A 57,671-nucleotide genomic window follows, 5' to 3' on the forward strand; every position below is an offset into this window, starting at 1 on the left:
TCTATCCTATTCATTTTCTCCCCCATAAAGCTATGATTCTTGTTTAATTCAAAATTCATCATAGCTCATCATGGGGAAGCTTGGGAGAAAAGTGTTCATTTTTATTTAACGAAATCTGTTAACTTTATTTTACCGTTTACACTATTCTCATTAAAATATTTCTGGATGACTACTTGACCCCTCGCTACTTCGATGTAGGGGCCTTGCTGAGTCTTGGGGGAAGCTATCTTCTCTTAGTTTTTATAGGTTCCTTACTTCAGTATCAACAATTAGTGCGCTTTAATCAGATTGCATTGGTTGCTATCCAACAGATTCGCGTGGATATCTTTGGCAAGGTTCAGTATCTGATGATGAGCGTCTTCGATCGAACTCCGGCCGGTGCCTTAGTTTCACGAATAACCAATGATACAGAGGCCATTAAAGAGCTCTATATCGGAGTTTTATCTACCTACGTTCAAAATATAGTGTTTTTATTAGGAATTTTCATTGCTATGTTCAGTCTGGATGTTCGACTTGCCACGTTTTGTTTGCTGCTTCTACCGATTATTGTTGTGCTCATGCAAATTTACCGTAAGGTGAGCTCAAAGATCTATCGATATTCGCGAGCAGAGCTCAGTCGTCTTAATGCCATGCTCAATGAATCCATACAAGGAATGAGCATTATTCAAGTCCTGCGACAGGAAAAGCATTTTCAGAAGAAGTTCTCCGGTATTAATGATAATTATTATCGAGCAGCAATAGCCAATATAAAATTGGAAGGCACGCTCATGCGCCCGGCGGTTGATTTGCTTTACACCCTAGCCTTGGTCCTAGTCCTAGGATTTTTTGGATTGGAATCAATCATCGGGCCAGTAGAGGTAGGTGTTCTTTATGCGTTCATTAATTACCTGGATCGTTTTATTGAGCCCGTCAATATGATCTTAATGCGGCTCTCGCAACTTCAGCAAGCCGTTATTGCTGCCGAAAGAGTATTTGAGGTCCTTGATGATGAACGTACTACCAAGACTCATGGGCAAGAGATCGCCCATGATGCACAAAGTTGTCCTGCTCGTACTATTGAGCAGGGTGAGATTGAGTTTCGCAATGTGAGCTTTTCCTATGATGGAGTTACTGAAGTATTGAAAAATATCTCCTTCACCGTTCATCCGGGGGAGACTGTCGCCCTAGTTGGCCATACAGGGAGTGGAAAAAGCACGATTTCCAATCTCTTAATGAAGTTTTATCCGATTAATCAGGGAGAGATTACGATTGATGGCACTCCACTTGGGGACTTTTCACAGGATGAAGTACGGTCCCAGATCGGTCTCGTCGCCCAGGACCCATTTTTGTTCGTGGGAAATATCGCTCAAAACATCCATCTCAATCGACCGCAGCTCACCGAGCAAGAAGTAAAAGCTGCAGCGGAGTTTGTAGAAGCCGATAAATTCATTGCCAAACTTGGCAAGGGGTATCAAGAGAAAGTAAGCGAAAGAGGTTCCACACTTTCCAGTGGTCAACGTCAACTTATTTGCTTTGCCCGCACGATGGCCGGTCAACCTAAAATTCTCATCCTCGATGAAGCCACAGCAAGTGTAGATACTGAAACAGAGGAGGCCATTCAAAAGGCCTTAGAAAAAATGCGCCAGGGGAGGAGTACCATAGCCATTGCCCATCGACTTTCCACTATCCAAGATGCTGATCTTATTCTAGTCCTTCACCAAGGGCAAATAGTTGAGCGAGGCACTCATTACGAACTTCTCGCTCAAAAAGGACTGTATTATAAAATGTTTATACTTCAACAAGGCGTTTCCCAGAAGATTAATCCTCAAGACGATGAGAAGAGTGTTTAGTGATGATCGCGGCCCCCAAGAGGGTGAGCATGACAATAATCTCAAATACTTGCTTGCTTTTTCCTAAATTCATGATCAAGCGATACATGTCGGGCAGCTCTTCCTTGATGGCTTGAATCTTTTCCGGAAAGGTTGAATAGAGTCTGGTGAAATCCTGATAACTTTGACAGAGAAATTCGTTTTTTCTCTGAATAAGCTGATCAGTTTTTGGGGTGCGGGTAAAGGGTTGTGTCGAACGGGGTGAACTAAAGTTGAAATATACTGTGTTGTTGTGAACCCGATAATCCTTTCCTGTATATCCTGCTTTTTTCATACCCTCGAGAAAAGCATCCCGCATGGCAAAAGCCTCAAAAGTGATGTGAATTTCCATCGTTAGTTCTGAGGGCTCCGAAAACTCTCCTAACCTAAAACCGGTTAACCACCAATGACGGTCTTCACGAGTAAAAAGAATGCGATTTCCTTTTTTGATGGTAAAGCCCATCTGAAGACACTCGCTATCACTGGCGGCTTGATAATAGGTTCCTTTAAAAACTCTTGGCAGCTCTAATTCTACCCCATTAGTGTAGATGCCAATTTCTGCACCGGTAACCAAGTCGTATTGACCTTTCCACAAGCCAATCATCCACTTTTTATTGTTATAAGAAAAATAGATGGGCTCACAATCAATGATCATACCCATAGGGGCAGCCGCTTCGTCGTAGAGTCGACAATAGCCGATGCTTCTTTGCCATGGATCCATCGTGGATACAAAAATATCCTGACTTGCATCATAGGCATAGCCTGCGATTGCTAAAGCCTTATCCAGTTCAGCATCTCCCGTCCCCAGAGATAAAACGGTTAAATCAGCCATGCAAATCCCCCTCCAGTACATAGTATTGAGTTGCTGCATAGAATGGTGCATAAATTACTTAATTAGTGGTACTGGAGGGAAAGGAATTGAAAAAAGATTGCCATTTCTATGCACTTTTGGCATTGAGCAGAGCATGTGGGTTTAAGAAAAAAAGCTCAAACATAATTGCCTACGCTTCACAGTTTGTTGATGACGCGAAGATAAATCTTATACTTTTCCAAAATGTCGCGCAGAATGAGGCTCTGGATGCAGTGGAAAATACGCCGGCTTTTTTCAATATTGCTACCTGTCATTCCTATTTTCGCATCGATACTTTTAATTATGAAGCTATGGTCAATAATACATCTGCCTTTCATTTTGTACCCGGCTGTCAGGGAAAGCATTTTACCAAGAAATTACGTTGCAAAGAAGAGTCACCTGTCATTCTCGCTCTACTCAATGAGGCTTGCCAAGAAGATAATTTGGTTAAGCTTGGCATGGTAATGCATCCTTATGCCGATACATTTGCCCATCAAGGGTTTAGTGGTATGTTGAGCAAGGTAAATGCAATCAACAACTGTCAAATTGAATCTGAACTGTCCTTGCCATGGATTGAGAGCTTTCCCGATTATCTTAAAGATTTTGGAAAGGAGAAATTCGAAAGGTACTTCGATAAGGTCATGCCTGCCTATGGTCATGCCCAAGCTTTGGATTTCCCAGATCTTCCTTATTTAGTATGGTCTTATGAGTATGATCACAGTGATGATTTTAAAGGTTCTTATCAGAGAGTAGAAGTGGATAATCGGGATAGGTACCGAAGGGCATTCCTCAAGATTAAAGAGCAGCTCGAACGATATCTAGCCTTGTATCCACACCATCAGGACCCTACTGTAAGGTTTACACAATTTGAGCTTCTTTGGGAGGCCTTGCTTTATAAAGGCCATGATCAAGTAAGGATTAAGAATTGGCAAAAATTGATGATCAAACTAGGTTTATTTGATAAAGAGGATGAAGCCTTATGGACTTACGAAGAGGATGCCTGGTTGAAGCAAGCCTTTGTCAATTATAACTATAAGAAATTTGACAATAGAAGAGTTGAGGGAGCGATCTGTGCAAAACATTTCGAAAGCACACCTTGGTATCACTTTGTTCTCGCTACAAAGTGGTATAAGAAAAAGTTCCATCATTACTGCAAAGAATTTCAGCTTTTCTTCCCAACCTAAGATGGACGTTGTGAGCTCACATAATCCACCATAGCTTGATTAAGGGGAGAGAATTCAGTGCTGATCTCAGGCGCCTCTAGCCATTGACTCGCAGGGGAAGCGGATGAAAAGAAATCAACAAAGTCTTGAAAATGTTCTCCGGAATAGGCGTCACGAAATCCATGTAAATTAAAATGGGCAACAAAGTTGCAATTTAGATTTAGATGATAATAAAGATCTTTATTAATTAAATCCGGATTTTGCTTATTAATAACTTTCTTGAAATTATTAAGCACCTTTTGTTGCTGTTCGTCCGTCATTCTAAACATATATTTCCTCCTTAATGTTAGAGAGCACCTTTTTCGGTTGCCAGCATTCTCTATACTTTCTATCCTCTATCCTTAATTTAACCCAATTCCTGTGAAATATGATCAATAAAGACCTGCCGCTAAACCTTTGCGGCAGGTCTTTATTGAAATGGACAAGAATTAGCAGAAAGATTCTCGATATCTAGAGAAATATAGGCTCAAGGGTTAAGATATCTGTGATCGGGATTCTTAGGGATCACGATCCATGCTATTATGTAGGCAAAAAATCCCATGCCTGCCCCAAAAATAGCAACTACTGTAGCTAAGCGAATGAGGGTCGGATCCACGTCAAAGTATTCGCCTATCCCTCCACAAACCCCAGCCAGCATCTTTTCTCTACCGGATCGATAGAGTCGCTTATTCATATCGATACTCCCCCCTTACTGATAAAACATTTCCTATAACTATGGTACGTTGTCGTGAACTGAAAAGTTTCAGTTTTTATAAGGGAATTTTCCTGAAAGAAATTGGTAAGGAAACTATACATATTTTTATTCACTCGGTAAACAATAAACCTAGATTTAAGGAGGTGTCTTGATGCAAATTCAACTAAGTCAAAAAGAAAGTATGTTACTCCAAGACTTAAAGAGTCATGAGGAACTTTGTATTGAAAAATACACTAAGTATGCTAACGAAGCACAGTGCTCTAATCTTAAGCAAATTTTTCAAAAGCATGGTTCGCATGAGCAACAACATTATAATACGATAAACCAGATCATAGCCGGTCAGGTACCAGCCATGAATCAAGGTCAATCCCAACAGCAAGGGCAAGGTATGCAAGCACAAGCAAGTGGGATGCAGGGAATGTCCGGTATGCAAGGTCAGGGGAGCAAAAACTACAATAAAAATGACTTTACAATAGTTAATGATATGCTTTCCACGGAAAAATATATCTCAGGAACCTACGACACGTGTATCTTCGAGTTCCAAGATAAAAATGTTCGTCAAGCTCTTAATCATATTCAGAAAGAGGAGCAGGAACATGGAGAAGAGCTCTTCAATTATATGAAGTCTCATGGAATGTATAATGTACAATAAGTAAAGAGCACACTTAAAGCCAACAACCTCAATTTGAAGTTGTTGGCTTTTTAATTTCATTTTTATATTCTAAATTGGAAATGACTTTGTTATAATGGTAACCATGCAAACGGCTTTAGAATAGGAGTTGAAACCATTGGAACAATTTCTGGAAATCTTTGTTGCCTTTTTTCGGGCTAGTAATTTAGCCTTTGGTGGTGGTCCTGCCATCATCCCACTCGTCCAAGCCGAGGTCCTTAATCACGGCTGGATGACCATAGAGCAGTTTTCCGAAGGTCTAGCCATTGTCACTTCTTTACCGGGACCCATTGCTACCCTTTTATCTGGTTTTGTGGGCTATAATGTCGGTGGGTGGTTGGGAGTATTAGCCGCTTTGCTCGGTACCTTGGCTTTAACCTCAATTTTAGTTATTGTCTTGACCGATTTCTTAATGAAGAATAGCGAATCGCCTGTCCTCAAAGGCGCGTTAACAGGGGTGCGTCCCTTGGTGACTGTTCTTGTTGCCAAGACAGCCTTTGATATGGGTTCATCTGCTTTTTCCAGCCTCTGGAGTTGGGTTATTGCCGGATTGGCGATGATTTGTCTGTATAAGTTTAAGCTCCATCCCGGTATCGTTATTATTCTATCGATGGTGTTTGGCATCATCGTTTTGCGTTAATACCATGAACTTGGAGGTGATGTGTAATGTATAAAAAGCTATGGGAGGTATTTATTGGCTGCGCCCGAGCCACAAACTTAGGTTTTGGTGGTGGACCTGCTATGATACCCTTGATCCAACGGGAAGCCGTGACACGTTATAAATGGTTGACAGATGAAGAGTTTGCCGATGCCTTGGCTATCGGTAACTCATTACCGGGACCCATTGCCACGAAGTTAGCTAGTTATATGGGTTATCGGGTTGCCGGTTGGCCCGGCGCACTCGCAGGATTATTGGGGACACTCTTATCTACCTTTGTAATTGTAATATTAGGTGATTTACTTATTCGTTATTCACATACAGCTGCTCTGAATGCAGCGTTGACGGCTGTTCGTCCTGTGGTCGTTATTTTAATAGCCCAATCTGCCTATGATTTAGGCAAAAAAGCTTTCCCGAAAAAGTATCGAAGCACTTGGGGAATTGCGGTTGTAGCTTTGGGGATAATATTTATGACCAGCGTTCACCCTGGAATCTTGGTGGTATGCGCAATGACCTTTGGTTATTTTGCCTATGGTAGAAAGAAGAGTTAGTTAAAAAAAGCAACTTCGCATTGAAGTTGCTTTTTTTGTCATACTAATGAATGAAATGGATAAGTCAGCAAAAGGTGGGGTATAGTTGATTCATTTTTTTATCGGGTTTGCACTGATTGCCTTTTTCTTGGCTCTCGTGATTATCTACTTAGAGAAGGAGAACCCTGAAAACACTACATCATGGCTGTCCTTTCTTGGGATGCTTACTATTTTGGGATTCGTCTTGTACACTATTTTCGGTTGTACGCCCATTAAAAATCGGCTTTTTCGTAGGAAACATATCCCTGGGGATCGATTGCCCCGACTTACCCTTCACCAGGAAGAATCCCTTAACCAAGACCCTATCTTTTTCCAAGAATCTTTATTAGGCAAACATCTTTCACGGGCCGTGCTTAAAGGCAGCTGTGCACCTCTATCAGGCAACAATTCCGCCCAAATTTTAATTAATGGACAAGGAAAATTTGAGGCTTTGATTAAGGACTTAGAATGTGCTCAAGATCATATTCATATGGAGTACTATATCTATCATAATGATGAAATAGGTGGAACTATCCAGAAAATCTTGATAAGCAAAGCTCGTGCCGGAATAAGGGTTCGTTTGATTCTAGACGGTTTAGGGAGTAAAAGCCTTCCTAAGCCCTTTGTCAAGGAACTAAGAACAGCCGGAATTGAATTTGCGTGGTTTTTACCACTACGCTTTCCCCAGCTATTTGCTACCTTGAATTACCGAAACCATCGCAAACTTGTTGTCATTGATGGGAAGATAGGATATTTAGGGGGAATCAATATCGGTGATGAATATTTATCGCTCAGCCCTAAGTATGGTTTTTGGCGCGATACCCATCTGCGTTTAGAAGGGAATAGTGTGCAAACCATTCAGGAAACTTTTTTGAACGATTGGTACTTTACCACAGATAAAATAGTCGAGGAAAAGCGATATTTTCCTGAATATGAGCCCTGCGGCGACCTTCTTACCCAAATTGTCGGTGGGGGACCCGATTCAAAACATGAGTCGGTGAAAGCTCTTTTCTATACGATTCTTAGTGCAGCCCAAACTGAAATCTTTATAACAACACCTTATTTCATTCCAGATGAGAGTATGGTCATGGCTTTAAAATCTGCAGCTTTAAAGGGGATTTCAGTGAAAATCCTTTTACAAGGAAAGCCGGACCATAAATTACCTTACTTGGCATCGGCTTCGTATTATCGTGATTTAGTTGAGGTTGGGGTGGAAATTTATCGCTATCAGAAAGGAATCTTACATAGTAAGGTCATTACTATTGATCAAGAGATTTCGATCATAGGTTCAGCTAACTTTGATATACGCAGTTTTCAACTTGACTTTGAATTAAGTGCAGTAATCTATAATGCCAAATTCACGAGAAAATTAGTTAGTGAACAGCAAGAGGATCTTAAGGATAGTATTCAAGTGACTAAAGAAGATATAGAACAAAGAACAAGGCGATATTCATTTCAAATAGCATTGGCTCGTCTTCTTTCCCCACTCTTATAGCCAGTATTCTGCCTTATGGCAGGATTTTTTTATTTGATGAGGAATAGAATCAGAGATATCGTCAGATATTTAGTCTCTATATCGTCAAATTAGTCAGAATGAGAGAGGAGGCTCCTCATAGTGCAAACGGATTCCTTTGATGCGATTTATGAAGAACTTTTTCCGGTTCTATACCGTTTTGTGCGTATGCGGGTTCCGCAGAGTGATGTTGAGGATGTAACTGCGGAGGTTTTAACTAAAGTCTGGAGAGCGTTAGCGAATTTTGAAGGCAAAAGCTCTTTAAAATCCTGGGCTCTGAAAATTGCTTATCACCATATTGCTGATTTCTACCGAACCCGCAAGGGAAAAGGGATGCAGATTGTATCTTTGAGTGATGAAATTAAAGCCACGACGGCAACAGAGGATCATAGTGATCATTTATTAACTGTTCTCAGTGTAGGTGATACCCTTGCAAAGTTATCTGAACCTCAAGTAGCGGTAATCCAACTCCGTCTTATCGAAGGGTTCAGCGCAATCGAGGTTGCCCAGATACTTGGCATAACTCAGCAAGCCGTTGACAGTCTCCTGTATCGAGCAAAGAAGAGCTTCCGAAAGTATTACGAGATGGAGAACGCAGGGGGTGTTCGATGATGAATAAGGATCCATATACCCTTTGGGAACAGGAGGGTGACTTAGAACGCATGAAGCTTTTCTTTCGTGAAGTTAGCCCTGACTCGGAACAAAAGGATCGAATCAAAAAATTGGCTCTTGAGAAGATCCGCGAAGAAGATCTTAAAGCAGCAAATGGCGAATCCTCAGGTACGGTTTTTATTCCTGAAGTGCCTTTAAAGGAGAGCTTACAAGAGAAAGCCCAGCGTAAACTGAAATCATTCTGGTGGCGTTGGCAGTGGAAGCTGGCAGTACCTGCTGTTATAGTGCTCATGATAGCTTTTGTTGGCATCGGCATGGAGGGTATGAAAGATTCACCTTGGGGAGTGGAGAAAAATACTGCCTTGAGTGAAGCAAGGGAGCAATCCAGTGCCCAGAATTCAATGGCGAATGATAGTGTTGGTATAGCAGAGGCTCCTCCGGAGCTTGGAAATAGAACCATGGTAGGATCGGGTGACTTCTCTGCAGGTCTTGCCAAAGAGGGTGTTTCGACAATGCCCAGTACCGCTAATACAGGGGCAATAAGTGGGGAAATGGCTCCCATTATGCCTATTCCGGAGCCTCAGATTCCGCCTGCAGACGATAGCTTACCGAAGAAGATCACCTATAATATGAATGCTACCCTGCAAGTCGAGGATGTTTCCCAATCCCTTGCCACGGTAACCCAAGAGATTTTAGGCTTAGGCGGGTATGTTGTAGAATCCTCACAGAGCAATCAACAGAAGGAAAGCACAGCATATGCAACCTTTAATATTCCTTCCCCACAGCTGGAAGGTTTCCAAGGTCGACTCGCTGAGCTAGGCAAGGTATTAAACCAATCCACAAATGCTTACGATGTCACTAACCAGTACTATGATACCCAGTCAAGACTTAAGAACCTGATAGCTCAAGAAACGCGCTATTTAGAAATTTTAAACGAAGCAAAGACGGTGGAGGATATTTTGCATATCGAGAGCTATTTAAGCAATACTCGGATGCAGATTGAACAACTCCAAGGGCAAATTAAGCTTTGGGATCATCAGGTTGCCTATTCTACGGTGAGCATCTACTTCCAGACCACTCCCAACCCCGTCAGTGTGGATGAGCCTTGGCGGCCTGTTTCTTGGGAAAATACTTGGCAAGCAGCAAAGGATGCCGTCCTTAAGACGATTAGTTCCACTTGGAACGGTATCAATTATCTTTTCGTGGGGATAGCCTATGCTCTGCCCTATCTGCTTCTAGTTGGTGGCATCTATGGGGCTTATCGTTTGATTAGAGTAAGTCGACAGCCCAAAAAATAACAAGAAAACCGCTCTATATTCAAGGAAAAAGATTTTTTAAGTTAAGAATAAGGCTTTAGAGCTAACAAACAGGAGTAGAGCTTGTGACTTTAATTCACAAGCTCTATTTATTGTCATATCGATTCATTACTTTGAGTGTTGAAGCGCAATGAACATCCAAAGACAAGTTTTCAATCAGAGTCTAGTTCATGTTAATATAGTATTATCGAAACAGATAGAGATGCTATGGTCTTAGGATCTTAAAATCTGAATTGGACTCGGTAACAAGCACATAATAGTATTCAGGTTAAATATTAAAATGAGGATTTGGGGAAAACTGAAATCGTTCAAATTATTCTAGGGAGGGTATGAATTTGCAAAAATGGAAACTTGCGAAAAGAATTGGTAAGTTTCTCGGGATTGCTTTGGGTGCAGTTATTGCTGCCTATAGTGTTCAAGGCTTCATTGTCCAAGCGGGACTAGGCGGTGGCGGAATCGGAGGTATAGCGTTACTCTTGTTTTATACCCTCGGATTTCCAATCGGGATTGTGAACTTCATTCTCAATATTCCGCTATTTGCACTGGGATGGAAGGAAGTTAATCGAAATTTTGTAGCGAAAACATTTTTTGGAATAATTGTATACTCCTTAGCCCTTGATTTCTTTAAAGGAATACAGCCATTACAGCTAAATGATGTCTTTTTAGGAGCTCTCTATGGTGGAGTTCTTGGGGGAGTAGGTTCAGGTTTTGTGTTTCGTTTAGGTGGTAGCCTAGGAGGAACGGATATTATTGCGAAGATCATTCAGCGCCGCTTTGGTTGGGCCATGGGCACAACAATGCTGATGATTAATGCTTTGATTATTTTAGCTTCTTGGGCTATTCTCGGCCCCAAGATCGCCCTGTATACCTTGGTATCGATGTTTACCTACAGTAGAACAGTGGATGTAATCGCCAGTGGTCTCCCGGCAAAATCAGTAACCATTATTTCCAATCAATCAGATCAATTGATTCAGCGCATTCTTAGAGAATTAGGAAGAGGGGTTACCTTTCTTCATGGGCAAGGAGGATATTCCTCAGCAGAAAAGAATGTCATTATCTGCGTGGTCAATATCGCAGAACTTGGTCATTTAAAACGAATTGTGAGAGAAGAGGATCCCCATTCCTTTATCATTGTTCAGACAGCGTCAGAGGTAGTTGGGGAAGGCTTTGCGGTTGAATAGTGAGAAGATATTTTTCTAGTGATCGTGATCAAGAATTTGCCATTGATCGTTTGCCTTAACCATGGTCATATTCTGTGAAATATTTCGTCCATCTACTGTTGTGTAAGTTGCATCTATGACGGCTGTATTACGGTCCTTAAAGACGCAACTTGAAACATTCACTTTCTCTACATTAACACCATGGAAGGTTAAATCTTGATAAATAAGCTTCGCTGCTTGATCTGGGTTCAAATCACTTTTGGCAGTCGTTGGGGTTGTTGTCCCACATCCCACCAACAACATAGTCAAGAAAAGCATGAGAAAAACCAATCCCGTGATTTTTTTCGACGTTTTTTGCACATTTTCCACTCCTTGATTCATAATTATCTACTCCCATTGCATTAATATGATATTACTCAAGTAAATATTCACTCTTCTGGAGTCCAGGTGAGTGAGGAGAGAATGTAGCCCATGACTTTAAGTTGATCTTCATTAAAATGTGTAGCGCTAGTAAGGAAAGCAATTCTTATGATCTTTTGATTAGGTGTCTTTAACCAATATTCTTTTCCGGATATCTTTACAAATTCGCCAAAGGAGGCCCCCCAAATGGTTAAAACTCCTGGAAGGGTATTGATTTCAATATTATTAAGGGAGTATGTATAAAAATCAAAAGCACTCATTTCTTTGCTTTTTTGCAGGTAACCTTCCAAATCACGGAGTTGCCAAATCTGAATATACCCTCTGAGGGCATAGTATTCATCGTTGAGCGTAGCACTAAATTGTAACTGGTCACGATCTTCCATCCCGTTCTCAACTATCTGTGATGTGGAAGGTAATTGGATATGTAACTCCTGATTGAATTGATGAGGATTCATTTTAGGGAGCGTGGTGTCTGTAAATTGACTATGTTGAGGATAGAAGATAAGATAGGCAACAACCAATAGGATTCCCCAAAGAATTATTTTTTTCACATTATCCTCCACAAAGGTTTTAGTACATCATATTTTGACTCTTGGCTATTTATACAACTCTTTTGCTGTAAATCTCTGGCTAGTGATCGACTTGCGAAAGATAAAATTAACCTGCGGTAGATAAAATGAATAAACGGTGAGAGGAGTGCTATGGGTGAGTTTACGCTTTATTTTAGGTCGAGCGGGTACGGGAAAAAGCACACTATGTCTAGATGAAATTCGCAAAGAAATCCATGAAAATCCTCTCGGTTCACCCCTCATACTTTTGGTACCTGAGCAGGCTACCCACCAGATGGAAATGAGTCTTGCCCATGATCCTAAGGTTAAAGGAATCCTTCGCGCGCAAGTATTAAGCTTTCGACGATTGGGTTGGCGGGTTTTTGCAGAGGCAGGCGGTGGAGGGAAAGCTCTGATAGGGGAAGTAGGGAAAAGAATGCTCCTACGGCGCCTTCTCCTCAAGCATCGCTCCGAATTACGAATTTTCGCCCGTTCGGCTACCCGACCCGGGATGGCCGATTTATTGGCGCAGGCCATTGCTGAATTTAAAATCTACCGTGTCCTGCCAGATGATCTCAAGAGTATTCAGGACTCCGATGAGTTACTAATGCAAAAAACCCAAGAATTAGCGTTGCTCTATGAAGAGTTTAACCGGAGCTTAGGTTCGGAGCTAAGGGATCCTGATGATGAACTAAATAGTGTAGCAGAAAGGATTCCCTCGGCCCCCTTTCTACAAGGGGCTAAGATTTGGATTGATAGCTTTAAAGGATTTACTCCTCAAGAGCTTAATGTTATCCAATCCTTGCTAAGCAGTGCTTCCGAAATCACCATCTCTCTACCTCTTGATCCAGAATATATCAAGGAGGGAAATCCACATTTTAAGACTGGCGAAGAACTGTTTTATGGTCCTTGGCAAACCTATCTTTCCTTCGTAAACCTAGCGCGTGAAACCAAGACACAGTTCACGACGATCTCCCTAAGGGAAACTTATCGTTTTCAGCACTCGGGCCTAAAGCACCTCGAACAATACTATAGCCTTTATCCGACTCAATCCTTTAGACTTGGTAAAACGGATATTGCGGATACTTTGGGAATAAATATTCTCTCCGCTGCCAATAAAAGAGCGGAGGTTGAAGGCATTGCCCGCGAATTACGCCGGTTAGTTAGGGAAGAACATAAAAGATGGCGTGATTGTATCGTCATTTCCCGAGATTTGACAGGTTATCAGGATCTTATCGAGCAAGTGTTTAATGCTCATGATATTCCATTTTTCTTGGACCACAAACGTCCTGTGATCCATCATCCTCTCCTGGAATTGCTAGTGGCAGCTATCGAAACTGTTCAGACTGATTGGGCCTATGAACCCCTCTTTCGTTGTTTAAAGACGGATTTTTTTCCTTTGCCTAGAAATCAAATTGATCTTCTGGAAAACTATTGTCTGGCTTATGGAATCAAGGGAAGTGCCTGGAATAGCAATCGTCCTTGGAATTACTCTCATGGGTCTGAAAATAAGCAAGAAATTGAGTCGATCAATCACGCTCGTCAAATCATTTTCGATATACTTCAGCCTTTTAAGGAAAGACTACGCCCCGATCGTGAGGGAACGCAAAGTCCAGTCAATGTTGCTCAAGTGACGGTGGCTATCTATGAGCTCTTGATACGCTTGCAGGTTCCTGAGCATCTGCAAGGATGGGCAGAGGAAGCTCGTGAAAAGGGAGCGCTGGCTGAAGCACAGTTGCAAAATCAGATTTGGGATGCTGTTATGCAAGTGTTGGATGAGATGGTAGCAGGGTTAGGGGAGGAAATTCTAGAACTTCCCGACTTTTCCTTGATCCTCACTTCCGGCTTAGAGAATTTAAAACTAGGTTTAATTCCTCCCGGTCATGATCAGGTCTTAGTGGGTTCACTCGATCGATCCCGTAACCCGGAAACTGAGGTTCTCTTTTTAATGGGAGCCATTGACGGGATATTACCGGGAAAACCTTCGACTGAAGGAGTATTTGACGAATTGGACCGGTTGCGTTTAGAACGTCTTGGAATCATGCTCGCACCCAAGGGAAAAGCGCAACTCTACGAGGAACAATATTTTATTTACATGGCTCTAACTCGTGCCAGACAAAGATTATATATTAGTTATCCACTAACTGACGAAGAAGGTAAAGGACTCACTGTTTCACCTGTCGTCAATCGAGTTAAAGCTATCTTCCCGGAGTTAAAGGAAACCTACTTGAATCTGGAGACAGAGACTTTAGAATCCATCGATCATCCTTATGCTCTTTTGCCGGCTTTTGCGCTCCATCTACAGTACCTTCGTGAAGGGATACCACTATCTCCCCTATGGGAATCGGTCAGAGCGTGGTTTCAAGCCAATACTGACAGCTTTCCCCAAGCCATCATGCTGGAGAAGGGAATTGAAGCACTAAACTATGAAGAAAAACTACCTCAGTCCTTGGCTCGACAGCTTTACGGGAAACGATTAATCACCAGTGTTTCTCGGTTAGAGCAATTTGCTCGCTGTCCCTTTGCCCACTATGCTCAATATGGACTAAAGCTCAAGGAACGCTCGAATTTTCGACTTTCTCCACCGGATATGGGTCAATTTTTTCACGCGGTCTTGCATGATTTTGCCCTTGTTTTACAAGAGAGACAACTGCAGTGGGGAGCGTTGACCAAAGAAGAATCGTGGCAGCTTGTCAACGAAGTAGCTGATCCCATCGCTCAACAATTACAGAATAAGATTCTACTGAGCAATGCTCGTTATCGATACTTAGCTCATAAGTTGAAACGCACTGTCCATCATGCGGTCCGAGTCCTTGGCGAACATGCTCGTCAGGGGATATTTGTCCCCATCGAACTGGAGGTGAAGTTTGGCCCTCAGGAAGATATCCCCCCCTTAGAAGTGCCCTTAAATGATGGTAATTCCTTGATTCTAAGAGGTCAGATTGATCGTATTGATTGCGCCATATTGGATAATCAAGTCTACTTGCGTATCTTCGACTATAAATCCCGTGAAGCTCAGGTCAACCTCAATCAAATCTATTATGGTCTAGATCTACAACTTCTAGCTTATCTTGATGCGGCCTTGCAAGGAGCCCAAATCCTCTTGGCAGACTCTCCTCAGGTCAATGACAATTCAGAGGCCCTTTCTGATATTAAGCTCCTTCAACAAGGAGTCATAGAAAAAGTCCACCCCGCCGGCTTCTTGTATTTTCCGGTACTGGAGCCTCAGCTCCGCTCCAAAACTTTACTCAGTTCTGAGCAGTTAGAAAATGATCGCATCAAAGCTGTGAAGGTGAAGGGCTATTTACTTGCCGACCGTGATGTCTTGATGGCTATGGACCGCAATCTCGAAGACTCTAATTTACTAGGGATCAAATTTAATAAGTCCGGAGACTTCAAGAAGGGGTCTCCCATCTTGACGGAAGAACAATTTACTCTGCTAAGGAAACACCTGCATGATTTTTTGCGCCGAAGTGGGGAAGAGCTTTTAAATGGGAATATTGCCATCGCACCCTATCGGCAGGGGAAGAGCAACGCTTGCCAATATTGCTCTTACAAGCCTATCTGTCATTTCGATCCATATTTATCTGAGAATACGTATCGAAACTTACCTGTAATACAGGACCAAGACTTCTGGAATCGTCTAGACATTGCTGAAGAAGGGCAGTTGCCTACCAGCACTCTAGATGGTCAACCTGATCAACTGAATATTACTGAACAACCACCGCCAACGGATGCCATAAAGCGCCATAAGAGCCAGGAGCTACTCTGGTTAGGTGAAGAGGAAATCGGCGCCGGAAAGGAGGAAGACCATGAGCAGTCCTAAATGGACTCCGGAACAACAGGCAGCTATTGATTTAAGAGGCCAGATTCTCGTTGCAGCCGCCGCAGGCTCGGGTAAAACTGCAGTTCTAGTGCAGAGACTCATAGAGCGTATTACACATGCTGATGAAAAGGTTGATGTCGATCGTTTTCTGGTTGTAACTTTTACAAAAGCCGCTGCAGCAGAAATGCGCGAGAGAATTGGCAAAGCTTTGGAGGAGGCTCTTTTTGCAGAAGCAGACCCTGCTGAAGTAGAGCACCTACTTCACCAACGGGCCCTGCTTTATCGAGCCAGTATTACAACACTTCACTCCTTTTGCATGGAGCTTCTTCGCCAGTATTTTTATCAAATAGAGCTGGATCCTGCTTTTCGGATTGCTGATGAGGCAGAAGCGGACCTTCTACGCCAAGAAACACTAGAAGATCTATTTGAGGACTATTATTCCGATGATGATCCTGCCTTTCAAGCCTTGGTAGATGCCTTCGGCACAGACCGAGACGACCAACCTCTAATGGAGTCCATTCTGAGACTTCATGGATTTGCCATGAGTCAGGTTCACCCCGGGTCGTGGTTAGATCGTCTCCCTTTAGCCTATCAGTGGAACAGTTTGGATGAGCTTTTGAAAAGCCCTTGGGGCGTGGTAGTGCGACAGGGAATTCTGGATAAGGTCGAAGAGAGTCTGAATGGATTGGAACGGGCTAGCAGCATTGCCCAACAACCCGGTGGACCACTTCAGTATATTCCAGTCCTCCAAGATGATTTATCCCGTTTACAACTTCTTCAGAAAGCCCTAGATAATGGGGTCTGGAGTGAAGTGGAGAGCGCTCTTTGTGAAGCTACAGCTTTTCCCAGCCTACCACGGGGTAGTAAAAAGAATTCAAGCGAATCTTCGTTCAGTGAAGACGAAATAAAGCAATTTCGTGAGGAAAGTAAAAATGCACGGGATGGGGCCAAGAAAAAGTTAGAAGAAATTAAGACTTTTGTTTTCTCCGTTCCTTTAACGGAGCAGTTGGTTTATTTGAAAAAGATGGAAAGCTTGATTCAGACCCTAGTGCAAGTTACTCAGAAATTTATTCTTGAGTATCAGAGCGCTAAACGGAAACGTAATATTGTGGATTTTTCCGATCTTGAGCATTATGCCCTAAGCTTGTTAGAAATCGAAAATCAATACTCCCCAATCGCCCTGAAGCTTCAAGAATTCTATGCAGAGGTTTTGGTGGATGAATATCAGGATATCAATCCTGTTCAAGAAAGAATTCTGCAATGCGTTTCTCGCCAAGAGGGGCCTCATGCCAATCTATTCATGGTTGGGGATGTTAAGCAAAGCATTTATCGTTTTCGCATGGCCGACCCGAGACTTTTCTTAAGAAAATACTCAGATTACCCTCATTTTAAGGTGGGAGAAGAAGCTCCCGCCCCGAATCTAGTCATTGATCTCAATCAGAATTTCCGAAGTAGATCTGGAGTCATTCAAGGAATCAACTATCTCTTCTACCAGATCATGACGGAGGGGGCAGGGGAGATAGCCTATGATAATCAGGCAGCTCTACGAGCAGGTGCCAAATTCATTTCTAACCCTGAACTCAAAACGGCTGAGGGTCCTATTGAAGTCCATTTATTTGACCCTAAGTGTATCGATTTATCAAGCTCTCAGAGTCATGAAAGTGCCCAGCCTGGGGAGATGGCTTCTTCATCAAATAGTGAACTGCATCAGGATAAGGACCTCGATTCAGAGGAAGATGATGCAACCCTAGAAGACGTGGAAAGCGCTCGTATTGAAGCACGACTAGTAGCAACGCGGATTCAGAAGATGATTCAAGGCTGTGAATTTAAAATTCACGATAAAGTGTTGGGAGACTTTCGACCTGTTCAGTATTCGGATGTTGTAATTCTTATGCGTTCCTTATCCTCAGTAGCTCCAGTCTACTTAGAGGAATTTCAAAATGCTGGTATTCCTGTTTATGCTGAAACAAATAGCGGTTATTTTGGTGCGAATGAGGTCGATACCATATTATCTTTATTGAAGGTTATCGATAATCCACGTTTGGATATTCCTTTGGCAGCGGTACTGAGATCCCCTCTTGTGGGTATGAATGGTACCGAGCTTGGGAAATTACGCTCCTTGCTCCCACATGGGGATTTTTACGAGACCATTGTCTTAGCGTATTGGGCTAGTCAAAAAGACCGACAGGAAGTAGCTGAAAATGAAGAAGTCAGAGATATTCTAGCTACGCATCAAGAGTACTTGACTCAGTTAGAAGCAAAGGCCAAAGCAATTCTAATAGAATCACCGGAAATACAAGAAAAGGTGAACTCTTTTTACCCGAAGTTACAGGCTTGGCGGCAACGTTCACGTCGAACGTCCTTGGCTGATTTAATATGGCATCTCTATGAGGAAACGGGCTTTCTTGCTTATGTGGGGACCTTACCATCAGGTTCCCAACGCCAAGCAAATTTGCGTGTTCTCTACGATAGAGCTTGTCGCTATGAAGCGACTCATTATCGAGGTTTATTCCGGTTTCTGCGTTTTCTGGAAAAGTTCCAAGGTCAGGGCAAGGATTTCGGGAGTGCCAGCACTGTGGGGGAAAAGGATAATGTGGTTCGACTTATCACAGTGCACTCTAGCAAGGGCTTAGAATTTCCGGTGATATTCATGGTTGGATTAGGGAAAAAATTTAATACGCGAAGCCTGAATAATCAACTTCTACTCCATTCTCAATTGGGAGTAGGGGTTCCGTTAATTGATGTGGAGAATCAAGTTCGTTATCCCTCCATTATTCAATATGCAGTGAAGGAACGCTTATGGCAAGAGTCCCTTGCCGAAGAATTGCGTATTCTCTACGTAGCCCTCACCCGGGCCAAGGAACGCTTGTTTCTCTACGGTCAAGTTAACAAATTGTCCGAAACCCTCGAGAAATGGCAAACCTTGGCCAGCACATGCACTGAGATCTCCTTTACTGATGGTCAACTGCGAAGTGCCAAAACTTTTCTGGATTGGATTGGACCGGCTTTGGCGCGTTATCCCGAGGATTTGTTCGGCTTGGGTCACCGCACCTTGGATTATGCCCTACCGGATAGCGCTGCGCAGTGGAAGATCATTATTCATGAAAACATCTCAGATCCTAGTGCTGAGGAAATAGGTGTTATCAATTCGGAGACTGGATTATGTGAGCCGCTGATAATGGTTGAAAGCAATAAATTACTTGAACCTAATGTCGTAACGGAACTAAAGGAACTACAGCTGTCATCTAACCAAGGAGAGGAAGGGGTCAGGGCCAGTGCCGGTGCCGAGAATATGACCTTAGCAGATATAAAAGAAGAAGTATTTAAGAGGCTGAGCTGGTATTACCCTTCATCTGAATCAGTTCGTCAAGTGGCCAAAACCAGTGTCAGCGAATTAAAAAGGCAAATGCCTTGGTATTTAGATGGAGAATATGAGCCCCAGCCGGCTCAGTCGGCCCCGAGCTTTTCGCGACCAAAATTCGTTCAATCCCAAAGAGATTTAACTCCGGCCGAAAAAGGAACTGCTATGCATACCGCCATCCAGCATCTTCCCTTAACAACATGGAGAGCTACTTGGGAAAGCCTTCCCAGTGAGGAAAAGAATAATACCCTTGAGCTCTTTAGGAACTCCTTAATCCAAACGGATATTCTTACGGAAGAGCAGGGAAAGGCCGTATCTATTGACGTTCTCCTTAAGCTCTTAGATTCCGCCACGGGAAAACGATTATTGGAGGCAGAAGAGGTAAGGAGAGAAGTTCCTTTCACGTTATCATTATCACTCAAAGTACAAAAAGAACCCGTTCTTGTGCAAGGGATCATTGACGCGATTGTCATTGACCATCGAGAACAGGGTGCAGATATAATTGATTTTAAGACGGATTACCTCATTGGGGATACCAATCCAGAGGAAACATTAACACAACGCTATGCATTGCAGCTTGGCTTATACGCCATGGCTGTTGAAAGGCTTTTGGATATACCGGTACAAGATTGCTTAATCTATGCCACTACCTTAAATCAAGAGTTTAAAATTTCTCGAGAGGTTATACAAAGCGCTTTAGAATCTGTCAGCATAGATTCTATCAGCCATGAGTCCAAGAAACAGGATTAATATGTTGATGGACGTAGCAAGCCGTTATCTCGCACATTCAGAAGAAGGGAGTCCTCTGGGTCTGTTAGTCATCGAATAAACATAAAAAACCCCGTTGAAATAAGTATTGCTACTTTTCAACGGGGAAAGGTGTGTTAACACCAGAAAGCTAAACTGTCCTCTTAACGAGTTCCAGCCAGCATCATCCGGTCATTATTCATATGAACACCGCTGGCTTTTTCGAACATTTCCAATAAACGACCGATGGTCATGTTATTGCGCTCAATGCCCCGGATGTCCAGAACGATTCGACCCTCATGCATCATAATTGTGCGATTCCCTACACTGAGGGCTTGCTCAAGATTATGAGTAATCATTAAGGTCGTAAGCTTTGAGCTTTCAGCTACCTTACAAGTCAGCTCTAAGACTTTTTCTGCTGTTTTGGGGTCAAGAGCGGCGGTGTGTTCATCCAATAATAAAAGCTTAGGCTCTTGGAGCGTAGCCATAAGCAGGGTAAGGGCTTGTCGTTGTCCACCGGAGAGGAGCTTGACCTTGGTTGTCAAACGACCCTCTAAGCCTAAACCTAATTTCGCCAGCTCATTACGAAAGTAATCGCGTTTATTTACATTTAAAGCCCAACGCAAACGGCGAGATTCGCCACGGCGTAAAGCCATAACCAAGTTTTCTTCGATAGTCATCGAGGCAGCAGTACCTGATAAAGGATCCTGAAAGACTCGACTGATAAGAGCAGCCCGTTTATGAGATGGCCATTTTGTAATATTTTGACCATCAATCAATATTTCTCCGCAATCAGGAAGGAATACTCCGGCGACGGCATTCATCATTGAGGATTTTCCTGCGCCGTTCGAACCAATCACTGTAACAAAGTCACCAGGTGCTAGCTCCAGCGAGAAATGATCAAGGGCCTTTTTTTCATTAATCGTTCCTTTGTTAAAGATTTTAGTTAGATTTTGAACTGTTAGCATATTGATCCCCCTTCCCAAGAATGCCACCATTAAACGCTGTGAATTTTGACTTTAAACCTGGTGTGACAAGTGCGATCAGAACAATCACTGCTGTTAATAATTTTAAATCGGTAGCTTCCAAGCCAAGTTGTAAGACGATAGCGATAATAATACGGTAGATAACTCCACCGCAAATCACTGCCACAATGGCTCGAGCTATGGAGGATGTTCCCACTAAGACCTCACCAATAATGACAGAAGCAAGTCCAGCCACAATCATTCCGATTCCCATGCTGGCATCGGCAAATTGTTGGTTTTGCGCAACAAAGCTTCCGGAGAAGGCGACTAGACCATTGGACAAGGCCAAGCCGAGTATTTTCATAATGTCGGTATTAACCCCTAAGCTACGAATCATGAGTTCATTATCACCCGTTGCCCGCAAAGCTAAGCCGATTTCAGTGTTCAAAAAGAGATAAACTAAAAGTCCAAGGATGACGATCGTTAGGGAGCAGAGCACTAGGACCCCATATTTCTCCATCCCGGGCAGTTTTTCAAAGTCCGAAAAAATAGTACGTGCCTTGAGTAGAGAAACATTGGCTTTGCCCATGACGCGCAGATTTATTGAGTATAAAGCGGTCATGGTTAAAATTCCTGAGAGTAGGGCTGTTATTTTAAATTTTGTATGAAATATACCGGTGAAGATTCCGGCTATAAAGCCGACCAAGAAGGCAATGCTTGTTGCTAACCATGGATTATATCCTTGAAAGATAAGAGTGGCTGCGGTGGCAGCTCCAAGGGTGAAGCTGCCCTCCACAGTAAGATCCGCATAATCAAGTATGCGAAAGGTAAGGTATACACCTAGAACCATGATCGCGTACATAAGTCCTATTTCTAAAGTTCCTACGACTAATTTCAGGGAGAACATTGTTAACACACCTCAATATTATATCTCTATTTTTGTATGACGCTTTTAAACGTTCTATTTATAAGGTTCTATTTATTAAGAAGTGTAGCTTCACTTTGAATTTCTGCGGGGACTTTTATGCCAAGAAGATCGATGGTTTTTTGATTTAAGACAATGTCAAAATCCTTTTGACTTTCAATGGGCATCTCGGCAATTTTAGCACCTTCGAAAATGCGGAGAGCCATCTCGCCGGTTTGGGCACCTAAATTTTTATAGTTAATACCGATGGTTCCAAGTCCTCCGGCTTCGACTACACTACTTTCACCAGAAATAATCGGAATTTTGTTCTCATTAGCTACTTGGATAACGGATTGGGCAGCTGATACGACCATATTATCGGTAGGAACATAGATGGCATCTACTTTGCCAACTAAGGATTGAGCTGCCTGAAGAACATCGGCACTGGTAGCGACAGTAGCTTCTTGAATTTTAAGTCCGAGAGCAGGTGCTTCTGCTTTGACCACGCGCACTTGAACCTCGGAGTTAACTTCGGCCGCGTTATAGAGGACTCCAATGGTTTCAGCATCGGGGACTAACTTTTTCAGGAGTTCCAGTTGTTCCTTAATAGGGTTCATATCGGTGGTACCTGAAATATTGCCCCCTGGCTTCTCCATACTACCCACTAGATTAGCTTCAACAGGATCTGTTACTGCTGTGATTAAAATGGGGGTATCTTGTGTAGCACTCGCCATAACTTGGGCTGAAGGAGTTGCAATGGCTAGAATTAAATCGAGCTTACTAGATGCGAATTTTTGGGAAATGGATTGAAGATTGGATTGATCCCCTTGTGCATTTTGATAGTCTACAGTCAAATTTTTACCTTCCTCATAGCCTTTTGCTTTTAAAGCTTCTAAGAAACCTTGCCGAGCAGCGTCGAGGGCAGGATGTTCAACAATCTGGATAATGCCAATATTCACTTTCTTAGCTTGAGAAGATCCTTCTGTACCTTGTGATGTACTTGGGGCAGAATTGCCACCACATGCTGTTAATCCTAACGCTAGGACGATACTTAAACCAACACCTAAAACTCTTTTTATACTGCCTTTTTTCATTTAAAATCCTCCTCCTATTTGGGCAATAAAAAATACACCTCCGCAGGGGTGCACTTATCGCCTCACACCTACTATCCTACTGTGCTACAAATATTCTGTTTTACTTATATTATAGTTTTATCAATTGAATGTCAATGGTCTTTTATAGCATTGTTGCCTAATAATTGCTTGTGTTATATATCCTACAAGTTTCTGTCATCCTAATGTTGATATATGCGATAGGGTTAAATATCGCTACCCCATTCTTTGTAAAATTTTCTCAGGTACATACTCACAACAAGATTAATTCCATATATTACTATCAAAAGAGTGCTAAGAGAGACAGAGTTGTAATTACGCAAAGCTTTTTATAATAGATGAGGAGGAAGTTTTATGAATACTCCAATGAACATGATGGGGGGGAGCCCAGAAATGATGGCTCAATACCCTGAACAAGGCCAATACTTCCCGCAAGGGGGGTTCGTCACTTTGGATCCTGATTACTATCCAGGTCAGGTCACCCTAGACCCGGGCAACCCCTATCACTCCTATTATGGAATGGATACTATGCATAGCATGCATCATCAAAATCATTGTTGCCCTCGACCATGCCCGCCTCCATGCCCACCACCGACTCCTGAACCTATCACCTATGTAGTAAAAAAAGGAGATACAGTATACTTGATTGCTCAAAAATTCGGGACCACCATGCAAGCCATTATCCTAGCGAACAACCTTAGCAATCCCGATCTGATCTTCCCCGGTCAAGTTTTCTATATCCCTGTTGTCTAATGTAGCTTAGAAAATGTTAAAAGAATCTCTGTGTCTCTAAAAAAGAGCTACAGAGATTCTTCGTTTATTGAACCGGAGGTTCGCCTTTGAGCATTTGTATAGTTGTTAAAGCTTTTCGCACTTCGGATTCTTCGCCTTCGATGACTAAGGTAATTGCTCCTTCTGACCCAGCAACCCCTCCAGAGCCGATGCATTTTGCTTTAATTTGATATAGGGTTTCCAGGGCCGTGATTTCTGTCACCACTGTAGCACCTAACATAGGAACAAGTCCGACTTTATTGCCCATTGCTTCGTCGACTGGTGAAGTAGCCATAAACTCAACAGCATCACGTACATCGGGAATCATTTTTTCTAAGCCAATCGGGACAATCAACTGTACCCCACGAGCATAGAGAGGGCCAAAGGCTGCACCGATTGTACCGCCCATAGAATTGGCCGCGAAAACGGCGGCTAAACCTGTGGAATCGACTGCATTGCCTCCTTTGATAAAAATATCCCCAGCTTTTAATTCAGGTAAATACTCCTTCCAATGAAAAGCTGAGTCCAGAGGTTTGCCTTTCGAAAAAACATATGGATGAATTCTCTGATCTTCTTTGCTTTCTCCAGTTTTTCCTTCAACAATCATGCCAACAGTATAACGGCTTTTCTCTACAAGTTTATCTCCTAATAGTTCATCGAGAAGAAAAGCATTCGTCGTACCGCCTGCCAAAATAACGGTATGATTTTGCATAGCGTTTAACATGGCAGGCAAAGCTTTGACCCCCTTAGCAATCAGTCGCTTGGATTCACTAGGGGTTAAAGTAAATAGTGCTCTCACTTTATTTCCTCCTTTGGTTAACAATACTAATGCAAGCATAGATCATAATACCATAATTTGCATAGCAAATATGTATTGACAGATTATGCTAACCCCTATATTATAAAAGTGTAAGGAAGATTCAGTCAAGTTTCCCGCAGAGCTCCTCCAAGTCAGCATGAGAGTTTATAGGTTACCCGTTTCGAGTATCATATCCCGATAGATTAAGAACTTGAATCACCTAACCTTAGTTCCTAACTAACTTTTTGGACGTTCGCTTTAAGGGAATCCGAAGAACCTTTCCAGTGTAACAGAGTCATGTGTTCAGTTGGATCCTTTGGTTGACCAATACGATTTATCATTTAGTGTACCGTTAATTTTCTTGCCCAGGAATTCTTCTTCGTTGGAGGAGCTTTGCGGGATTAATATTTACCTATTAGCCTTTGATCTATGGATCAAAGGCTTTTTGTTTTATAAATCTTAGCATAGATCCTTTTTGCCATTAACACAACAATATTCCATTAATTTGGGTTAAATAGCATATAATGGTAACATATTTTCATCCAAAGACATAATTTAGATTAGGAAATTAACCCAGAACCAAAAGATACAGGAGGGAATTGATATGGCATTAGGTGCAGGTTTAGATGGTTGTGGACCGAACTTTCTTCCAGGGATCGCAATTGTAGTGGTAATTATTCTTCTGCTCATCGCCATGGGTATTGTATTCTAAACAACAAAACGAACTAACTCACATGAAAGGGGGATTACTCTTATGTATGGATACGGTGGATGTGGATTTGGTGGTTATGTAGGCGTTGGGATCATCGCAATTGCAGTTCTAATTCTGATTGCTCTTGGCGTAATCTTCTAATAAAATAAATGTTAATTGGAGCGTTCCGAAGCGGAGCGCTCTTTGTTTTTAATTACGGTTATGATAATCTAAACTAGGAGAGAATGGAAGTCATGATGAATTGAGGGATAATCGTGAAGCCGAAAATTTTAATTACCCGTCGAATACCAGAAGATATTCTTGCAATGATTCAAGAAACCTGTGAGGTAAAATTGTGGCCTGAAGATGATGTTCCTATTTCGAGGGATGTCTTAGAGCGAGAAATTAGTGATATAGAGGGATTGTACTGTTTATTAACCGAGTCTATTGATGATGCTTTGTTAGCACAAGCTAAGAAACTCAGAATTATTAGCAATATGGCAGTAGGTTACAATAATATTAATGTAGAAGCAGCAACCAAGCGCAAGATTTTGGTCACGAATACTCCTGGAGTACTTACAGAAACAACGGCTGACTTAACCTTTGCCTTACTTATGATGACGGCTCGCCGTATGGAGGAAGCTTCTCAATTTCTGCGTCAAGGTCAGTGGAAGACATGGTCGCCGATGCTGCTAGCTGGTCAAGATATTTATGGTGCCACCCTAGGGATTATCGGGATGGGGAGAATCGGAGAAGCCGTGGCTAGGAGAGCTACGGGGTTTGATATGAAGATTATCTACCATAACCGAACGCGCAAGATAGAATTTGAAGAAAGGCTGGGGGCTCAATACCGGACATTCAATGAGCTGCTGAAGGAATCAGATTTTGTTTGCGTATTAACGCCCTCTACTCCTGAGACTCAGAACTTAATCGGAAAAAAAGAACTGGAGCGCATGAAACCCAGCTCCATCCTGATCAATACCTCCCGAGGGGGTATTGTGAACGAAGATGATCTCTATGAAGCTCTAAGAGATCAAAAAATATATGCAGCCGGGCTTGATGTTTTCAGCGAGGAGCCCTTATCTCCTCAACATCCTTTGCTGACTCTACCGAATTGTGTTGCACTTCCTCATATTGGTAGTGCGACAGTTAAAACTCGTCGTGAAATGGCTCGTTTAGCCGCTGTTAATTTGGTAACGTTCCTACAAGGAAAAAAACCACCTCATTGTGTAAACCCATCTGTTCTTGAGAAAGAATAAAGGAGTTTCATTTTCATGTTAATGTTTTCTGATTTGGCGAGAACCTCTATTGAGGAGCTAACACTTGCTTGGAACCGTTGCTGGCAAGGTTATTTATATGAAACCAAATACACCGAAGCGCAAATGAAAGCATGGCTCGAGAAATGCCAAATCGATTTATCACAATCCGTTGCCTTGAAAAATTCAGATCGTATTATTGGATTTTCTCTACTAGCGTCGGAGAATAGACTGGGATGGCTTGCAGGTACCTGTGTCAATCCGGAATTTCGGGGCCAGCGTTTATTTGAGCCTCTTATCAAAAATCAATTAAATAATGCTGATAGCCTAAATTTAAGGGGGATTCAGCTTGAAGTCTTAAGCCAAAATCATGCTGGCAAGGTTTATGAAAAGCTTGGTTTTCGTAAGACTCGAGAGCTTTATGTCTACCGATACACTAAGGATACCCCCATTGCTTTAGTACCCCGTAATCAGGGGGGAGGTCTTTTTCGAGAAGCGATTCTCTCCGATTATTTTCAAGCCAGAAATGAGGCCGGATTTCTCCCTTCCTGGCAGAGACGAGAAGAGTATCTGAAACGCTATCCATCCTTGCAAGCGTGGCTCAATTCGGAGGGAACAGCCGGTTTGCTCATGACTAAAGAAAGTCTTGCGGTACTAGATGCTTGGACCATGGCTTGGGAACAGGCAGATAAGCTAGTTGCGACCATTTTATCTAAGACCCAGGGGGATTTCAGTTTAACAAATCAGCCGAAAGATTATCTAACCGCATACTTAAGCCAGCATGGCATTAAGCCTAATGATATACAATATGAAATGAGTTATTCGTGAAAAAGATGTTCATTGCTGGCATTTGTATGGAACAAAAAAGAACGACAAGGCATATGATGAAAAATAATTCTTAATTATGTGGTGGAGCAAATAATGGTGGCATAAATAGATAGACCACCACATAGAATGAAAAGGTCAGGGTTAAATCGCTGAGCCGACAAACCAAATTATTCCTATTGCCAAAAAATGATAAAAATGTTATGATTGAGAAATGCAAAGAAGGGGGGAGTTCAATGAGTGATAATGAAAAGCTTTTGATTGAATCAATACTTGCTTCAGTTGGCTTAGAATCTATTAAGATTTCTAGCACAAAAATCAACTGTAAGCTGAAGTAATCCACATCAAAGCCAAATATGATTTCATAGAAAGGATCTGGTAATTTGTCGGTCACCCAACAAACGATGCCTAACCTAGATATTTTCTGTGCACTAATGTAAAAGCGAGTTCCTGAGAGTAGGGAACTCGCTTTTACTATTAATAACAATCATTGTATAATAAGGGCAAAATACAGTTAAATTGTGGGGTGATCATGTATGAAGCCACATATCTTAGGAATAGCTGGAAGTCCGCGTCGCAATGGTAATACGGATCGACTCTTAAAAGAGGCTTTGGATTCTTTACAGAGTGGGGGATATTCGATTGAGAGAATCAATGTCCGTGATCTGCAGTTTTCACCCTGCTTAGGTTGTAATGCATGTTCGAAGACCGGTCAATGTGTGCAAAAAGATGATATTCAGTACCTCCAAGAACGATTTCTCGCTGCAGATCGAATTATTGTCGCAGCTCCTGTTTTTTTTATGGGAATCAACGCCCAGATGAAAGCGGTGATCGATCGTATGCAGACTTTTTGGGCGCTAAAATATGTGCTTAAAAAGCCTGTCATTGCTACATCTGAACGATTACCTCGCCACGGGCTTTTCCTCTCGGCATCCGGAACAGATTTCCCAGATGTTTTTAGCTGTGCTGAGAAATCAGTGCGAAACCTCTATCATGTTATGGATGTCCATTACTTCGGATCCTGTGCCTATCAGAAAATCGACACAGCTGGTGAGATCGCTCATCATCCAACAGCTTTCCGTGAAGTTCGAGAGAAAGCGTTAGAGCTTGCACTGCTGTGATGATAAGGGCTAGGGTGAGTTTTCTTGCATAATTTATTATGAATCTTTTCAAAAATAAATATAATGTGTATGATATACTTACAATAGGTTTATTATCATTCTATCTATCCCGCTAAAATTCACATAGAAAGGATATTTGCGCATGACAAAGCCTAATAACCTTCAGGAGATGAAGATTGCTATCGTTACCGATAGTGCGTGTGATTTAGAACCAGAAATTATTCGTGAGTATGATATTGAAGTATTACCCTTACATATTATTTATCATGACCGTGAATATCGGGATCGCGTCGATATTTCCCCACAAGAAGTTTACGACTCCCTAGAGCAAGAAGTTCCTAAAACTTCCTTACCAGCGCCGGCCGAAATTCAAGCTGTTTTCAACCGCTTACGAGAGCAAAATGTGACTCATGTTTTGGCTCTTCATCTTTCCAGTGGTCTCAGCGGAACGTATCAAGCCGTCTCATTATTTGCTCAGGAATTTAAAGATATGATCATAGAAGTGGTCGATACGAAAACACTTTCCATGGGCTTAGGAATCTCGGTCATTGAAGCAGCACGGGAGAGGCGTCGTTCCATGGATTTCGAACAAGTGGTAGCGACCGCCAAAAAAACGGTCCAAGGTATTAAGGCTTACTATGTTCTTTCGACTCTAGAGTATTTGAAAAAAGGCGGTCGGATTGGCTATGTAGCAGGTACCATAGGTGAACTACTTCATCTTAAACCGATCATTTCTATTAACGAAGAAGGTAAGTATTTTACATTCTCCAAGGTACGGGGAAGAGAGCAATCCTTAAGAAAATTGAAGGATGTTATGCTAGACCATTTAAAGGAGAGTATGGCTAGTATCGCAATCGTTCATGGTGGCTCAGAGGCTGAAGCTCGTGATTTGGAAAAAATAGCACGTGAGCACCCCAATACTAAGGAACTCTTTTTTGGTCAAATCAGTCCTGCCTTAGGGGTCCATACTGGACCTGGGTTAGTAGGGCTTATCGTTTATCCAAATTCTTAAAATGATACTCTAAGAAGAAGACGCTCTAAGAACAAGGCACACCAAGAACAAAAAGCTTGCAGATCACTCTGTAAGCTTCTTTTAACTATTACCGTCATGAATGCTATTGATACTATCACGACTATTTTATTATTGAAGGTCATAATTTATATTGAAGTGATAATACAAGCAAAGGAGTATTGTTGATGTTTCAAGAACGATATCAATTTTGGTTAAATGACTCATATTTTGATGAAGAGACGCGTTCAGAAGTTGCGAGCTTAAATGATCCTAAAGAGATCGAGGATCGTTTCTATGCCGATTTAGAATTTGGTACTGGGGGACTCCGTGGTATTCTTGGCGCAGGTACTAATCGTATGAATATCTATGTGATTCGCAAAGCTACTCAAGGCTTAGCAGACTTAATTAGTGAAGGAGGAGAAGAAAGAAAGGCCCGCGGGGTGGTCATTGCTTATGATTCTCGGCGTCTATCTTATCACTTTGCGCGAGAAGCAGCATTGATTCTTGCTCGTAACGGGATAAAGGCCTATCTATTTAAGAATCTTCGTCCAACTCCGGAGCTATCTTTTGCTGTTCGACACTTACTTGCTCAAGCGGGAATTGTCATTACTGCCAGTCACAACCCCAAAGAGTATAACGGATATAAAGTCTATTGGGAGGATGGAGGGCAAATCCCTCCAGACCGTGCCAATCAAATTCTTGATCGTATTAACGCTCATCAACAGTGGAATGATATTCACCCTCTTCCGGAAAAGGACGCCAGGGAAAAGGGGCTGCTTATCGACTTAGGGGAGGAGCTGGATTATGCATATCTAAAGAAGGTTAAAGAATTGGCATTATACCCAGACCTTGCCCAAGAAAAAGGGAAGAACCTTTCCTTAGTGTATACCCCCTTACATGGGGCGGGCAATATGTTGGTGAGGCGTGTCTTAACCGAAATGGGCTACTCAGTATTCACTGTTCCCGAGCAGGAAAAGCCTGACTCAGAATTCCCTACGGTTCCTTATCCTAATCCGGAAATCCCCTCTACCTTTGATCTAGCTCGAAAATATGGAAAAGCTCAGAATGCCCAAATCCTGATAGCCACCGATCCAGATGCGGACCGTCTCGGCATGGCCATTCGCACTCCTTCTGGAGAATATCAGCAACTCACCGGAAATCAAGTGGGCACCCTGTTAGCCTATTATTTCATAACCCAAAAGAGGAGCTTGGGGATTCTACCGGATGATGCGGTGATTATCAAAACAATTGCTTCCACAGATCTTGCTGATCTAATGGTAATGGACTTAGGGGTTCAAATCGAAAATGTTCTCACAGGATTTAAGTTTATTGCTGAGAAAGAGCAGGAAATGGAGAATCTAGGAACTGGGAATTTCCAGTTTGGATTTGAGGAGAGTTATGGGTATCTTGCGGGGCATTTCGTCCGTGATAAGGATGCCGTTATCGCATCCTTACTACTCTGTGAAGCCGCTCTCTATTATCAAGAAAGAGAAGGTCGTTCCTTGCTTGAGGTCCTTGAAGACATATACCAACGCTATGGCTATTTTGTCGATGATCAAATCTCCATGACCTTGCAAGGTAAGGAGGGCAAAGAGAAAATGCAGCGGATGATGACTACTCTTCGGGAGACCACGGTGGAATCTTTCGGGGGGATACTTATCGAACGCATCGATGACTATGAACTGAGGAAAGGAAAAAGAATCATTGCGCCACAAGAGAATTATTCGCTTTTACTGCCTCAGTCTAATGTCATACGCTATTCTTTACAGGGAGGCGGCTTCGTCATGGCCCGACCCTCAGGTACAGAGCCCAAGATAAAATTCTATTTCAATATCAGAGATGTTAATCCTCAAGAACTGCAAAACACCCTTGAGCGAGTAAAATCTGATTTGCTAAAGCTGGTTGCTGATTAAGTGAATAGCAACTCTCCATCCACCCCCTAAGTCAAGCTTAGGGGTTTTTTAATAAAAATAATGTCTGATCTTTATTGACCTTTAATTGAGTTGTGCTTATAATATATTTAGAGAGACTTATTGAATATAGAGTTTTATGGAATATTAAGTTATTGATAAAGGAGTGATCAACACCATGTCTTTTGATACCAATCGCTTTACGCAAAAATCCCAAGAAGCCATCATACAAGCTCAAACTATGGCAGAACGGAATGGCAACAGCCAAGTAGAGCCTGAGCATTTACTTTTGGCTTTACTTGAACAAGGAGAGGGAGTAGTCCCTCAAGTCTTAACAAAACTAGATATCCCTGTGGGAGCATTGGCTCAAAAAGTACGTCAAGATATACAACGCTTACCCCGGATGACGGGGACATCCGTCCAACTAACTTCTTCACCGCGCCTGCGAACTGTTCTGGTCTCCGCTCACGATGAAATGGACACGTTTAAAGATGAATATGTAAGCACAGAGCATCTTCTTCTAGCTATTCTTGAGAAAGGGGAAGGGGGAGCAGAAAAGCTCTTAAAGCAAGAAGGGCTCACTCGTGAAAAACTCCTGCAAGCTCTGCGGGAAGTTCGAGGAACCCAGCGGGTTACCAGTCAGACCCCTGAAGGAACCTTTCAGGCCCTCGAGCAATATGGACGTAATCTTGTGGAGCAAGCTCGTCGGGGGAAGCTAGATCCGGTGATTGGCCGTGACGAGGAAATCCGCCGGGTAATTCAAATCCTCTCCCGACGAACCAAAAACAACCCTGTTCTTATCGGTGAACCTGGGGTTGGCAAAACTGCGATTGTGGAAGGTTTGTCCCAACGCATTGTCAGAGGTGACGTTCCCGAATCCGTTAAGGATAAGAAGGTAATCGCCTTGGATATGGGATTGCTCATCGCCGGAGCCAAATATAGGGGTGAGTTTGAAGAACGTCTTAAAGCAGTACTTAAGGAAGTCCAAGAGCGCGAAGATATTATCCTCTTCATCGATGAACTTCACACGGTCGTCGGGGCAGGAGCGGCAGAAGGAGCAATGGATGCTAGTAACATGCTCAAGCCCATGTTAGCTCGGGGTGAGCTGCACATGGTCGGTGCCACCACCTTAGAAGAATATCGCAAGTATATTGAAAAGGATGCGGCATTAGAACGACGCTTCCAACCCGTTATGGTAGGTGCCCCCACTGTCGAAGATACTATCTCCATATTGCGCGGTCTCAAAGAGCGCTATGAAACTCACCACGGGGTAAGGATTACTGATGGTGCTATCATTGCGGCGGCTGTACTTTCCGATCGGTATATCAGTGACCGTTTTTTGCCTGATAAGGCTATTGACCTTGTGGATGAAGCTGCGGCTCGGTTGCGCATGGAAATCACCAGTGACCCCTATGAATTAGATCAAATCAAGCGCCGTATGCTTCAATTAGAAATTGAACGGGAGGCATTAAAGAAAGAAAAGGACGAAGGGAGTAAAGAGCGCCTTGCCAAGATAGATGAAGATTTAGCAAATCTCAAAGAAGATCGGGGGGCTCTAGACGCCCAACTTCAGGGGGAAAGGGAAGTTCTCACAAAGATCAATAAATTAAAAGAAGAAATTGATCAAACACGCACAAAGATGGAGCAAGCTCAACAAACTTATGATTATAACAAAGCTGCTGAACTTCAATACGGTATATTACCTAAATTAGAGAAGGATTTGAATGCCTCAGAGGAGCAGCTACGAACACGCAAAAATTCTTTATTAAAGCAAGAGGTTGGCGAAGAGGATATCGCAGAGGTAGTAGCCAAGTGGACACAGGTTCCGGTAGCGAAGCTCCTCGAAAGTGAATTAGCTAAGCTAGTTCATATGGAAGAGCGGATACATGAACGTGTCATCGGGCAGGAGGAAGCCGTCAAAGCGGTGTCTGACGCTGTACGTCGAGCTCGTGCCGGACTACAAGACCCCAATCGTCCTTTAGGCTCCTTCTTATTCTTGGGGCCAACAGGGGTAGGGAAGACCGAGTTAGCCAAGGCTCTCGCTGAGTTTCTCTTTGACGATGATCAAGGAATTGTCCGAATTGATATGTCGGAATACATGGAGAAACATACGGTGGCGCGCTTGATTGGAGCTCCTCCCGGCTATGTAGGCTATGAGGAAGGAGGTCAGTTAACCGAAGCAGTGAGACGGAAACCCTACAGTGTAGTGCTATTTGATGAAGTAGAAAAGGCTCACAGTGATGTGTTTAATGTGCTTCTCCAGCTTCTCGATGATGGCCGCTTAACCGATGGACAGGGACGCGTTGTCAACTTCAAAAATACCGTGGTCATTTTGACGAGTAATATCGCCAGTCCGTTGATCCAAGAAATGACGGCTTCAGGCGCTTCCCAAGAAGTGTTACGTTCCAAAGTTACAGAGGAATTGAAGAACTATTTCCGCCCGGAATTCTTAAACAGACTAGATGAGATGATCGTATTTCATCCTCTTGGCCAGGAACATATTCGTTCTATCGTTGAAATTCAGCTGGATCTGCTTCGTAAGTATCTGGCACCGCGAAAAATCACTCTGGATCTTACCGATGCTGCTCAGGACATCATTGCTCAACAGGGCTATGATCCGATCTATGGGGCTAGACCACTCAAACGTGTCATTCAGCAACATTTGCAAAATCCTCTGGCTATGCAAATCCTTCAGGGAACAATTCACGAAGGTGCTCACGTCATGGTCGATGTTAACTCCCGTGGAGAATTCGACTTTAACACTCTTAGCAATTAATAGAACCTAGTAAGGCAATTCGACCTCCTCTTAGGAAATTACAATCCCTAAGAGGAGGTCATTCTGTTTCGTGCATCCATGTATGACTTGCTGAACATCACTTGCATCCTTATGGATAAAACTATAAACTATAGATAGTTAGGCAAGAGGCTCTTTTTAATGTATAAAAAGCTTAAATGTTAATAGCAAGGGGATGTATGTTTCGCATGAAAAATTCTAAAACAGACCTCATGATATTTGCCGCGGTTATGATTTTTATTTTTTTCTCCGGTAATTTAGACCCTAATACTAGGTTAATCATTACAGGCTTATTCATTGCCGTGATCGTGATACAACGATTAATATTTCCCCCCAAAGGCAAGAAAGAAGCTCAGAAAAAATGAAGAAGTGGTTGTTTTTGACCAATGTTACCACGGAAATCGAAGCGGATATTGTCATTGCTCTTCTTGAACAAGCAGAAATCCCTGCCCAGAAAGCCTTCCCAGGGAGTGGCAATTTAAAAGCTACCTATGGCTTAATCAATGGGGTCGAGATTTATGTCCCCGAGGATTGGATGGAGCAAGCCAAGGAGATACTTGAGGCTGATAAGCAAAGCACGGTGGGTGGCTGTCCGGAAGAATAGTGACCTATAAGAGGTGTTTAAGCTACTGGACCCAGAGAAGAGCTTTTTAATGATCAGCCGTGCAGCTACATGATAGACTGATACGTTTATGTAAAGAATCCCCTGAAAATAATCAGGGGATTCTTTTTTATTATCCTGCGACTTGTCGTTCACGATATGCAGTAACTTTACGTCGTATCCTTTGAATAGCATTATCTAAGGATTTCGAGTTTAAACCGAGATGCTGAGTAATCTCACGTTGTTTCATACCTATTAGATAGTGACAACGAAAGACCTTAAGCTCTAAATCAGAAAACCCACTCATGAGCTCCTGCAAGAAGAGACGTGTCTCATCCAAAGCAATAATTTTCTTCTCAGGGTCATCATCGTTGGTTACAAAATCAATGAAGCTATCCAATTTATCATCACTTACCTCATTATTCAAGGAAAAGGCTTCGTTAAGATTTGTGTGTTTTTGCCTGTTATGTGCCCGCAGGCTGTCGATGATCTTTCTTTTAATAACCATACGCACAAAATGCAGAAAGGGAATATCGGAATCCGAATCATAAGAATTAATTGCTTTATAGATAGCAATCCGTCCTTCTTGAAGTAAGTCTTCATAATCAGCCCGATGCAGAAAATACTTATAAGCTATTTTTCGAATTTCTGGTTCATAATATTCGATAACCCAATTGAGTGAATCCTGATCCCCAGAGCGTGCTGCTTCAAGTTGCTTATCGATGTTAGTTAGAACATGCTTGTTTGAAGCCAAACGCTCATCTCCTTATCAAAGATTTAGACTCAATAACAAGTCTAAATAATTTACGATTCTTTGACAAGGTACACATTTTGGACAGTTATCCAATTCGTACTATTTTTTAAGCAATGAATTATTTAATCATATTCAATAAATTGACTGTTTCAATGGCTGTAATGGCGGCATCATAGCCTTTATTGCCAGCTTTGGAGCCTGATCTTTCAATAGCCTGTTCAATGGTGTCCGTAGTTAATACCCCAAAAACTACTGGGATTTTAGCCTCTAAACCTACATGAGCGACACCTTTGCTGACCTCAGCACTGACGAAGTCAAAATGAGGGGTAGCTCCACGAATCACTGCTCCTAAGCAGATCACAGCATCGTATTTTTTGGTTTCAGCCATTTTTTGAGCAACCAAAGGGATTTCGAAGGCCCCAGGGACCCAAGCGATTTCAATATCTTCCTCTGCTGCGCCATGACGTATTAGTCCGTCGAGAGCTCCGCCTACTAATTTATTGGTGATAAATTCATTAAAACGAGCGGCGACAATTCCAAATTTTAATCCTTCAACAACCAGTTTACCTTCATAAGTCATCATATTTCTTCATCCTTTCTTAATTGACAGCATATTCATCTATAAGATTTAGTGAACGCTAGGTAAAAAGTGTCCCATTTTGGTCTTCTTGGTATGCATGTAATACTCATTTTCGGGCTTCACAGGCATTTCCATGGGAACACGTTCAACGATTTCCAGTCCATATCCTTCTAAACCGACAATTTTGCGTGGATTGTTAGTCATTAAGCGCACGCTTTGAATTCCAAGGTCCACAAGGATTTGAGCACCCACACCATAGTCCCTAAGGTCGGCAGGGAAGCCTAAGGCAAGATTAGCTTCGACAGTATCTTTTCCTTCTTCCTGGAGTTTATATGCTTTGAGCTTATTTAATAAGCCAATTCCACGACCTTCTTGTCGCATATAGAGCAATACGCCCCGACCTTCTTTTTCAATAAGTTCAATTGCTGCTGCCAATTGGTCTCCACAATCACAGCGACGGGAATGAAACACATCACCGGTTAAGCACTCAGAATGAACACGAACCAGTACGGGATCTCCGTTTTGTACATCACCTTTGACCAGGGCAATATGCTCTTGTCCATCGAGCAAACTCCGGTAACCAACGGCCTCGAAATCACCGAAATCAGTGGGGAGTTGAATGTCAACAACACGTTCTATCAGCTTTTCCTTTTTACGTCTGAAGCGAATCAATTCTTTAATGGTGATGATCTTCAGCTCATGCTTCTTGACGAACTCCATGAGATCAGGCACACGAGCCATCGAACCGTCTTCCTTCATGATCTCACAAATAACACCTGCCGGCTCAAAACCTGCTAAGCGTGCCAGATCAACAGCTCCTTCCGTATGTCCTGCCCGAACCAGTACCCCACCTTCACGTGCTTTGAGAGGGAAGATATGTCCCGGCCGATGGAGATCCTCAGGTCGACTTTGAGGGTCGGTTAAGATATTGACTGTATTAGCGCGCTCAAAGGCCGAGATCCCAGTGGTGCAGTTGCAGCCATCAACACTGACAGTAAAGGCAGTCCCGTGGGGATCCGTATTATGAGTTACCATAGGGTCAAGATTCAAGGCTTGGATACGTTCTGCAGTCATGGGTACACAGATTAGGCCGCGGCCATAGGTCGCCATAAAGTTGATTGCTTCCGGCGTGACTTTCTCGGCAGCCATCAACAGATCTCCTTCGTTTTCTCTTTCTTCGTCATCAACGACTACGATCATTTTTCCTGCGCGAATGTCCTCGATAGCTTCCTCGACGGTATTAAACTGAAAATCCATTTCTATCACTCCTATTTATACATTCTCTACTTCTATAGGAATCCATGTTCCGCTAAAAAGTTCATGGATAAATCCTTTTGGGGGGCATCATTTTTCTCTAAAAATCTAGCTACGTATTTGCCAATCAGATCAGTCTCTAGATTGACCATATCACCAACTCCCTTAAAACCTAAGGTTGTTTCTTGGCGAGTGTGGGGAATTAAGGATACTGTAAAACCTTGGGGCAGGACATCGACCACGGTAAGGGATATACCATCAATTGAAATCGAGCCTTTAGGTAAAATGTACTTCAAAAGAGCAGGGGAGGCTTTTATCTCAAAAACTCGGGCGATCCCGACCGGGGTAATTCTCGAAATGGTTCCAACCCCATCCACATGCCCGCTGACCATATGGCCTCCCAAGCGTGTCGAAAGTTGCAGGGCTCGTTCTAAGTTGACCTTAGTTCCGCGCCCACATTCCTTGAGATTGGTTTTATTGAGGGTTTCGGCCATGACATCTACTGTAAACAGCTGACCTTGCATTTTCACCACTGTTAAACAAATGCCGTTAACAGCAATACTATCCCCGATCTGAGTTCCTGCCAAGACATGAGGCCCTTCAATGGTAAGCTGAGCAGAGTCCGGTAGAACCCTTAAATCTGTTACTTTACCCAATTCTTCGATAATACCTGTAAACATATGTTTCACCTCGCATATCCATTCAGCTTGTGTACTTTACCTTAGCCCGGACTCGGAGATCTCCAGTAGAGAGATCGGTCTCTAAGAACTCCAGGGGGATAGCTTGAGACATCATGGGCAACTCGAGTCCGCTAAGAGGGGAGGGACCTTTACCACCAATGAGTTTGGGAGCATAAATGAATTCAATTTCGTCAACAAGCTGTGCTTGTATAAGTGAACCGGCTAATTTTCCTCCACCCTCTAACAATATGGAGTTCCAACCCCTTTTTACAATATCCCTTAACAAGTATTCATAGGGAACATAACGGGGAGTATTGTATTTCCAAACCTCAACATTCTCTAAGCCCCGGAAGAAATCATATTGCTCCGGAGGAGCGGCGTCAGTGGTAGCAATGATACATGGCGCCGAACAAGATGAGGTGAAAATGGCCGCATTGAGAGGTATCTTCAGCTCACCGTCTATGATCAAGCGAACAGGGTCACGGCCTTCACAAATCCGGCAATTCAGGGCAGGATTATCATGGTTAACGGTTTCGCTGCCGACCATGATCACATCGAATTGATTGCGTAATTGATGGACATAGGCGCGAGATTCTTCATTGGTAACCCATTTAGAGTCGCCCGATTCTGTAGCTATTTTTCCATCAAGTGTTAGAGCCGATTTGTAGAGGACAAAGGGCAGTGTTGTTTGAATCGCTTTTAGAAATCCTTTGTTTAAGTTTCTGGCTTCATCCTCCTTGAGGCCGACCTCCACTTGAATACCTGCTTCACGCAAACGAGTAATGCCACGTCCACCTACTAAAGGGTTAGGATCCGCCATAGCCACCACGACTTTTTTTATCCCTGCCTCAATCAGTGCGTCAGCACAAGGAGGGGTTTTGCCAAAGTGCGAACATGGCTCTAAGGTAACATAGGCGGTTGCTCCTTGGGCATTCGTGCCTGCTGCCCTGAGAGCATGAACCTCCGCGTGAGGGGTGCCTGCTTTTTGATGATATCCTTCGCCCACAATTCCTCCATTATTGACAATAACACAGCCAACTAAAGGGTTAGGACTGGTTCTGCCGACGGCTTGAGCCGCCAATTGCAGAGCCCTTGACATATAAATTTGATCTTGTTCCAAGTGATCACCACCGTTTCGGAGACTAATCTTAAGTAGCTTTCCATAAAAGCATATAAAAAACCCCAGAGTAACTCCTCTGGGGTACAAAATTTGCAACAAAAGAATAGTGCGTAAGCACTTTCATTTCCTCTTATCATCCAGACTTTACTGTCGGCTCTGGAATTACACCAGATCTGCCATATGGCTCGCGGGCTTGACCGCCGGTATGGAATTTCACCAATCCCCAGAGGTATTCAATTACTCTATATATACTACTCTAACCCATGAACAATTTCAACCCCTAGGGTTATTTTTCTCTATCAGGATAAGGGAGGTATACTCTTCCCGCAGCAACCCCATGAGAATGGCATCGTGATACTCTCCTAAAACGAAACGCGCTTGTCTTAACCTACCTTCAGTCTTAAAACCAAGTTTTTCGTAGGCTTTTAGGGCGCGAAGATTTCCATCCCATAAATCTAGGCTCAAACGATTAAGATTCCATTGATAAAATAAGTAGTCAAGAAGGACCTTCAAGGCATCAGTACCATACCCACGCCCCCAATAGTCTTTTTCACCAATGATGATGAAGAGGACGGCCGAACGCGCAGGGTGATTAATATCCCGAAAGCCAGTCGTTCCGATGGGCTCATGCTCCTCATTAAGAATGATATAACGGCCGCTATCCTTTTGTGGGGTGAAAAAACGTTCTTCTATATCCTCTTCATTGAACATTGTGCTTAAAGGCCAAGCACCATTAGCCCAATAATTAACTTCTTGGTCATTATACCATTTTTGGTAGATAGGAATATCATCGGGAGCCAATGGGCGAAGATAGGTTTTTTTCCCTTGCAGCACGTTCAATCCCCCCAGAAATTTTTTGCGAATAATGTGGTTTCCTTCACCAATCGCTGTGTTAAGATAATGCGAAATATGATAGCTTAAGAAATATATAAAAAGCGTGTCCATAATCCTTAAGTGGATAGTACACGCTACGAAAGTCTATTCAATGGTCGGGGCGACAGGATTTGAACCTGCGGCCTCTTGGTCCCGAACCAAGCACGCTACCAAACTGCGCTACGCCCCGTTAATAGAACGCTTTATAATATATCAAAATCATCACAAACTGTCAAGTTACAATGGAGTAAAGGCACTTTACTCTTTTATTGATTGGCTGTTGATTTTCCTATATACTTAATCATATATAGCCATAGCCGAAAATTATTATAGAGATATAAAAACAGAAAAGCGGGGGAGAAAGATTTGCGAAAAACCGCAATCATTATGGATTCAACGGGGTATTTAACTTCAGATATTATTAATGATTATAACATTCGTGTTGTAACCCTGAACGTAAATATTGGCGATGAGACTTTTAAGGAAATCGAATTATCCAATTCGGTTTTTTTCACAAAACTGGAAAATATCTCAGGATCCTCAACCACATCACAACCTTCGGTGGGTTCATTCATGGAAGCCTATCAGGCTGCGCTCGCCGATGGTTATGAAGAGATAATTAGTATTCATCTTTCCCAGAAAATTAGCGGCACCTACTCTTCAGCTATGATGGCCAAGGATTTACTAGAAAACGCTAATATTCATATCTTTGATTCTGAATCCTCTGCCCTTGGCTTAGGACTACTAGCTTGGGCGGCAGCCGACTGGGCTAGGGAAGGGCTGAATGCCCAAGAAATTTTGTCAAGACTTCCTGCCTTAAGATCGCAATGTGAGCTTTTTTTTATTGTGGATACTTTAGAATATCTGCACCGAGGTGGAAGAATCGGTGGTGCTTCAGCACTTTTTGGAACCTTACTGCAGATTAAGCCCATTCTTTATTTCAATGAAGAAGGTATTATTGATGTCTTTGAAAAAGTTCGTTCGAAAAACAAGGCGTTGCTAAGGGTCTATGCCGAACTTGATCGAGCCATGTCTTCGAAAGAAAATTACCGAATCGCTGTAATTCACGTCGGTGCACCATCAGAAGCAGCGGTCATGGCAAAGGACCTTAAGGAAAAATTCCCTGGCCAAGATGTACGGATTTTCGAAGCAGGGCCTGTTATCGCTACCCATGTCGGACCCGGAGCATTAGGCCTAGCGTTTCATCCTTGGCCTAATTGATTTTCGTAACAACAAAACTAGGGATTTATCAGTCTATTTCCAATACTTTGAGCTGAGTATAAGCTTAAGAAACGGTGGGATGATAGTGTGGGGAACATTATGGAGGTGTTGACTATGCTCAAAATCCCGCGCGATTTATTTTCACAAGAGAAAAAACCTGAAGATATCAATGCCGAAAGCTTGACTTCTGTCCTCGACGACATTTCTGAAGCTGATTTCCCCCAAACCTCTATTGAAGATATTGGTTGGGTTACGAATGTCATTGAGCCAACTCAACAACGAGGGCCTTCAGAAAGTCCTTAGGCTAATTCAATTCTTTAGAAGATATTAGTTACTTGCGCTGATTTAGATTTAAGCCATCTTATGCCTTTTTAGGACGAGATGGCTTTCTTATTTTAATTTCAAAATCTAAATTTTTAGCCTCACAATTTGTGATAAATTCCTGAATATTTAAATTTTATATTCTTTAGAAATTTAGGAAGGAATTACAAAAGGAGTAGGGAATACTTAGTTAGTTAGAGCAATATTTCACAATTTGATACATAGGATCTTATTAATCTTAGATTTAACATAATTTTCAGAATTATTGAAGGAATTCAAGTAATTATGAAGAATACACTATAGAGTTGTTTTTTGTCATGTAAAAAACCTAATCTGTATATAGTGTAAACATGTGGAAAAAAAGCCGTTGTGAAATCAGGCACGACATTGTTGTAGGAGATGAAATCAATGAAAATTGCAATCACGGGTAAAGGTGGAGTGGGCAAGACAACATTTGCAGCAAATTTAGCCTTTTTTTTAGCAGAACAAGGGATAAGAGTTCTGGCGGTTGATGCAGATCCTGATGCAAGTTTAGGTACAGTCTTAGGGATTTCTGAAGATGTCCTCGCAGAATTGAAGCCCATCGTGGATATGAAGGATCTTATTGAACAACGTATGGGAGGAAGTGGTGCTTTTTATCCGCTTAATCCGCAAGTCGATGATATTCTCGATGATTATTCTATTCATGTTGGACCGATTCGTTTCTTTAGAATGGGGAATGTCAAAGGAGGCGGGACGTCCTGTTATTGCAAAGAAAACAGCTTCTTACACGCCTTAGTAAATTCTTTAATTCTTTCTGAACAAGATACCGTCATCTTAGATATGGGCGCAGGTATTGAGCAACTTACCCGTGGAACTGCCCAAGGGGTCGATCTCTTAGTTATAGTAACTGAAGCTAGCACAGTCAGTGCTCATACAGTAAGGGTAATCCAGAAACTGGCGCAAGAACTGAGGATCCCGCAGGTTGCTGTGGTAGGAAACAAGGTTCGTTCTAAAAAGGACGAGGATTTTCTCCGGGCTCAGTTTTCAGACCAGGAGTTCATCGGTTTTGTCCCCTTTAGCGAAGAGCTGCTTGATATGTCTATCCATATAGATCATACTTCCTTTCCCAAAGTTGCTCCAGGTTCTCAACTAGAATCTATCTATAGAAATTTATTAGAGAGGAGAGAGTTATAAAGCACTACAAAGAAAATCAAACAAGTATGGTGGAAAAATAAGGTCATAAAGAGGAGGTAAAACAATGCCAAGATATCGGGATTTGACACACACCTCACGGCCTTCGAATGCGCCTCGTGTGGTGGAACCCAAAAACCCATTGCGCACATCCGACCCAGGCACTATAGAAATGTATAAAGTTGCGCAAGAGAACAACCTTGAGACAGTTTTTGAACGCTTTGTAGCCCAACAACCCCAATGTGGTTTTGGCTATAAAGGAATCTGCTGTCGCATTTGCTTAGCTGGACCCTGCCGTGTCAAAGCAGAAGAAGGACCGGCTAGTAGAGGTATCTGTGGAGCTACTGCGTACACCATTGTCTCCAGAAATCTTGTTCGAATGATTGCGGGGGGAGCAGCATCTCATTCGGAACATGCCAGACACGTACTCCATACTGTTTATGAACTTACTGAAGGAAAGGCTAAAGACTATGAAATTAAATCACCGGCCAAACTTCATAAACTAGCAGAAAAACTCGGCATCGAAACGCTAAACAGAGAAGATATGGATATTCTTGCTGATGTAGCAGAATTGGCTTATGAAGATTTTGGCAGGTTTAAGGATAAACCAGCGGCTTTTCTAGATTCATTCTTAGTAGAGCAACGCCGTAACAAATTTAAGCATACAAATATTATGCCTCGTTCCATTGATGGCACGGTGACTGAACTTATGGCTCAAACAGCCCAAGGGGTGGATGCTGACCCTGTTAATATAATTTTCGGGGGATTGAAAGGTGCTTTGTCGGATTTGGTGGGAGAATATATTGGCACCAATCTGAGTGACGTATTGTTTGGCATTCCTGAACCCATTGTTTCGGAAGCTAACCTTGGGGTTATCCAAAAATCAATGGTTAATATTGCTGTGCACGGTCATAATCCCGTCCTTTCGGAAATGGTGGTCGCTGCTGCACGCGAATTAAAGGCTGAGGCCCAAAAAGTAGGTGCAGAAGGGGTTAATATCGTCGGGATCTGCTGTACCGGTAATGAACTTCTCATGCGCGAAGGCGTATATTTAGCTACGTCCTCTGCCTCTCAAGAAATGGCCATTTTGACAGGGGTACTCGATGCCATGGTAGTTGATATCCAATGTATTTACCCATCGTTACAGAACCTTGCAGAATGCTATCACACCAAGATAATTACCACAGAAGCTATCATGAAGATTCCGAGCGCACAGCATTTGGCTTTTAACTCGGAAACAGCCATGGAAGATGCTAAGACTCTGGTCAGAACTGCCATTGAAGCCTATAAATATAGGGATCCGAAGAAAATTACTCTTTCCGGCGTGCGCAATAGCCTAGTCGCAGGATTTAGCATTGAAGCACTAACAGATATTTTCTCTAAGATTAATCCAGAACGGCCTTTCTCTGTCCTTACTGACGCTATTTTAAGTGGGCAGATTAAGGGTGTTGTTCAAATGGCAGGATGTAATAACTTGAAACGCCAACAGGATGAATCTCATGTCAGCATTCTTAAAGAACTAGTGAAGAACGATGTCTTAGTTGTGGCCACAGGTTGTTCGGCAGGTGCATTTGCCAAGATGGGCTTAATGAATTCTGAGGCTGTGGAACAATACGCCGGCGCAGGTCTTAAGAGCTTTATTAAACAGCTTGAAGATGCTAATCCTCAGTTAACTACCGGATTACCGCTTGTTTTCCATCTGGGGTCTTGTGTGGATAATAGCCGTGGTATGGACTTGTTACAAGCAATGGCCAAGGAATTAAAAGTGGATACCCCTAAAGTGCCTTTCGCAGCTTCGGCACCTGAGGCTATGCATGAGAAAGCTGTAGCTATTGGAGCTTACTGTGTCACCATGGGTATTCCAACACATGTCGGAACTCTGCCCTATCTAGAGGGAAGTGATCTCATTTACGGAATTACAACGCAAATTGCCCATGATGTTTTTGGTGGTAACTTTATCTTTGAAGTGGATGAGAAAATTGCTGCCCAAAAAATACTAAATGCCCTTGAATACAGAAGCTGGAAACTTAGAATTCATAAACAAACGGCTGAGAAATACAATACAGCTATCGCCCAAGGGTGGTAAGGAAAGGAGGAAGTATCTATGTCCATGGAGCAAATTTACGCTGATGCAATTAAAGATCCCGCCAAAGAACCTAAAAAAATACTTCGTAAGGCCTATGATGGTACCATTACGGCTATGAGTTATGCCGAGATTCTTTTGAACCGTGCCATGAAGGATTATGGCCCAAATCAAACGGTAGGCTATCCGGACACTGCATACCACCTTCCTGTTATTACCTGTCTCTCCGGAGAAAAGGTAACCACACTGGGTGAACTGGTACCGATACTCAATCGTATGCGGAATCAGGTTAAACCTGAATTAACCTTTGCCAACGCACGCCTTTGGGGTGAATCCGTTTTGTATGCTGCAGAGATTATTGAAGTGATTCATTATCTATGCAATGACGAACCGAAGGTGGAACCTTGGACTGGTTTTCTAGGCGATCCTATTGTACGGAAACATGGAATTAAGATGGTCGACTGGACCATCCCTGGTGAAGCTGTTATCCTAGGACGCGCCAAGGATTCAAAATCTGCCAAGAAGATTGTTGATAACTTAATGGGCAAAGGCTTCATGCTTTTCCTCTGCGATGAAATCATCGAGCAGCTTCTTGAAGAAAATGCCAAAATTGGCGTAGATTATATTGCCTTTCCCTTAGGAAACTTTACCCAAGTAATTCATGCGGTGAATTATGCTTTCCGGGCAGGTTTGGCCTTTGGTGGAATCCCAGCCGGACAAAGAGAAGAGCACCGAGACTACCAACGCCGTCGCGTACGGGCTTTTGTTCTTCAGTTAGGTGAATTGGACGATGTAAAAGTTGCTGCATCGATGGGGGCCATTTTCATGGGCTTCCCGACCATAACGGATCAAGTATTAGATGAAGACATGCAGATCCCTGATTGGTATATCTCCGAACCGGATTATGAAAAGATCGTTCCCCTTGCTTTAGAGGTGCGAGGGATTAAGTTGACCAATGTAGAAATCCCCATCCCGGTAAACTTCGGACCCGCTTTTGAAGGAGAAACCATTCGCAAAGGCGATACTTACGTCGAGTTCGGCGGAGGTAGAACAACCGCCTTCGAATTAGTCTCGATGGTTGGTGCGGATGAAGTAGTCGATGGTCAAGTTACAGTTATTGGACCAGAGATTGATACTATTCCTGAAGGTTCCAAGCTTCCTTTGGGCATTAAGGTAGATATCTTCGGCCGTAAGATGCAGGAGGATTTTGAGGGAGTTCTCGAACGTCGTATTCACTATTTTACCAACTATGGTGAAGGAATTTGGCACGTGGCTCAACGGGATTTGTGCTGGGTTCGGATTTCTAAGGATGCACGAGCAAAGGGCTTCTTAATGAAGCACATCGGTGAATTGCTTCTTGCGAAATTCAAACAAGAATTCCCGGCTATTGTTGACCGGGTTCAGGTCACTATTTTCACTGATCAACAAGCAGTAGAAGAAAACATTGTTAAGGCCAGAGAGCGTTATCGTGCACGTGATGCACGCTTAAAGAGCTTAACAGATGAGAACGTCGAAGAATTCTATTCTTGCTTACTTTGTCAATCCTTTGCTCCCAACCATGTCTGTATCGTAACGCCAGAACGTGTCGGACTGTGCGGCGCTGTGAGTTGGCTGGATGCTAAGGCAGCTTTCGAAATTACTCCGACCGGTCCTAACCAGCCGATTCCCAAAGGCCCGGCGATTGATGATTTCAGAGGTATGTGGCAAAGTGTCAATGATTATTTAAGACCTTCTTCGAACAATACCTTAGAAGAAGTCAATCTTTACACCTTGATGGATCGTCCCATGACTTCTTGCGGTTGTTTTGAAGCTATTATGGCTATTGTCCCAGAGGCCAATGGTTTGATGATTACCACCCGTGAACATAGTGGAATGACACCTTGTGGTATGACCTTCTCGACACTGGCCGGTACTGTCGGTGGTGGTTTGCAGACTCCCGGTTTTATGGGAATCGGGCGCACCTATCTCACCAGTAAGAAGTTCATTCCTGCTGATGGCGGAATCGCTCGAATTGTTTGGATGCCGAAAGAGCTCAAGGAGTTTTTGCGTGAAGATTTTGTAGCTCGTTGTGTTGAAGAAGGCTTAGGCGAAGAGTTTATTGATCAAATCGCTGATGAAACTGTTGGCATAACGGTAGAAGAGATTATTCCTTTCCTTGAAGAGAACGGACATCCCTGCTTTAATCTAGATCCATTAATGTAGTTTTGATTACTAATGCGGAGACAGAGCAAGCGGCTCTGTCTCCAGATAAAAACATTGGAAAGGGGTTAATGTTATGGCCTTAACCGGTTTAGAAATTTATAAACAACTCCCTAAAAAGAACTGTGGCGAATGCGGTACGCCAACTTGTCTCGCTTTCGCGATGGCGTTGGCTTCCGGGAAAGGATCACTTGACGCTTGTCCTTACGTGACCGATGAAGCTCGTGAGAATTTAGATTCTGCTTCTGCGCCTCCGATAAAAGCAATAAAATTCGGTAATGGTTCGATACTTGGCGATGAAACGGTTCTGTTCCGCCATGATAAGACTTTCTATCATCCAACAACCCTTCTTATTGAGATTTCTGATGCCCTATCTGATGAGGAAATCCAAGCTAAACTTGATGAAATCAATGGCTTGGAGTTTGATCGGGTCGGTCTCCATTACTCCATCGATGGAGTGGCTATCTTGGAAGCATCGGGTGATCCGGATCGCTTTGCCAAGGTGGTTGCTAAAGTTGCCGCTGGAACAGAGCGCTCACTACTCCTATTAAGTGAGAATGTAGACGCTTTGAAAGCGGCATTACCTAGTGTAGCAGCTCGTAAACCCCTGATTGGATCAGCTACGGAAGCTAACTACGAGTCCGTCGTTAATCTTGCCAAGGAGCATAGTGTGCCTGTCATTATTAAGGCCGAAGGAATGGAAGCCTTAAACACATTAGTAGAAAATGCTCAAAAACTTGGCTATAAGGAGTTTGTTTTGGATCCCGGGTCGCGGAACCCGAGTCAAACTCTTGCCAATCTTACTCATTTACGTCGCTTAGCTATTAAAAAGAAATATCGCCCCTTTGGCTATCCCGTGATTGCCTTCACCGCAAAAGCCGACCCTTTGGCTGAGATAGCTGAAGCCTCGGTTTATGTGTCCAAGTACGCCAGTGCCGTCGTTTTAAAAGCCTCTGCCAAGGCTCATATCCTACCCCTAATGACCTTACGTCAGAATCTATACACAGATCCACAAAAACCAATCCAAGTGGAACCCATTTTACACACTGTGGGCGACGTCAATGAAAACTCTCCTGTTTATATTACAACCAACTTCTCCTTAACTTATTACAGTGTAGAAGGTGAAGTCGAAGCTAGTAAAATACCTAGCTATATACTCCCCATCGATACCGATGGAACTTCCGTCCTAACAGCTTATGCGGCAGGTAAATATGAACCGGAAAAAATTGCCGATGCCCTGGCCAAGAGTGGAGTTGCTGAGAAAGTAAATCATCGTAACTTAATCATTCCCGGCTATGTAGCGGTCATCTCCGGAAAGCTTCAAGAAGTATCCGGATGGAAAGTCATTGTTGGACCACGGGATTCCAGTGGTATCATTTCCTTTACCCGGGCTATGTAAGATATTACAGCAGAGGGGGGAGGAGAGACATCATGAAGTACCAAGTAAAATTCTTACCAGATGATATATTAATTGAGGTAGAAAAGGGAACCTCCCTGCTCAAGACTGCTTCTCAAGCGGGAATCTATATTAAATCCAGTTGTGGCGGTGACGGAGCCTGTGGTTCTTGTAAGGTCATCGTGCTTTCGGGAGAAGTAAAATGCGAACGGACCGGAAATCTTTCGCCAGATCAACTTAGTCGTGGGGTACGCTTAAGCTGTCACACCTTTGTTGAAGGGGATATTACCGTTGAAGTCCCTCCGGAATCGCGTCTGCAAGCTCACCAAGTCCTCCTGGAGGATGCCAATAATTCATCCTTAGTCCAGGAAACTGAGAAGGATCTGATCGCCTTATATGGCTTTCAACCCTTAGCTTGCAAAGTCAATCTTCAATGTACAGAACCTACCCTTACGGATAATGCCAGCGACTGGGCCCGTTTGTCCCTGGAGTTAAAGCGAGCTCTGCCAGTCGACAAGCCTTTGGGTATATCACTCTCGGTCTTGCAGACCCTGCCCGAGGTATTGCGTCAAGCACACTGGGATCTGTCCGTTACATTAACAGATTTGGAGTCGGGTTACACGGTTCTGCGGGTTGAACCAGCAAATACTCGACCGGTCTATGGTATTGCTATTGATATTGGCACGACGACTGTTGTTGTCTACTTAGTCGATCTGGTCACAGGCAAAATCGTTGATAAGCAAGGATCTTACAACAAGCAAGCGCAATATGGTGATGATGTTATCTCGCGCATAGTCTATGCTGTGGACGCCCCTGAAAATCTAAAGGAAATCCAAAATGCCGTTGTGGGTACCCTCAATGTACTAATTGACGACATTCTTAAACGGCAGGAACTTCAGCCTCAGGATATTGCCGCGGCCATGGTAGCGGGTAACACAACCATGTCACAGCTCTTCTTAGGTATTGATCCGCGGTATATTCGCCTAGAGCCCTATATTCCCACCATGAATGCCATACCAGCAGCACAAGCAAGGGAGATAGGACTAAGACTTCATCCTGAGGCTCTGGTTCATAGCTTTCCTTCCGTAGCTAGCTATGTTGGGGGGGATATTGTTTCCGGTACCTTAGCCACTGATTTGGCGAACTCAGAAGAGATCATCTTATTTATCGATATCGGAACCAATGGAGAAATTGTCCTTGGCAACCATGATTGGCTTGTTTCTTGTGCATGTTCGGCAGGACCTTGTTTTGAAGGGGGAGGAATCCTCTTTGGTATGAGAGCTATGCCCGGCGCAATCGAACGAGTAGACATTGATTCTGAATCACTTGAGGTGAAATTAAAAGTTATTGGCAAGATCCCCCCGATAGGGATCTGCGGTTCTGGATTAGTTGATTGTTTAGCTAAGCTGCGCAAGGCAGGAATCATTGACCGGGCTGGCAATTTTCAACTGGAGCATCCTTCACAATCGCGGCGGATTCGTTCCACAGCCGATGATAAGGAATTTGTCTTAGCTTGGGCTCACCAAGCGGGGGGCGACAAGGATGTTGTCATTACCGAAAATGATGTTAAAAATCTTATTCGGGCTAAAGGAGCGATTTATGCAGGGATTCGTTCTTTGATGCAAGCGGTAGCGATTGAAATCGATATGATTGACAGAATTGTCATTGGCGGCGGGTTCGGCAATTATCTGAACATCCACGATTCGGTGGAAATCGGTCTGCTTCCTGATCTACCTCAAGAAAAATTCGAGTTTATTGGCAATTCATCAGTGAAGGGGGCGCGTCTGGCCCTGCTTTCACAAAGAGCATGGAATGAGGCTTTGGAGCTTGCCCGCAAGATGACCTATATCGAGCTTTCGGTGGGAACTACGTTTATGGATGAGTTTGTTTCTGCTTTATTCCTACCCCACACCGACCTATCCTTATTTCCATCCGTTGAAGGAAGAGTTTAGAAAGCATTGGAGGGAAGAATCGTGACAAAATATGTTGCCGTCGCAGGTAAGGGCGGAGTAGGTAAAACAACCTTCACAGCACTTTTACTTCGACAAATGGTGAAAGAACTTCAGGGAAAAACTATTCTCGCTGTAGATGCAGATCCCAATGCTAATTTGAATGAAGCTCTTGGTTTAGAAGTTACAGCAACTATTTCCGAGTTATTGGAGGATTCCAAGAACCCCAAAGCTATTCCCACTGGTATGCCTAAAGACGTATTCATCGAATACAAGCTACAACAAAGTCTCATTGAATCCAAAGATATCGATCTGCTGGTTATGGGGGGGCCACAAGGTCCTGGCTGCTATTGCTATCCTAATGATTTGCTGAGAAAATATCTTGAAACGCTGGGAAACAACTATGATTTTGTTATAGTTGACACAGAAGCAGGGCTTGAGCATATCAGTCGGAGAACGATTCCCCGAATCGATCTAATGTTCGTCATCAGCGATTCATCTGCGCGTGGAATCCGTTCAGCCGGACGAGTCAACGATTTGATTAACGGATTGCGTTCGGCTGTGAATGAGGTATTTCTTGTGGTCACTAAAACCACAGAGGGAAGCTTGGATTCACTCCAAAAAGAAATTGACAAGACCGGACTTCGGTTAATTGGGGATATTCCCCTGGATTCTATGGTTGTTACCCACGATTTAGAGGGTAGTCCCCTCTATACTTTGCCGGACGATTCCCTTGCCGTGCAAGCCGTCCAAAAAATCTTAATCAAAACCCTAAAATAGAACTAGAGAGGAGAGAGGTTCATATGGCCGTTGCTCTCATTAAAGAAAGATATCAAAATAAAGTTGGAGAAGTTATCCTCGGCGCAACCGCTACTGAAGGGGGTACACGTACTTCAGTTATTAAAGTCGGCGGAGACGCAGCTCTACCATTTCTTCATTTCGAAGGAAAGATTGATAACCGAGCAGTTATTGCAATGGAAGTTACAGATATTCCTCCTGCATGGAACGATATCGTCAAAAGTCAATTCGGAGATGTGATCAATGATCCTGTGGCTTGGGCAAAGAAATGTGTTGAAGAATACCATGCCGATATGATCTATTTAAAACTTATCGGGGCTAATCCAGAAGGGGAAAATCGTAGTTCTGAAGAGTGCGCCAAAGTAGTAAAGGATGTTTTAGCAGCTGTGGGAGTTCCCCTCATCGTAGCCGGTTGTGAGGATCCGGAAAAGGACAACGAACTCATGGCTGCCATAGCCGAAGCTACTGCAGGTGAAAACCTTCTGATTGGTATTGCCGAGCAAGATAATTACAAGTCCATTGCGGCAGCAGCCATGGTGCATAAACATAATGTTATTGCTCGTTCGCCATTAGATATCAATATTTGTAAACAGCTCAATATCTTGATCTCAGAAATGGGATTGCCTTTGAATCGTATTGTTATTGACCCCATGATTGGTGGGTTAGGCTATGGTATCGAATATGCCTATTCCATTATGGAAAGAGCACGTCTGGGTGCCTTAGCTAATGATAAAATGCTCTCAATGCCTATGATATGTACTGTGGGCTATGAAGCCAATCGTGCTAAAGAAGCTAATGCTGCCGAAGACGAGTTCCCAGGTTGGGGTGATCTTAATGAGCGCGCGATTCTTTGGGAGACCTTAACTGCTACAGCTCTTCTCCAAGTCGGTGCGAGCATTCTTTTAATGAGAAATCCTGCTGCGGTTAGACTCGTCCAGCAGAATATCAGTGATCTGATGGAAGGCGCATAACACGTAGACTTTAAAGTAAACCCGGCTTCGCCGAGCTTTAAAAGAGCGCGTGCAGTTGAGGCGAGGCCGTTGGTTGCTCTTATACTGGAGGATAGTATGCAACGAGGCTATACTTTCTGAAAGTACAAAATTATATCCCTAGAGGGTACCTTTAGGCTGTAAAAAGAAAGGACGTGGATCAATTGATTATAATTGGTGAACGAATTAATGGGATGTTTAAAGATATCGGCGACGCCCTTCGTAATAAAGATGCAAAGCCTATCCAAGAATGGGCATTGAAGCAACAAGAAGGTGGGGCTCATTATCTTGATGTTAATTCCGGACCGGCTGTTCCCAAGGAAGAACGTCCCGAGGCTTATGAGTGGATGGTCAAAGTAATCCAAGAAGTCTCTGAAATTCCTTTGTGCCTAGATTCTACAAACTATAATGCCATTGAAGCAGGCTTGAAGCTCTTAAAACGTCCGGGTATGATTAATTCTTGCCCCGCAGAGCGCGAAAAGATCGAGCGGGTATTCCCAATGGCTGTCCAATATAACGCGGCCTTAATCGGGTTGACTATGGACAATAAAGGCATCCCTAAAGATGCCGAAAACCGTATCGCCTTCGCTATGGAGCTTGTTGCAGCAGCAGATGAATTTGGGTTACCGATTGATGAACTCTATATCGATCCCCTGATTTTGCCATGCAATGTTGCTCAAGAGCATGCACCGGAAGTTCTTGAATCTATCCGTATGGTAAAAACCCTATCTAATCCTGCACCCAAAACAGTTCTTGGACTTTCCAACGTATCACAAAATGCTTTGGATCGGCATCTCATTAACCGTACCTATTTAGCTATGGCAATGTCAGCAGGCCTGGATGCGGCTATTCTTGATGCTAACGACGACGATTTAGTTGACGTTGCAGCAACCTGTGAAATCCTCTTAAATAAGAGCATTTATGCGGATTCTTATTTGAAAGTTTTCCGCCAGCGCTAAGATTGTCATATCAATCATAAGCTAATCAACTCTTCTACAGACCCCTTATAAGGGTCTGTTTTTTTATGTCCAAACAAATATTTCCTAACCGTCTCAGTAGGCGCGGATGCGAAAGGGCGACTAACTCCACGCTTCTTAAGCTGTTTATACTCAAATTAGACATACTCAGCCATTAAACTGCATAGCTATCATGGAAAAGAAGTAAACGGAGGTGGACAACTTTGGAAGCCTTTTACAGCGATGATCAAGAAATACGGGAATGGGTTGATTTATTCATCGAGAAATTATTTACCGTAAACCTGCTATCAGGAAATGACGCCGATGGCGAGTTTTATCAGGGACGGCAAGCTGTTGAAAAAATTGCATCATCTTTCCAAGAGATATTAGACCTACCCAATGAGGTCCTTATTGATGGTATCCGTCAGTTAGTAGAGCAACGATTACCTGACCATCGAGTGATAGACAATTTTCCGGACTTTTACGTCCTTATGAATGATATGATACTGGCAGGACTACAAAGCATGAGAGAGAATGAAAAGGATCGTTTTCCTCAGCAGATATCTAATTTAAAAGGTCTGCAACACATAGAGGGTTCCTCAATCATGCCAAGCTCTAGAGTGGCACTTAATGGCAGCGGGACTTTAACTAAAGATAAAGAGATGGATTCTTCCTTTTCATTAAGACATCACCTACTAAAAGCCTTTGATTCACCACTAGCTATCGATTCGTCGGCTGAAATAAGTATAGTGGAAACAGCACACAGTCCGGTTAGCGCGACAAGCAATAGCCATATAGGTGTCACGGATGTAAGCTGCATCAGTGACAATATCATAGTTGAAGACACCTTAGTTGAAGACACCGTAGTAACTGACATCGCAATTGAAGACAGCTATAACTTAGAGTTTGTTGAAGAGTATAGTAGTGCCAAAGATGATGAATCCATACCTGCTTTAAGCATGTCGGTTACTCTGCAAAAAGAGGAAGACTCTCATGAGGACATAAGTTTTCCGCCTGCAAGAGATAGAGATCCTTTTCGCTTTAATGCCCAAAAAAAGAAAAATAATGATGTTCTGGCCGAAATTCCCGTTAAGCCAGTCGTCATGATCCAGGAAATACCCCAAAATGGCATGATGCTTTCTCGTGTCCTAAAGCAACTGTATGGGGACCTGCCCATTCAATGGAATATTACTGTTCAAAACCTTGTTTTCTTTGCCAAGGCTGGAGAACTACTAATTTATATAGAACCAAGTTACTCCTCGGAAGTTACTGAAACAGAAGCAAACAAAATCATTAAGAAAATTAAAAAGGACAACTTTAGGGTCTATATCTGCAAGCACGAGGATTTGGCCTATCCAAGACGTTTAGAAAGAGGAATTCGTCGAGTAAAGCGTTAACAAGTAACTTTCAACACCCTTTTTCCATTTGACAGGTAGGATATTAAATGCAAGGTGTCGAATACAGTCAAAGAATAAAAAGGTAGTGTTGAAAAGAGGGACAACAGTGACAGACCGATTGGGTATCATCATTAGCAATACCCTAAATGCGATCGAATCCAGCAAGGAAGAGATTTTTTACATTGCCGAAACAACCCGCGCAGAAAACGAGCGATTAAAACAGGAATCTTCTCAGATTAAGGGAGAGATTCTGCGCATTATTGATGACGTGGACAAATATCAAAAATTAGAACGCCGACTTCGACAACGGCTAATGGAAGTGAGCAGGGATTTCGGGAATTATTCGGAAAAGGTGATGTTGGATACATACACTCAGACGAAAGATGTTCAAGTTCAACTACAACTGCTCCAATCCCAAGAAAACCAATTGAGAAGCCGACGAGATGAAATTGAACGTTCTTTAAAACAAATGGAAAAAACTATCGTACGAGCCGAAACCTTACTTAATCAAGTGACCTTAGCCATTAATCTTTTGCATGGCGGAATAGCCGAGCTTAACCATAACAATCCTCCTGAGAATAGGCAAGAAACAGCCCTCAAAATTATTCGTGCACAAGATGAAGAGAGACGTAGAATTGCCCGCGAGATTCATGATGGGCCGGCTCAAAATCTTGCGAATATTGTTTTAAGATTAGAAATTACTGAAAAGCTACTTGCACTTGATCCAAATCGTGTGCGAACAGAAATCTCTGATCTTAAAGGGCTGGTTCGTGCTAACTTAAAGGATATTAGGCGTATTATCTTTGATTTACGCCCCATTGCTCTTGATCAGCAAGGCTTTATTTCTGCTCTTGATAGATATTTGATCAATTTCCAAGAGACATATAGTATAATCTGCGATTTTCAAGTGTTGGGTAAAGAAAGGAATCTATTACCTGCTATAGAAGTCGCCCTTTTTCGTTCCCTTCAAGAAGGCATGACCAACATAGCTAAACATGCACATACCAATTGGGCAAGAATCCTCATTGTCTATGAGGATTCTCAAATAACTATTCAAATCACCGATCGCGGAAATGGTTTCAATGTGGACGATGCGTTTATTAATCCAGGAGATCATTTTGGTTTGATTGGTATGAAAGAGAGAATTGAAATGTTTAAAGGTCAAATGAAAATTAAATCTTCCCCATTGAAAGGGACCACAGTAAAGCTCATCATACCAACAAGTAACGAGGAGGGATGGGAATGATACGAGTTGTGATTGCCGATGACCATCCACTTCTGCGTGAAGGGTTGAGAAGAATCCTAGAATTTGAAGAGGGAATTCAAGTGGTTTGTGAAGTGGGAGATGGCCAAGGTGCGATCAATGTATCACGTACCTTAGATTATGACATATTACTTATGGATTTAAATATGCCCGGTGTCAATGGATTAGAAGCCTGTCGGGTCATACGTCGCGAAAAAGAGAAGATTGGTATTCTAGTTCTGACTGTGGATGACTCCGATGAAAAAGTATTTCAAGTCCTTCAGCTCGGTGTTGCCGGTTACCTCCTGAAGGATGTAGATCCTAAAACTTTAGTCGACTCCATCCACAAAGTATATAACGGGCAGCCAATACTATCTCCAGCAGTTACCGGAAAATTACTTGGACAATTAGCAAATCCCCCTCATACAAAAGAAACCTATGGATTGAGTGATCGAGAATTGCAAATCCTAACCTATGTCGTTAAAGGCTCATCTAATCGTGAAATCGGACAAGCACTGTATATCAGCGAAAAGACAGTAAAGAATCATCTGTCCAGCATTTTTCGCAAGCTGGAGGTTGAGGATCGTACGCAAGCCGCCTTAAAAGCAGTAAAGCTCAAAATGGTGCAGTTGGATTGATTTAATGATAAGAAAGACTTCATGACAATATCGGGCAAACGGAGGGTTATATGAAAATAAGTTTCTATGGTTCGGCACAAGTGGTAACCGGTTCATCATACCTAGTTGAGGCTGGTGATGAGCGTATACTTGTTGATTGTGGGTTATTTCAAGGTTCTAAGGCCATAAAAGAGCTCAATTATGGACCATTTCCTTATAATCCTGCGGAGATTGATGCTGTCATCCTGACACATGCTCACACCGATCATACAGGATTAATTCCTAAACTTATTAAACACGGTTTTAAAGGAAGAATCTACGCTACCCCTGAGACAGTAAAACTGTGTTCAATCATGCTTCCCGACAGCGGTCATATTCAAGAGATGGAAGTCGAACGCAAAAATCGGCGATTAGCACGGACTCGCCAAGACCTGCTGACACCTATATATACTGCCCAAGACGCTTTAGACGCTATGCAATATTTTTCGCCAGTGAATTACAATCAAAATACTGTTCTATCCGAACATTTCAGCTTTACCTTTCATGATGCGGGGCATATTTTAGGCTCGGCCTATGTGAGGTTAACCATCAATGAGGGAGGCCTTCAAAAAACAGTCGTTTTTTCTGGCGATATCGGAAACTATAACCAACCCTATATTGAAAATCCGAGCACGATATGCTCGGCAGACATTGTCCTCGTTGAGACAACCTATGGAAATCGTCAACATGAAAACAGGAGTAACCGGCTTGAACATCTAGCAGAGATTATTCGAGAGGCTCATCAAGCAGGAGGAAATCTTATCATTCCTGCCTTTGCTATTGAGCGCACTCAAGATCTCTTATTTTATATCCGTAAATTACAAACCCAAAAAGAGATTCCCGTCCTGCCTATCTATGTGGATAGTCCTTTAGCCATTGCTGCGACAAAAATATTTCAAGAGAATCCTCATAATTTTGATGATGAGACACTGGCCATGATTGATAGGGGGGAAAACCCTCTAATCATGCCAAATGTTCATTACAGCCTAACGTCAGAGGAGTCCATGGCCATCAATAAAATCGAAGGCGGCGCAATTATTATCGCCGCTAGTGGAATGGCTGATGCGGGACGAATTAAGCATCATCTTAAACATAATTTATGGCGGGAGAAAGCCACTGTCTTATTTGTTGGTTATCAAGCACAAGGGACCCTCGGCCGTAGAATTGTCGAAGGTGCTAAAGAGGTCACCGTCCTCGGCGAGAAGATCTCCGTTCGTGCAAATATCCGCAAAATGGAAGGATTGTCAGCCCACG

Annotated in this window: 47 protein-coding genes, 1 tRNA gene, 1 pseudogene and 1 riboswitch (1 of these 50 running past the window's edge); of the genes and pseudogenes, 33 read left to right on the forward strand and 16 right to left on the reverse strand. The window is 42.9% G+C overall.

Annotated features, from left to right (window positions below; translation table 11 throughout):
* Positions 1–143: 143 nt before the first annotated feature.
* Positions 144–1,829: pseudogene (locus AAC978_RS12165) on the forward strand (ABC transporter ATP-binding protein); the annotation flags it as partial.
* On the opposite strand, the gene AAC978_RS12170 reads toward AAC978_RS12165, so the two are convergent.
* Positions 1,798–2,679, reverse strand: a complete 882-nt coding sequence (locus AAC978_RS12170) for a DUF4474 domain-containing protein (RefSeq protein ID WP_341548324.1) — start codon at positions 2,677–2,679, stop codon at positions 1,798–1,800. The pseudogene AAC978_RS12165 and the gene AAC978_RS12170 sit on opposite strands and share 32 nt — an antisense overlap.
* A gap of 86 nt (positions 2,680–2,765) precedes the next feature.
* Between AAC978_RS12170 and AAC978_RS12175 the strand changes: the two genes are divergently transcribed.
* A complete protein-coding gene (locus tag AAC978_RS12175) occupies positions 2,766–3,881 on the forward strand; it encodes a DUF6765 family protein (RefSeq protein WP_341548325.1) in 1,116 nt (371 codons plus the stop codon).
* Here AAC978_RS12175 and AAC978_RS12180 read toward each other — a convergent pair.
* Together AAC978_RS12180 and AAC978_RS12185 are read right to left on the reverse strand one after the other, a co-directional pair.
* The gene (locus AAC978_RS12180; RefSeq protein ID WP_341548326.1) at positions 3,878–4,189 is read right to left on the reverse strand and encodes a hypothetical protein; all 312 of its coding nucleotides are present in this window, start codon (positions 4,187–4,189) and stop codon (positions 3,878–3,880) included. The two genes, AAC978_RS12175 and AAC978_RS12180, sit on opposite strands and share 4 nt — an antisense overlap.
* Positions 4,190–4,386: 197 nt before the next feature.
* Entirely contained in the window at positions 4,387–4,593 is a 207-nt protein-coding gene (locus AAC978_RS12185) for a PspC domain-containing protein (protein WP_341548327.1), read from the reverse strand.
* Between the two features lie 172 nt (positions 4,594–4,765).
* Here AAC978_RS12185 and AAC978_RS12190 point away from each other — a divergent pair, with 172 nt between their 5' ends.
* The 7 genes from AAC978_RS12190 to AAC978_RS12220 all read left to right on the forward strand — a co-directional run bounded on the left by AAC978_RS12190 (position 4,766) and on the right by AAC978_RS12220 (position 11,133).
* Positions 4,766–5,266 carry a DUF892 family protein gene (locus tag AAC978_RS12190; RefSeq protein ID WP_341548328.1) on the forward strand — a complete coding sequence of 167 codons (501 nt, stop codon included), beginning with the start codon at positions 4,766–4,768 and terminating at the stop codon, positions 5,264–5,266.
* 127 nt (positions 5,267–5,393) lie between these two features.
* Complete coding sequence (locus tag AAC978_RS12195; RefSeq protein ID WP_341548329.1) at positions 5,394–5,924, forward strand: chromate transporter; 531 nt, start codon at positions 5,394–5,396, stop codon at positions 5,922–5,924.
* 26 nt (positions 5,925–5,950) lie between these two features.
* Entirely contained in the window at positions 5,951–6,493 is a 543-nt protein-coding gene (locus AAC978_RS12200) for a chromate transporter (RefSeq protein WP_341548330.1), read from the forward strand.
* 85 nt (positions 6,494–6,578) lie between these two features.
* The gene (gene cls, locus AAC978_RS12205) at positions 6,579–8,006 is read left to right on the forward strand and encodes a cardiolipin synthase (protein ID WP_341548331.1); all 1,428 of its coding nucleotides are present in this window, start codon (positions 6,579–6,581) and stop codon (positions 8,004–8,006) included.
* Positions 8,007–8,126: 120 nt separating this feature from the next.
* Positions 8,127–8,636 carry an RNA polymerase sigma factor gene (locus AAC978_RS12210; RefSeq protein ID WP_341548332.1) on the forward strand — a complete coding sequence of 170 codons (510 nt, stop codon included), beginning with the start codon at positions 8,127–8,129 and terminating at the stop codon, positions 8,634–8,636.
* Positions 8,633–9,934 (forward strand): DUF4349 domain-containing protein, encoded by a 1,302-nt coding sequence (locus AAC978_RS12215; protein WP_341548333.1) that lies wholly within the window; start codon positions 8,633–8,635, stop codon positions 9,932–9,934. Before AAC978_RS12210 ends, AAC978_RS12215 begins: the two co-directional genes overlap by 4 nt.
* Before the next feature lie 347 nt (positions 9,935–10,281).
* Positions 10,282–11,133: a YitT family protein gene (locus tag AAC978_RS12220; protein ID WP_341548334.1), complete on the forward strand. Its 852-nt coding sequence runs from the start codon at positions 10,282–10,284 to the stop codon at positions 11,131–11,133.
* Between the two features lie 15 nt (positions 11,134–11,148).
* Here the strand turns inward: AAC978_RS12220 and AAC978_RS12225 are convergent, their stop codons facing one another.
* Both AAC978_RS12225 and AAC978_RS12230 read right to left on the reverse strand, forming a co-directional pair.
* Positions 11,149–11,472: a DUF4878 domain-containing protein gene (locus AAC978_RS12225; protein WP_341548335.1), complete on the reverse strand. Its 324-nt coding sequence runs from the start codon at positions 11,470–11,472 to the stop codon at positions 11,149–11,151.
* A 68-nt stretch (positions 11,473–11,540) separates the two neighbouring features.
* On the reverse strand, positions 11,541–12,083 hold the full coding sequence (locus AAC978_RS12230) for a hypothetical protein (protein ID WP_341548336.1): 543 nt from the start codon (positions 12,081–12,083) through the stop codon (positions 11,541–11,543).
* Between the two features lie 154 nt (positions 12,084–12,237).
* Here AAC978_RS12230 and addB point away from each other — a divergent pair, with 154 nt between their 5' ends.
* Positions 12,238–15,906 carry a helicase-exonuclease AddAB subunit AddB gene (gene addB / locus AAC978_RS12235; protein ID WP_341548337.1) on the forward strand — a complete coding sequence of 1,223 codons (3,669 nt, stop codon included), beginning with the start codon at positions 12,238–12,240 and terminating at the stop codon, positions 15,904–15,906.
* Complete coding sequence (locus AAC978_RS12240) at positions 15,893–20,017, forward strand: UvrD-helicase domain-containing protein (protein WP_341548338.1); 4,125 nt, start codon at positions 15,893–15,895, stop codon at positions 20,015–20,017. Before addB ends, AAC978_RS12240 begins: the two co-directional genes overlap by 14 nt.
* 161 nt (positions 20,018–20,178) lie before the next feature.
* Here AAC978_RS12240 and AAC978_RS12245 read toward each other — a convergent pair whose 3' ends face one another.
* The 3 genes from AAC978_RS12245 to AAC978_RS12255 form a co-directional block, all read right to left on the reverse strand.
* Positions 20,179–20,982, reverse strand: coding sequence for an ABC transporter ATP-binding protein (locus tag AAC978_RS12245; RefSeq protein WP_341548339.1), 804 nt, complete (start codon positions 20,980–20,982; stop codon positions 20,179–20,181).
* Positions 20,957–21,886, reverse strand: a complete 930-nt coding sequence (locus AAC978_RS12250) for an ABC transporter permease (protein WP_341548340.1) — start codon at positions 21,884–21,886, stop codon at positions 20,957–20,959. Before AAC978_RS12250 ends, AAC978_RS12245 begins: the two co-directional genes overlap by 26 nt.
* A 68-nt stretch (positions 21,887–21,954) precedes the next feature.
* Positions 21,955–22,977, reverse strand: a complete 1,023-nt coding sequence (locus AAC978_RS12255; protein ID WP_341548341.1) for an ABC transporter substrate-binding protein — start codon at positions 22,975–22,977, stop codon at positions 21,955–21,957.
* 372 nt (positions 22,978–23,349) lie between these two features.
* Here AAC978_RS12255 and AAC978_RS12260 point away from each other — a divergent pair, with 372 nt between their 5' ends.
* On the forward strand, positions 23,350–23,748 hold the full coding sequence (locus AAC978_RS12260) for a LysM peptidoglycan-binding domain-containing protein (protein WP_341548342.1): 399 nt from the start codon (positions 23,350–23,352) through the stop codon (positions 23,746–23,748).
* A gap of 64 nt (positions 23,749–23,812) precedes the next feature.
* Here the strand turns inward: AAC978_RS12260 and AAC978_RS12265 are convergent, their stop codons facing one another.
* Positions 23,813–24,565 (reverse strand): hypothetical protein, encoded by a 753-nt coding sequence (locus AAC978_RS12265; RefSeq protein ID WP_341548343.1) that lies wholly within the window; start codon positions 24,563–24,565, stop codon positions 23,813–23,815.
* 966 nt (positions 24,566–25,531) lie between these two features.
* Between AAC978_RS12265 and AAC978_RS12270 the strand changes: the two genes are divergently transcribed.
* The 7 genes from AAC978_RS12270 to AAC978_RS12300 all read left to right on the forward strand — a co-directional run bounded on the left by AAC978_RS12270 (position 25,532) and on the right by AAC978_RS12300 (position 34,778).
* On the forward strand, positions 25,532–26,515 hold the full coding sequence (locus AAC978_RS12270; RefSeq protein WP_341548344.1) for a 2-hydroxyacid dehydrogenase: 984 nt from the start codon (positions 25,532–25,534) through the stop codon (positions 26,513–26,515).
* Positions 26,516–26,530: 15 nt separating this feature from the next.
* On the forward strand, positions 26,531–27,340 hold the full coding sequence (locus AAC978_RS12275) for a GNAT family N-acetyltransferase (RefSeq protein WP_341548345.1): 810 nt from the start codon (positions 26,531–26,533) through the stop codon (positions 27,338–27,340).
* A 533-nt stretch (positions 27,341–27,873) separates the two neighbouring features.
* Positions 27,874–28,458, forward strand: a complete 585-nt coding sequence (locus AAC978_RS12280; RefSeq protein WP_341548346.1) for a flavodoxin family protein — start codon at positions 27,874–27,876, stop codon at positions 28,456–28,458.
* A gap of 142 nt (positions 28,459–28,600) precedes the next feature.
* Positions 28,601–29,470: a DegV family protein gene (locus AAC978_RS12285; protein ID WP_341548347.1), complete on the forward strand. Its 870-nt coding sequence runs from the start codon at positions 28,601–28,603 to the stop codon at positions 29,468–29,470.
* A gap of 185 nt (positions 29,471–29,655) precedes the next feature.
* Positions 29,656–31,383, forward strand: a complete 1,728-nt coding sequence (locus AAC978_RS12290; protein WP_341548348.1) for a phospho-sugar mutase — start codon at positions 29,656–29,658, stop codon at positions 31,381–31,383.
* 175 nt (positions 31,384–31,558) lie between these two features.
* The gene (clpB, locus tag AAC978_RS12295) at positions 31,559–34,156 is read left to right on the forward strand and encodes an ATP-dependent chaperone ClpB (RefSeq protein WP_341548350.1); all 2,598 of its coding nucleotides are present in this window, start codon (positions 31,559–31,561) and stop codon (positions 34,154–34,156) included.
* Positions 34,157–34,535: 379 nt separating this feature from the next.
* Positions 34,536–34,778 carry a putative signal transducing protein gene (locus AAC978_RS12300; protein ID WP_341548351.1) on the forward strand — a complete coding sequence of 81 codons (243 nt, stop codon included), beginning with the start codon at positions 34,536–34,538 and terminating at the stop codon, positions 34,776–34,778.
* 130 nt (positions 34,779–34,908) lie between these two features.
* Here AAC978_RS12300 and AAC978_RS12305 read toward each other — a convergent pair whose 3' ends face one another.
* The 7 genes from AAC978_RS12305 to AAC978_RS12335 all read right to left on the reverse strand — a co-directional run bounded on the left by AAC978_RS12305 (position 34,909) and on the right by AAC978_RS12335 (position 40,226).
* Positions 34,909–35,529 carry a sigma-70 family RNA polymerase sigma factor gene (locus AAC978_RS12305; RefSeq protein WP_341548352.1) on the reverse strand — a complete coding sequence of 207 codons (621 nt, stop codon included), beginning with the start codon at positions 35,527–35,529 and terminating at the stop codon, positions 34,909–34,911.
* 118 nt (positions 35,530–35,647) lie between these two features.
* The gene (ribH, locus tag AAC978_RS12310) at positions 35,648–36,112 is read right to left on the reverse strand and encodes a 6,7-dimethyl-8-ribityllumazine synthase (protein ID WP_341548353.1); all 465 of its coding nucleotides are present in this window, start codon (positions 36,110–36,112) and stop codon (positions 35,648–35,650) included.
* A 45-nt stretch (positions 36,113–36,157) separates the two neighbouring features.
* Positions 36,158–37,366, reverse strand: coding sequence for a bifunctional 3,4-dihydroxy-2-butanone-4-phosphate synthase/GTP cyclohydrolase II (locus AAC978_RS12315; RefSeq protein WP_341548354.1), 1,209 nt, complete (start codon positions 37,364–37,366; stop codon positions 36,158–36,160).
* Positions 37,367–37,398: 32 nt separating this feature from the next.
* The gene (ribE, locus tag AAC978_RS12320) at positions 37,399–38,043 is read right to left on the reverse strand and encodes a riboflavin synthase (protein WP_341548355.1); all 645 of its coding nucleotides are present in this window, start codon (positions 38,041–38,043) and stop codon (positions 37,399–37,401) included.
* 22 nt (positions 38,044–38,065) lie between these two features.
* On the reverse strand, positions 38,066–39,163 hold the full coding sequence (gene ribD, locus AAC978_RS12325; RefSeq protein WP_341548356.1) for a bifunctional diaminohydroxyphosphoribosylaminopyrimidine deaminase/5-amino-6-(5-phosphoribosylamino)uracil reductase RibD: 1,098 nt from the start codon (positions 39,161–39,163) through the stop codon (positions 38,066–38,068).
* 121 nt (positions 39,164–39,284) lie between these two features.
* Positions 39,285–39,398, reverse strand: a riboswitch (FMN riboswitch).
* Positions 39,399–39,436: 38 nt separating this feature from the next.
* Positions 39,437–39,997 carry a GNAT family N-acetyltransferase gene (locus AAC978_RS12330; protein WP_341548357.1) on the reverse strand — a complete coding sequence of 187 codons (561 nt, stop codon included), beginning with the start codon at positions 39,995–39,997 and terminating at the stop codon, positions 39,437–39,439.
* A 152-nt stretch (positions 39,998–40,149) separates the two neighbouring features.
* A tRNA-Pro gene (locus AAC978_RS12335) sits at positions 40,150–40,226 on the reverse strand.
* 176 nt (positions 40,227–40,402) lie between these two features.
* On the opposite strand from AAC978_RS12335, the gene AAC978_RS12340 reads away from it, so the two are divergent.
* The 14 genes from AAC978_RS12340 to AAC978_RS12405 all read left to right on the forward strand — a co-directional run.
* Positions 40,403–41,257: a DegV family protein gene (locus AAC978_RS12340; RefSeq protein ID WP_341548358.1), complete on the forward strand. Its 855-nt coding sequence runs from the start codon at positions 40,403–40,405 to the stop codon at positions 41,255–41,257.
* Positions 41,258–41,371: 114 nt separating this feature from the next.
* Complete coding sequence (locus AAC978_RS12345; protein WP_341548359.1) at positions 41,372–41,560, forward strand: hypothetical protein; 189 nt, start codon at positions 41,372–41,374, stop codon at positions 41,558–41,560.
* A gap of 426 nt (positions 41,561–41,986) precedes the next feature.
* The gene (locus AAC978_RS12350; protein WP_341548360.1) at positions 41,987–42,754 is read left to right on the forward strand and encodes an ATP-binding protein; all 768 of its coding nucleotides are present in this window, start codon (positions 41,987–41,989) and stop codon (positions 42,752–42,754) included.
* Between the two features lie 64 nt (positions 42,755–42,818).
* The gene (gene cooS, locus AAC978_RS12355; protein WP_341548362.1) at positions 42,819–44,837 is read left to right on the forward strand and encodes an anaerobic carbon-monoxide dehydrogenase catalytic subunit; all 2,019 of its coding nucleotides are present in this window, start codon (positions 42,819–42,821) and stop codon (positions 44,835–44,837) included.
* Positions 44,838–44,855: 18 nt separating this feature from the next.
* Positions 44,856–47,036, forward strand: a complete 2,181-nt coding sequence (gene acsB, locus AAC978_RS12360) for an acetyl-CoA decarbonylase/synthase complex subunit alpha/beta (RefSeq protein WP_341548363.1) — start codon at positions 44,856–44,858, stop codon at positions 47,034–47,036.
* 73 nt (positions 47,037–47,109) lie between these two features.
* Positions 47,110–48,432, forward strand: coding sequence for an acetyl-CoA decarbonylase/synthase complex subunit gamma (gene acsC, locus AAC978_RS12365; RefSeq protein ID WP_341548364.1), 1,323 nt, complete (start codon positions 47,110–47,112; stop codon positions 48,430–48,432).
* A 29-nt stretch (positions 48,433–48,461) separates the two neighbouring features.
* Positions 48,462–50,381, forward strand: a complete 1,920-nt coding sequence (locus AAC978_RS12370; protein WP_341548382.1) for an ASKHA domain-containing protein — start codon at positions 48,462–48,464, stop codon at positions 50,379–50,381.
* A 21-nt stretch (positions 50,382–50,402) separates the two neighbouring features.
* Positions 50,403–51,158 (forward strand): ATP-binding protein, encoded by a 756-nt coding sequence (locus tag AAC978_RS12375; protein WP_341548365.1) that lies wholly within the window; start codon positions 50,403–50,405, stop codon positions 51,156–51,158.
* Positions 51,159–51,181: 23 nt separating this feature from the next.
* Positions 51,182–52,147 carry an acetyl-CoA decarbonylase/synthase complex subunit delta gene (locus AAC978_RS12380; RefSeq protein WP_341548366.1) on the forward strand — a complete coding sequence of 322 codons (966 nt, stop codon included), beginning with the start codon at positions 51,182–51,184 and terminating at the stop codon, positions 52,145–52,147.
* A 182-nt stretch (positions 52,148–52,329) separates the two neighbouring features.
* On the forward strand, positions 52,330–53,124 hold the full coding sequence (locus AAC978_RS12385; protein WP_341548367.1) for a methyltetrahydrofolate cobalamin methyltransferase: 795 nt from the start codon (positions 52,330–52,332) through the stop codon (positions 53,122–53,124).
* A gap of 221 nt (positions 53,125–53,345) precedes the next feature.
* On the forward strand, positions 53,346–54,518 hold the full coding sequence (locus tag AAC978_RS12390) for a hypothetical protein (RefSeq protein ID WP_341548368.1): 1,173 nt from the start codon (positions 53,346–53,348) through the stop codon (positions 54,516–54,518).
* 106 nt (positions 54,519–54,624) lie between these two features.
* A complete protein-coding gene (locus AAC978_RS12395) occupies positions 54,625–55,764 on the forward strand; it encodes a sensor histidine kinase (protein WP_341548369.1) in 1,140 nt (379 codons plus the stop codon).
* Positions 55,761–56,399 (forward strand): response regulator transcription factor, encoded by a 639-nt coding sequence (locus AAC978_RS12400; RefSeq protein ID WP_341548370.1) that lies wholly within the window; start codon positions 55,761–55,763, stop codon positions 56,397–56,399. Before AAC978_RS12395 ends, AAC978_RS12400 begins: the two co-directional genes overlap by 4 nt.
* A gap of 50 nt (positions 56,400–56,449) precedes the next feature.
* On the forward strand, positions 56,450–57,671 hold the 5' portion of the coding sequence (locus AAC978_RS12405) for an MBL fold metallo-hydrolase (protein WP_341548371.1). The gene runs 500 nt beyond the window's last position; only the first 1,222 of its 1,722 coding nucleotides appear in the window; its start codon is at positions 56,450–56,452; its stop codon lies off the right edge, out of view.

Source organism: Desulfitobacterium sp. THU1, from assembly GCF_038181555.1.
Lineage (GTDB): Bacteria > Bacillota > Desulfitobacteriia > Desulfitobacteriales > Desulfitobacteriaceae > Desulfitobacterium.

Bases quoted from the DNA above. Each gene is read 5' to 3' on its own strand.
- clpB (WP_341548350.1), top strand. From the start codon at position 31,559: ATGTCTTTTGATACCAATCGCTTTACGCAAAAATCCCAAGAAGCCATC.
- AAC978_RS12220 (WP_341548334.1), top strand. From the start codon at position 10,282: ATGAATTTGCAAAAATGGAAACTTGCGAAAAGAATTGGTAAGTTTCTC.
- AAC978_RS12190 (WP_341548328.1), top strand. From the start codon at position 4,766: ATGCAAATTCAACTAAGTCAAAAAGAAAGTATGTTACTCCAAGACTTA.
- AAC978_RS12345 (WP_341548359.1), top strand. From the start codon at position 41,372: ATGCTCAAAATCCCGCGCGATTTATTTTCACAAGAGAAAAAACCTGAA.
- ribE (WP_341548355.1), bottom strand. From the start codon at position 38,043: ATGTTTACAGGTATTATCGAAGAATTGGGTAAAGTAACAGATTTAAGG.
- cooS (WP_341548362.1), top strand. From the start codon at position 42,819: ATGCCAAGATATCGGGATTTGACACACACCTCACGGCCTTCGAATGCG.
- acsB (WP_341548363.1), top strand. From the start codon at position 44,856: ATGTCCATGGAGCAAATTTACGCTGATGCAATTAAAGATCCCGCCAAA.
- ribH (WP_341548353.1), bottom strand. From the start codon at position 36,112: ATGATGACTTATGAAGGTAAACTGGTTGTTGAAGGATTAAAATTTGGA.
- AAC978_RS12240 (WP_341548338.1), top strand. From the start codon at position 15,893: ATGAGCAGTCCTAAATGGACTCCGGAACAACAGGCAGCTATTGATTTA.
- AAC978_RS12245 (WP_341548339.1), bottom strand. From the start codon at position 20,982: ATGCTAACAGTTCAAAATCTAACTAAAATCTTTAACAAAGGAACGATT.
- AAC978_RS12170 (WP_341548324.1), bottom strand. From the start codon at position 2,679: ATGGCTGATTTAACCGTTTTATCTCTGGGGACGGGAGATGCTGAACTG.
- AAC978_RS12300 (WP_341548351.1), top strand. From the start codon at position 34,536: ATGAAGAAGTGGTTGTTTTTGACCAATGTTACCACGGAAATCGAAGCG.
- acsC (WP_341548364.1), top strand. From the start codon at position 47,110: ATGGCCTTAACCGGTTTAGAAATTTATAAACAACTCCCTAAAAAGAAC.
- AAC978_RS12185 (WP_341548327.1), bottom strand. From the start codon at position 4,593: ATGAATAAGCGACTCTATCGATCCGGTAGAGAAAAGATGCTGGCTGGG.
- AAC978_RS12315 (WP_341548354.1), bottom strand. From the start codon at position 37,366: ATGGATTTTCAGTTTAATACCGTCGAGGAAGCTATCGAGGACATTCGC.
- AAC978_RS12200 (WP_341548330.1), top strand. From the start codon at position 5,951: ATGTATAAAAAGCTATGGGAGGTATTTATTGGCTGCGCCCGAGCCACA.
- AAC978_RS12260 (WP_341548342.1), top strand. From the start codon at position 23,350: ATGAATACTCCAATGAACATGATGGGGGGGAGCCCAGAAATGATGGCT.
- AAC978_RS12350 (WP_341548360.1), top strand. From the start codon at position 41,987: ATGAAAATTGCAATCACGGGTAAAGGTGGAGTGGGCAAGACAACATTT.
- AAC978_RS12250 (WP_341548340.1), bottom strand. From the start codon at position 21,886: ATGTTCTCCCTGAAATTAGTCGTAGGAACTTTAGAAATAGGACTTATG.
- AAC978_RS12285 (WP_341548347.1), top strand. From the start codon at position 28,601: ATGACAAAGCCTAATAACCTTCAGGAGATGAAGATTGCTATCGTTACC.
- AAC978_RS12180 (WP_341548326.1), bottom strand. From the start codon at position 4,189: ATGTTTAGAATGACGGACGAACAGCAACAAAAGGTGCTTAATAATTTC.
- AAC978_RS12380 (WP_341548366.1), top strand. From the start codon at position 51,182: ATGGCCGTTGCTCTCATTAAAGAAAGATATCAAAATAAAGTTGGAGAA.
- AAC978_RS12400 (WP_341548370.1), top strand. From the start codon at position 55,761: ATGATACGAGTTGTGATTGCCGATGACCATCCACTTCTGCGTGAAGGG.
- AAC978_RS12280 (WP_341548346.1), top strand. From the start codon at position 27,874: ATGAAGCCACATATCTTAGGAATAGCTGGAAGTCCGCGTCGCAATGGT.
- AAC978_RS12290 (WP_341548348.1), top strand. From the start codon at position 29,656: ATGTTTCAAGAACGATATCAATTTTGGTTAAATGACTCATATTTTGAT.
- AAC978_RS12275 (WP_341548345.1), top strand. From the start codon at position 26,531: ATGTTAATGTTTTCTGATTTGGCGAGAACCTCTATTGAGGAGCTAACA.
- AAC978_RS12255 (WP_341548341.1), bottom strand. From the start codon at position 22,977: ATGAAAAAAGGCAGTATAAAAAGAGTTTTAGGTGTTGGTTTAAGTATC.
- AAC978_RS12215 (WP_341548333.1), top strand. From the start codon at position 8,633: ATGATGAATAAGGATCCATATACCCTTTGGGAACAGGAGGGTGACTTA.